General features: G+C 72.1%; 44 protein-coding genes. 22 read left to right on the forward strand and 22 right to left on the reverse strand.

Features of this window, described 5'->3' with window-relative positions; genetic code table 11:
* Positions 1-382: S26 family signal peptidase (locus tag ACZ7KX_RS39995; RefSeq protein WP_470330855.1), on the reverse strand; the 382-nt coding region annotated here is incomplete at its 3' end.
* A gap of 211 nt (positions 383-593) precedes the next feature.
* Here ACZ7KX_RS39995 and ACZ7KX_RS40000 point away from each other — a divergent pair.
* The 4 genes from ACZ7KX_RS40000 (at position 594) to ACZ7KX_RS40015 (ending at position 6,424) form a co-directional block, all read left to right on the forward strand.
* Positions 594-2,276, forward strand: a complete 1,683-nt coding sequence (locus ACZ7KX_RS40000; RefSeq protein ID WP_470330856.1) for a S53 family peptidase — start codon at positions 594-596, stop codon at positions 2,274-2,276.
* A gap of 445 nt (positions 2,277-2,721) precedes the next feature.
* Positions 2,722-3,177 (forward strand): hypothetical protein, encoded by a 456-nt coding sequence (locus ACZ7KX_RS40005; protein ID WP_470330857.1) that lies wholly within the window; start codon positions 2,722-2,724, stop codon positions 3,175-3,177.
* Positions 3,178-3,581: 404 nt separating this feature from the next.
* The gene (locus tag ACZ7KX_RS40010) at positions 3,582-4,916 is read left to right on the forward strand and encodes a hypothetical protein (protein ID WP_470330858.1); all 1,335 of its coding nucleotides are present in this window, start codon (positions 3,582-3,584) and stop codon (positions 4,914-4,916) included.
* The gene (locus ACZ7KX_RS40015) at positions 4,913-6,424 is read left to right on the forward strand and encodes an NADH-ubiquinone oxidoreductase-F iron-sulfur binding region domain-containing protein (protein WP_470330859.1); all 1,512 of its coding nucleotides are present in this window, start codon (positions 4,913-4,915) and stop codon (positions 6,422-6,424) included. Before ACZ7KX_RS40010 ends, ACZ7KX_RS40015 begins: the two co-directional genes overlap by 4 nt.
* A 511-nt stretch (positions 6,425-6,935) precedes the next feature.
* Here the strand turns inward: ACZ7KX_RS40015 and ACZ7KX_RS40020 are convergent.
* Positions 6,936-7,178 carry a site-specific integrase gene (locus ACZ7KX_RS40020; protein WP_470330860.1) on the reverse strand — a complete coding sequence of 81 codons (243 nt, stop codon included), beginning with the start codon at positions 7,176-7,178 and terminating at the stop codon, positions 6,936-6,938.
* A 713-nt stretch (positions 7,179-7,891) separates the two neighbouring features.
* Between ACZ7KX_RS40020 and ACZ7KX_RS40025 the strand changes: the two genes are divergently transcribed.
* From ACZ7KX_RS40025 to ACZ7KX_RS40050, 6 genes are all read left to right on the forward strand, one after another.
* Positions 7,892-8,623 carry a DUF4142 domain-containing protein gene (locus ACZ7KX_RS40025; protein ID WP_470330861.1) on the forward strand — a complete coding sequence of 244 codons (732 nt, stop codon included), beginning with the start codon at positions 7,892-7,894 and terminating at the stop codon, positions 8,621-8,623.
* Between the two features lie 55 nt (positions 8,624-8,678).
* The gene (locus ACZ7KX_RS40030) at positions 8,679-10,073 is read left to right on the forward strand and encodes a DUF1996 domain-containing protein (protein WP_470330862.1); all 1,395 of its coding nucleotides are present in this window, start codon (positions 8,679-8,681) and stop codon (positions 10,071-10,073) included.
* Between the two features lie 301 nt (positions 10,074-10,374).
* Entirely contained in the window at positions 10,375-11,400 is a 1,026-nt protein-coding gene (locus ACZ7KX_RS40035; protein ID WP_470330863.1) for an SCO0930 family lipoprotein, read from the forward strand.
* A gap of 53 nt (positions 11,401-11,453) precedes the next feature.
* Positions 11,454-11,897 carry a hypothetical protein gene (locus tag ACZ7KX_RS40040; RefSeq protein ID WP_470330864.1) on the forward strand — a complete coding sequence of 148 codons (444 nt, stop codon included), beginning with the start codon at positions 11,454-11,456 and terminating at the stop codon, positions 11,895-11,897.
* A gap of 416 nt (positions 11,898-12,313) precedes the next feature.
* The gene (locus ACZ7KX_RS40045) at positions 12,314-14,368 is read left to right on the forward strand and encodes a transglycosylase domain-containing protein (RefSeq protein ID WP_470330865.1); all 2,055 of its coding nucleotides are present in this window, start codon (positions 12,314-12,316) and stop codon (positions 14,366-14,368) included.
* A 373-nt stretch (positions 14,369-14,741) separates the two neighbouring features.
* Positions 14,742-15,620, forward strand: a complete 879-nt coding sequence (locus ACZ7KX_RS40050) for a hypothetical protein (RefSeq protein WP_470330866.1) — start codon at positions 14,742-14,744, stop codon at positions 15,618-15,620.
* A 121-nt stretch (positions 15,621-15,741) separates the two neighbouring features.
* On the opposite strand, the gene ACZ7KX_RS40055 is transcribed toward ACZ7KX_RS40050, so the two are convergent.
* The 3 genes from ACZ7KX_RS40055 to ACZ7KX_RS40065 form a co-directional block, all read right to left on the reverse strand.
* Positions 15,742-16,590, reverse strand: a complete 849-nt coding sequence (locus ACZ7KX_RS40055) for a class I SAM-dependent methyltransferase (RefSeq protein WP_470330867.1) — start codon at positions 16,588-16,590, stop codon at positions 15,742-15,744.
* Between the two features lie 197 nt (positions 16,591-16,787).
* Positions 16,788-17,699, reverse strand: coding sequence for a ribosome-inactivating family protein (locus tag ACZ7KX_RS40060; RefSeq protein ID WP_470330868.1), 912 nt, complete (start codon positions 17,697-17,699; stop codon positions 16,788-16,790).
* Positions 17,700-18,037: 338 nt separating this feature from the next.
* The gene (locus tag ACZ7KX_RS40065; RefSeq protein ID WP_470330869.1) at positions 18,038-18,400 is read right to left on the reverse strand and encodes an ArsR/SmtB family transcription factor; all 363 of its coding nucleotides are present in this window, start codon (positions 18,398-18,400) and stop codon (positions 18,038-18,040) included.
* Between the two features lie 97 nt (positions 18,401-18,497).
* On the opposite strand from ACZ7KX_RS40065, the gene ACZ7KX_RS40070 reads away from it, so the two are divergent.
* Positions 18,498-20,507, forward strand: a complete 2,010-nt coding sequence (locus ACZ7KX_RS40070; RefSeq protein WP_470330895.1) for a heavy metal translocating P-type ATPase — start codon at positions 18,498-18,500, stop codon at positions 20,505-20,507.
* An 80-nt stretch (positions 20,508-20,587) separates the two neighbouring features.
* On the opposite strand, the gene ACZ7KX_RS40075 is transcribed toward ACZ7KX_RS40070, so the two are convergent.
* The 3 genes from ACZ7KX_RS40075 to ACZ7KX_RS40085 all read right to left on the reverse strand — a co-directional run bounded on the left by ACZ7KX_RS40075 (position 20,588) and on the right by ACZ7KX_RS40085 (position 24,199).
* Positions 20,588-21,934: an MFS transporter gene (locus ACZ7KX_RS40075; RefSeq protein WP_470330870.1), complete on the reverse strand. Its 1,347-nt coding sequence runs from the start codon at positions 21,932-21,934 to the stop codon at positions 20,588-20,590.
* Positions 21,935-22,102: 168 nt separating this feature from the next.
* The gene (locus ACZ7KX_RS40080) at positions 22,103-22,837 is read right to left on the reverse strand and encodes a sulfite exporter TauE/SafE family protein (protein WP_350521168.1); all 735 of its coding nucleotides are present in this window, start codon (positions 22,835-22,837) and stop codon (positions 22,103-22,105) included.
* 204 nt (positions 22,838-23,041) lie between these two features.
* Complete coding sequence (locus ACZ7KX_RS40085) at positions 23,042-24,199, reverse strand: right-handed parallel beta-helix repeat-containing protein (RefSeq protein WP_470330871.1); 1,158 nt, start codon at positions 24,197-24,199, stop codon at positions 23,042-23,044.
* Positions 24,200-24,437: 238 nt separating this feature from the next.
* Between ACZ7KX_RS40085 and ACZ7KX_RS40090 the strand changes: the two genes are divergently transcribed.
* Positions 24,438-25,652, forward strand: a complete 1,215-nt coding sequence (locus ACZ7KX_RS40090) for a Dyp-type peroxidase (RefSeq protein WP_470330872.1) — start codon at positions 24,438-24,440, stop codon at positions 25,650-25,652.
* Positions 25,653-25,797: 145 nt separating this feature from the next.
* Here the strand turns inward: ACZ7KX_RS40090 and ACZ7KX_RS40095 are convergent, their stop codons facing one another.
* Together ACZ7KX_RS40095 and ACZ7KX_RS40100 are read right to left on the reverse strand one after the other, a co-directional pair.
* Positions 25,798-27,072 carry a cytochrome P450 gene (locus tag ACZ7KX_RS40095; RefSeq protein ID WP_470330873.1) on the reverse strand — a complete coding sequence of 425 codons (1,275 nt, stop codon included), beginning with the start codon at positions 27,070-27,072 and terminating at the stop codon, positions 25,798-25,800.
* Positions 27,073-27,190: 118 nt separating this feature from the next.
* Entirely contained in the window at positions 27,191-27,829 is a 639-nt protein-coding gene (locus tag ACZ7KX_RS40100; RefSeq protein WP_470330874.1) for a TetR/AcrR family transcriptional regulator, read from the reverse strand.
* Between the two features lie 148 nt (positions 27,830-27,977).
* Between ACZ7KX_RS40100 and ACZ7KX_RS40105 the strand changes: the two genes are divergently transcribed.
* Positions 27,978-28,406, forward strand: coding sequence for a DUF4345 domain-containing protein (locus tag ACZ7KX_RS40105; RefSeq protein WP_470330875.1), 429 nt, complete (start codon positions 27,978-27,980; stop codon positions 28,404-28,406).
* Here the strand turns inward: ACZ7KX_RS40105 and ACZ7KX_RS40110 are convergent.
* On the reverse strand, positions 28,388-30,094 hold the full coding sequence (locus tag ACZ7KX_RS40110) for an FAD-dependent monooxygenase (protein ID WP_470330876.1): 1,707 nt from the start codon (positions 30,092-30,094) through the stop codon (positions 28,388-28,390). The genes ACZ7KX_RS40105 and ACZ7KX_RS40110 overlap by 19 nt on opposite strands.
* A 209-nt stretch (positions 30,095-30,303) precedes the next feature.
* Here ACZ7KX_RS40110 and ACZ7KX_RS40115 point away from each other — a divergent pair, with 209 nt between their 5' ends.
* Complete coding sequence (locus tag ACZ7KX_RS40115) at positions 30,304-30,861, forward strand: TetR/AcrR family transcriptional regulator (protein WP_470330877.1); 558 nt, start codon at positions 30,304-30,306, stop codon at positions 30,859-30,861.
* 79 nt (positions 30,862-30,940) lie between these two features.
* Here ACZ7KX_RS40115 and ACZ7KX_RS40120 read toward each other — a convergent pair whose 3' ends face one another.
* On the reverse strand, positions 30,941-31,399 hold the full coding sequence (locus ACZ7KX_RS40120; RefSeq protein ID WP_350632643.1) for an Lrp/AsnC family transcriptional regulator: 459 nt from the start codon (positions 31,397-31,399) through the stop codon (positions 30,941-30,943).
* A 62-nt stretch (positions 31,400-31,461) separates the two neighbouring features.
* Between ACZ7KX_RS40120 and ACZ7KX_RS40125 the strand changes: the two genes are divergently transcribed.
* The 3 genes from ACZ7KX_RS40125 (at position 31,462) to ACZ7KX_RS40135 (ending at position 33,190) form a co-directional block, all read left to right on the forward strand.
* On the forward strand, positions 31,462-32,214 hold the full coding sequence (locus ACZ7KX_RS40125; protein ID WP_470330878.1) for an AzlC family ABC transporter permease: 753 nt from the start codon (positions 31,462-31,464) through the stop codon (positions 32,212-32,214).
* Complete coding sequence (locus tag ACZ7KX_RS40130) at positions 32,207-32,536, forward strand: branched-chain amino acid transporter permease (protein WP_470330879.1); 330 nt, start codon at positions 32,207-32,209, stop codon at positions 32,534-32,536. The genes ACZ7KX_RS40125 and ACZ7KX_RS40130 overlap by 8 nt, the downstream gene beginning before the upstream one ends.
* Before the next feature lie 111 nt (positions 32,537-32,647).
* Entirely contained in the window at positions 32,648-33,190 is a 543-nt protein-coding gene (locus tag ACZ7KX_RS40135) for an MOSC domain-containing protein (RefSeq protein ID WP_470330880.1), read from the forward strand.
* Positions 33,191-33,236: 46 nt separating this feature from the next.
* Here ACZ7KX_RS40135 and ACZ7KX_RS40140 read toward each other — a convergent pair whose 3' ends face one another.
* From ACZ7KX_RS40140 to ACZ7KX_RS40150, 3 genes are all read right to left on the reverse strand, one after another.
* Positions 33,237-33,530: a hypothetical protein gene (locus ACZ7KX_RS40140; RefSeq protein WP_470330881.1), complete on the reverse strand. Its 294-nt coding sequence runs from the start codon at positions 33,528-33,530 to the stop codon at positions 33,237-33,239.
* Positions 33,531-33,611: 81 nt separating this feature from the next.
* Positions 33,612-33,893: a metal-sensitive transcriptional regulator gene (locus ACZ7KX_RS40145; RefSeq protein ID WP_470330882.1), complete on the reverse strand. Its 282-nt coding sequence runs from the start codon at positions 33,891-33,893 to the stop codon at positions 33,612-33,614.
* A 111-nt stretch (positions 33,894-34,004) separates the two neighbouring features.
* Entirely contained in the window at positions 34,005-34,328 is a 324-nt protein-coding gene (locus ACZ7KX_RS40150; RefSeq protein WP_470330883.1) for a heavy-metal-associated domain-containing protein, read from the reverse strand.
* Positions 34,329-34,570: 242 nt separating this feature from the next.
* On the opposite strand from ACZ7KX_RS40150, the gene metF reads away from it, so the two are divergent.
* Positions 34,571-35,527, forward strand: a complete 957-nt coding sequence (metF, locus tag ACZ7KX_RS40155; protein ID WP_470330884.1) for a methylenetetrahydrofolate reductase [NAD(P)H] — start codon at positions 34,571-34,573, stop codon at positions 35,525-35,527.
* A 72-nt stretch (positions 35,528-35,599) separates the two neighbouring features.
* On the opposite strand, the gene ACZ7KX_RS40160 is transcribed toward metF, so the two are convergent.
* From ACZ7KX_RS40160 to ACZ7KX_RS40175, 4 genes are read right to left on the reverse strand one after another with little or no spacing between them, the layout of a single operon-like run.
* The gene (locus ACZ7KX_RS40160) at positions 35,600-36,100 is read right to left on the reverse strand and encodes a hypothetical protein (RefSeq protein ID WP_470330885.1); all 501 of its coding nucleotides are present in this window, start codon (positions 36,098-36,100) and stop codon (positions 35,600-35,602) included.
* The gene (locus ACZ7KX_RS40165; protein ID WP_350521155.1) at positions 36,100-36,489 is read right to left on the reverse strand and encodes a hypothetical protein; all 390 of its coding nucleotides are present in this window, start codon (positions 36,487-36,489) and stop codon (positions 36,100-36,102) included. The genes ACZ7KX_RS40160 and ACZ7KX_RS40165 overlap by 1 nt, the downstream gene beginning before the upstream one ends.
* Positions 36,486-38,084 (reverse strand): hypothetical protein, encoded by a 1,599-nt coding sequence (locus ACZ7KX_RS40170; RefSeq protein ID WP_470330886.1) that lies wholly within the window; start codon positions 38,082-38,084, stop codon positions 36,486-36,488. The genes ACZ7KX_RS40165 and ACZ7KX_RS40170 overlap by 4 nt, the downstream gene beginning before the upstream one ends.
* On the reverse strand, positions 38,081-38,395 hold the full coding sequence (locus tag ACZ7KX_RS40175) for a hypothetical protein (RefSeq protein ID WP_470330887.1): 315 nt from the start codon (positions 38,393-38,395) through the stop codon (positions 38,081-38,083). The genes ACZ7KX_RS40170 and ACZ7KX_RS40175 overlap by 4 nt, the downstream gene beginning before the upstream one ends.
* Before the next feature lie 276 nt (positions 38,396-38,671).
* On the opposite strand from ACZ7KX_RS40175, the gene ACZ7KX_RS40180 reads away from it, so the two are divergent.
* A complete protein-coding gene (locus tag ACZ7KX_RS40180; protein WP_470330888.1) occupies positions 38,672-39,826 on the forward strand; it encodes a permease in 1,155 nt (384 codons plus the stop codon).
* A gap of 51 nt (positions 39,827-39,877) precedes the next feature.
* On the opposite strand, the gene ACZ7KX_RS40185 is transcribed toward ACZ7KX_RS40180, so the two are convergent.
* Positions 39,878-40,081, reverse strand: coding sequence for a DUF397 domain-containing protein (locus ACZ7KX_RS40185; protein WP_470330889.1), 204 nt, complete (start codon positions 40,079-40,081; stop codon positions 39,878-39,880).
* 34 nt (positions 40,082-40,115) lie between these two features.
* Positions 40,116-40,973, reverse strand: a complete 858-nt coding sequence (locus tag ACZ7KX_RS40190) for a helix-turn-helix domain-containing protein (protein ID WP_470330890.1) — start codon at positions 40,971-40,973, stop codon at positions 40,116-40,118.
* Positions 40,974-41,213: 240 nt separating this feature from the next.
* On the opposite strand from ACZ7KX_RS40190, the gene ACZ7KX_RS40195 reads away from it, so the two are divergent.
* From ACZ7KX_RS40195 to ACZ7KX_RS40205, 3 genes are read left to right on the forward strand one after another with little or no spacing between them, the layout of a single operon-like run.
* Positions 41,214-41,648, forward strand: coding sequence for an ATP-binding protein (locus ACZ7KX_RS40195; protein ID WP_470330891.1), 435 nt, complete (start codon positions 41,214-41,216; stop codon positions 41,646-41,648).
* On the forward strand, positions 41,645-41,926 hold the full coding sequence (locus tag ACZ7KX_RS40200) for a hypothetical protein (RefSeq protein WP_470330892.1): 282 nt from the start codon (positions 41,645-41,647) through the stop codon (positions 41,924-41,926). The genes ACZ7KX_RS40195 and ACZ7KX_RS40200 overlap by 4 nt, the downstream gene beginning before the upstream one ends.
* The gene (locus ACZ7KX_RS40205) at positions 41,923-42,111 is read left to right on the forward strand and encodes a hypothetical protein (RefSeq protein WP_470330893.1); all 189 of its coding nucleotides are present in this window, start codon (positions 41,923-41,925) and stop codon (positions 42,109-42,111) included. The genes ACZ7KX_RS40200 and ACZ7KX_RS40205 overlap by 4 nt, the downstream gene beginning before the upstream one ends.
* A 58-nt stretch (positions 42,112-42,169) precedes the next feature.
* Here ACZ7KX_RS40205 and ACZ7KX_RS40210 read toward each other — a convergent pair whose 3' ends face one another.
* Positions 42,170-43,135 carry a hypothetical protein gene (locus tag ACZ7KX_RS40210; protein ID WP_470330894.1) on the reverse strand — a complete coding sequence of 322 codons (966 nt, stop codon included), beginning with the start codon at positions 43,133-43,135 and terminating at the stop codon, positions 42,170-42,172.
* Positions 43,136-43,239 lie beyond the last annotated feature (104 nt).

A 43,239-nucleotide genomic window follows, 5' to 3' on the forward strand; every position in this document is an offset into this window, starting at 1 on the left:
GAGCTTCGATGCGTTCGTGACGGCCCAGCATGGATCCCTGCATCGCCGTGACCTGCGGACTCACGCGCTCACCAGGACTTTGAAACGACCCTGGGTGCGGCCGGTCGCCGAACCACGGGCTGAGCTTGTCGACGGCGACCCGGTCGCCGATGTCGAGCGTGTTCTCCATCGAACCTGACGGAATCACGAACACCTGCGTCAGGAAGGTCTTCAGCAACAGGGCCAGCACCAGTGCCACCAGAGTGATCAGTGGCAGCTCGAACAGGCGGGAACGTCTCCTCCGGCGCTCCGCACGCCGGGCGACCCTGCGCCGCTCGGCCCGCCCCCAGGTGGCACGATGGCGCATCCGCCGCCGCGAACCGCGAAAGCCTTGAGTTCTCATCGGCCCGAGCTTAGCGACTCTCTGCGGGGTAAAGCCGGTGGCCGTTCCCTCATTCAAATTCACTGACCCGATCGCAGCCCATCCGTCTGCGGCGAAGGCGAATTCACATCACTTGCCGATAAAGCTGCGCTAAGTATTCTCTAACAGATTTTCGGCAATGCTCGTCCGCATGTTCCCGAACCCGGAACGTTCCCGCCCTCCGGAGGAGTCCGTGCGATCTCGATCGTTTGCCCTGTCCGCTGCCCTGGCCGTGCTGTCGCTGGCCGCCGTCTCGTTGAGCGCCAATGCTGCGCTGACGCCGCAGACTGCGGCCGCCCGAACGGCACTGCCGGAGACCATGCCCCCGGCCGTGTCCCATTCCCAGCGGCAGGACACCCTCGCTGCCGGCCAGCCGATGGCGGTCTCCGTCAACCTCAAGCTGCGCAACACCGCGGCCCTCGACCGGTTCCTCGCAGCCGTCTCCACCCCGGGTGACCCGCTGTACGGGAAGTACCTGACGCCCGACCAGTTCGCGGCCGAATACGGCCCGACCCAGGGCGACGTGGACAAGGTCACCCGTTTCCTCGCATCCCAGGGCCTGACCGTCACCGGGGTGAGTGCCAACCGGCAGCTGGTCAACGTCGGCGGCACGGCCGACCGGATCGCCGCGGCCTTCGGGACCCACGAGAGCATGTACGTCGACGGCGAGCAGCACCGAACCTTCCACGCCAACGACACCCCCGCGTCGGTGCCGTCCGACCTGGCCGCCGTCGTCGCGGGGGTCGTCGGCCTCGACGACCACACCAGCCGCACCACCCGCATAGCCGTACCGGACGCCTCGACCCCGGCCGCCACCCCGGGCGGATTCGGCCCGGCCCAGTACGACGGCGCCTACAACCTGGACAAGCTCGGCACCAACGGAGCCGGCACCACGGTCGCCCTCTGGGAGTTCGACGGCTACCGGTCCTCCGACCTGACCACGTACGACCGCAGGTTCGGACTGTCCGGCCCGGCCGTGCGAACCGTCCCGGTGGACGGCGCGGACTTCGACGCCCACCCCGGCCAGGGTCAGGGCGAGGTCGAGCTGGACAGCGAGATCGTGCGCGGCGTCGCCCCCAACGCCCAGCAATTGATCTACGAGGCACCCAACAGCGACCAGGGCGAGGTCGACATGGCAGCCAGGATCGTCGCGGACAACAAGGCCTCGGTCATCTCGATCTCCTGGGGCTCCTGCGAGCCGGACACCACCGTCTCGATCATGACCGCGGTCAACAACTCCTTCAAGCAGGCCGCCGCCCAGGGCATCTCGATCTTCTCGGCCTCCGGCGACGACGGCTCGCGCGACTGCAGCCGCTCCGCCAGCGGCCCCGGCGTGCCCGTGGTCGACTTCCCGGCCTCCAGCCCGCACAACACCGGCGTCGGCGGCACCAACCTGAGGCTGAGTGGCAACACCTACTCCGCCGAGAGCGCCTGGATCACCTCGGGCGGCGGCACCTCCAAGGTCTTCGCCAAACCGTCCTTTCAGAACGGCACCGGCGTCAACGCCGCCCGGCGCACCGTACCGGACGTCTCCTCCGACGCCGATCCCGCCACCGGCTTCGCGATCTTCACTCAGGGTAAGGCCGGCCCCGGCTGGCAGATCGTCGGCGGTACCTCGGCGGCCGCTCCACTGTGGGCGGGCTTCACCGCACTGTACGACCAGAAGGCCAAGGCGGCAGGCCGGGCAGTGCTGGGCGAGGTGAACCCGAAGCTCTACGCGCTGGTGAACTCCGGCGGCGGCCAGTCGGCGTTCCACGACGTGACCACCGGCGGAAACCAGGACTTCCGTGCCAGGCCCGGCTACGACCAGGTCACCGGCTTGGGCACCCCGGTGGCCGACCAGCTGGCCGACCGGCTGCTCGCCGCCCACCGCTGAACGGGACGGCCCGAATGGAACAGCCCCGCCCGACCTTGAAGCCGCGTACGGCGAAGGCCGCTGACGAACGCACGAGGTTCCGGTGGCCCGGTGGCCCGGTGGCCCGGTGGCCCGGTGGCCCGGTGGCCCGGTGGCTCCCGATGGCCTCCCACTCGGCGTCGTCGAATCGGTGCTGAGCGGGCCCCGGCGGTACCGACTGAGCCTGGAATGAGCGCTCCCTTAGGGGAGTCGAAAGTTTCGCGCTGACGGTGTTTTCGACACGCCGACAGTCGTACGGTCTCTCTCACCAAGCCCGGTGCGGGCAGCACGGCACCGGGCCCACCTCACCCGTCCACGCCGCCCGCCGGGCGACCGGCACGCGGGCCCACGCCGACGGGCGTCGGGCCGGTGGCCATCATCTGCCGACGCGCATTCCCCACCACAATCCGCACCTTAAGGATCGTCCGTGAACGACATGGCCATCCCGGCTGTCACAGCCGCCCCTGAAGGAGGCGCCGAGCTGCGTCTCGTGGTCCGTCTCGACTGGCAACGCGTCGCCGAACTCGGACTTCTCGCGTCCGAGTTGGCCAGTGAGCTGAAGCGGCCGGTCACTCTCGACGAAGCGGTGAGCCACCAGCTGGCCTTCCGTACCCGCCAGGTGGCTCCGGTTCACGGCACCGCCGGAACCCTCGCCGGAACCACGCCGACGACGACGGTGATGCCACTGTCCGGCGCGGCGGCCGTCGAAGCCCCTGGCCAGGCCCCGGTCGCGGCGGGCAAGCAGGTCGGACCCGCGTCGCTGGAGAGCGGCCCGTCGGTCCGGCCCGCAGCCGTCGCGTCCGGTCAGTCTGCGGTACGGCAGGCAACCGCGCCGGCACAGGCCGACGACAAGAACGCTCATCCGCTGGTCACCGCAGGGTGACTGCCGAGGCCGGACAGGTACCGCCCTCCTGGTCGGGTTCGTCCGGCTCCGGAATGCCCACCGGTCGGCCGACCGAGCCGAGCGGTGGGCCGACGGCCATGCCGACGTCCGACCCGGCCTACCCGCACACCGGCATGCCGACCGCGGCAGGCAGTGCCCGGACGCCGTCTACAGCAGCCACTGGCAGAGCGCCACCCGCCGGGCGCGGAGGCGCGCCGGCATCCAGGCGGTGGGTCTCCCAGCGCTTTCCCCGGCGCCACACGGCTGATGTCGTCCGGCGCCGGGAAACCCACGCTCATGTGCACCGGGTTCGCGCCGACCGCCGGGCCACCATCACTATCGGACAAGGACAGAGCTTGAGGAATTCGACAAGGCCACGTCGCAAGTCCCCGCAGGACACCGTGATGCGGCTTCGCGCGGCCGCCGCCGGCACGGCGCCGGAGCTGCCGAGGACTCCGGCCCCGGTTCTGGCCGCCGCCGTCGTGGTGGTGCTCGCCGTGGTCGCCACGGTGTCGCAGGCCCTCCAGCTCCCCGCGACGGCGCACAACCGCAGCGGCACGGAGGCGGTGCACCGGTTCGTCGACTTCTTCTTCGGCGTGCTGACGCTGATGGCCCTCAGCGGCAGTGTCACGCTCGGACTCCTGGCAGCCGAGCGACGGCTGCTGACGCCGCGCCACAGGGTCGCGGTGCAGGCCCTCCACCGCGCCGTCTCCGTGGCGGCCGTGGTGACGCTGGTGATCCACATCGCCAACAAGGTCGCCGAGGGGCATGCCGCTCCTGCGGCGGCCGTGGTGCCGTTCGCTCCCGGCACCCGGTTCGTGGTCGGAGTCGGCACCATCGCCGCCGAACTACTCGTCCTCGCCGCCGTGACCGGCGCACTGCGCGGACGGTTCACCGCCAACCCCAGCCTCACCCGGCTGTGGCGGCCCACGCACTGGGTCGCCTACGCCTCGTGGCCGCTCGCCCTCGCGCACGGGCTGGAGGCCGGGCGACCGGCCAGGGGCTGGGTCGTGTGGTCGTACGGCGTCAACATGGCTGCGGTGGCACTCGTCCTGCTCATCAAGTTCCTGTACGGAGCCGGACGCAACACCACTGGCGTCAACGCCAACCGCCGCCTGATGGCCGTGGACCTGATCGGTTCCGGCGAGGAGGCGGGCTACCCTCCGATCGGCGACCAGTTGCCCGTCTTCGGCGAGTCCTCCGCACTGCTGGCGCTCGACGTGGAGATTCCGGACGCCCGGCCGGCGGCGACGCCGGAACCCGCCTCGGCTGCCCCCATGCCCGCCCCGGTGCCCATGGACCCAGCCGCCCTGCAGTGGGACACCGGTGAACTGAACGCCCTGCTCGACGTCGGCCGTCAGCAGTACCTGGCCGAGCAGGCGGCGTTCCAGCAGCAACAGCAACAGCAGCAACAACAGATGCAACAGCGGGACCAGTTCACGACGGATGCCTGGGACACCGGCGAACTCAACGCGATGCTGTACGGAGGGGATCAGCAGTACCCAGTGGAGCAGGCGGCGTTCCAGCAGCAGCAACAGCAGGCCGAGTACCCCCAGCAGTCGTATGTCCAGCAGTACCCGCCCCAGGCGTACGCCGGCAACCCCGGGTACCCGCAGGAACCCGACACCGGCCCGCAGTTCCCACCCGCGGAGGGGTCCTGGGCCGGTCCCGGCTACGGGTACCAGCCCACGTGGACACAGCCCTTCGGTTACGGCGTCGACTCCTGGCCGAACGGGTGACGGCCGGCACCGCGGACGTCCCGGAGGTCATCCGGATGGGACCGCCCCGGCTCACCGCCGGGCTCGACCAGTACATCCGGATGGGCTACGAAGCCCATCTCGCCGTGCACGGGCCACTGCCCCGGTACGGCGCGCCGGAGCTGGTCGACCTCGCCCAGCGGATCGGGCTGGCCGGGAAGGGCGGCGCCGCCTTCCCCTTCGCGCGCAAGCTCCAGGCTGTGATCGACTCCACGCGGCGCCGGCGTCTGCCCGCAGCCGTCGTGGTCAACGCCACCGAGGGCGAGCCGGGCAGCGCCAAGGACCGGATGCTGCTCGCCCGCGCCCCGCACCTCGTTCTGGACGGGGCGCTGCTGGTCGGCGAGGCGCTGCGAGCCGAGAGCGTTGCCGTCGGCGTGGACGAGGGCAGCCCGGGCGTCACCTCGATGCCCGCGGCGGTCGCGGAACGCCGCTCCCGGCTGCCGATCCGGGTCGTGCAGCAGCCGGGCCGCTTCGTCTCCGGCGAGTCCGGTGCGCTGATCCGCGGCATCAACGGGCTGGTCGCCCTCCCGCCGAGCCGCAAGGTCCGCTCCTCCGACGGCGGGCTCGGCGGTGTGGACGGGCTGCCGACGCTGCTCTCCAACGCCGAGACGTACGCCCAACTGGCCGTCGCCGCCCGGCTCGGAGCGGAGGCGTACCGCGCCGTCGGCCCCGACGCGGAGCCCGGAACGGTGCTGCTCACGGTCAACCGGCCGGGCGCCCGGCGGCCCGTGGTGGTGGAGGCTCCCGCCGGGACCCCGCTCGGCGCGGTGCTGGACGCCTGCGGGACCGGGCCGGGTCAAGGAGTGCTGGTCGGCGGCTACCACGGAATGTTCCTGGACGCGGCGTCGGCGGTGTCCGCTCCCTGCTCCCGGGCCGGGATGCGGCAGTCCGGTGGCACGTTCGGCGCCGGGATCGTCATCCCGCTGCCTGAGGACACCTGTCCGCTGGGCGAGGCGCACCGGATCGTCCGGTGGCTGGCCGCGGAGTCGGCAGGCCAGTGCGGCCCCTGCCGACGCGGACTGCCGGAGCTGGCAGGGGCCTTCGGCGCGATGGTGGCCGGCGGCGGCAGCCGGGCGGTGGAGGAGGTCCGTCGGCTCGCCGCCGCGGTGGTGGGACAGGGAGCCTGTTCCCACCCCGACGGTTCCGCCGGGTTCGTCCGGTCCGCGCTCAGCGCCTTCAGCGAGGACGTCCGTGCGCACACGGTGGGCGCCGGCTGCGGCCGGCGGGTGCGCGCAGTGCTGCCGACTGTTCCCTGGAGCCCGGACCGGGACGTCGGTGAGGTCGGCCGGGTGAACCTGAAGGTGGACTGGGCCCTGTGCGACGGACACGGACTGTGCGCGGACATCGCCCCGGAGCTGTTCACGCTCGACCGGCACGGCTTCCCGGTGGTCAGCGAGGGCCCCGTGCCGGTCTGGCTGACGCTGTCCGCCAAACGGGCGGTCAACCAGTGCCCGGCCCTGGCCCTTCGCTTCGCCGTGTCCGGCCGCTGAGACGGATGGCCAGGAGATCGAGGGGTCGGCCCGGTCGCCCTCCGGTGGGACCAGTACGAGCCGGCAGCCTGCTCACCCGGACGATCTGGCGGACAGCCCCGCAGTGATCGAGGCCGAGGCCCGGGGGCTTCGACCACATGATCCACGACGAGGCCGCGAACCCCGTGCGCCCTCGCGTGGAATCCATGAGTGGCCATCAGTTGTGATGCTCGCGCTCGTCCGGCGGGAACACGGGCATCCGGGCGGCGTCGATCAGCTCCTCGACCCGGGGCTTTCAAATCCTGTCGTCCCGACTGGAGTTCGCTCCATTGTCGCCGTTCAGGGCCTTGCTTCACGAGAGTGAAGCGGGGCCCTTGGTCGTTTTCAGGGCCTGCCTCTCACAACTTCTCACATCGGTGATGATCACGGGCAGCCGAGCAGCTCGCCGAGCTTCCCCGACCCTGTCCCTGAGGCTCCGCGGGTCGGGGTGCACGTAGACCCGCTTCGTGACGCTGAGGTCCGTGTGACCGGTCTATGCGGAGACCACGGTCTCCGGGACGCCGTTGTTGGCCATCCAGGAGAGCGTGGCGTGCCGGGCGCCGTAGAGGCGAACCTTGCGAACGCCGGCGGTCTCCATGAGCTTGTACGCCTCGCGCCGGAGCCTTTCCGTCTTGAGCGGGTTTCCCAGCTCGTCCACGAGAACATATCCGGTGTCGTCGTAGGCGGTTCCGGCCGCGAGTTTCTCCACCGCCGGGATGGCCCTGGAATTCTTCAAGGCCTTGCGGACGGGTCCGGCAGCGGCCAAGGACCAACCCCCTTCGAGTGCCTGGTGAAGCGCAACATGAGGCATTCCTTAGCGGAGTCGGAATTTCAGGCTGGAGAGCGCTCCACGCGCCGAATACCGTCTATGTTCGTTCTCGCCAGGTCGCGGACCAGGGCAACTCGTCAACCGATCTGGCCTCTTCGCGCGTACCCGGAATAAGGCTGGGCACCACTCCGTGCCGGCGCGCAGACACCTCAAACCACCGCGAAATACGGAGGCACCGACAGATGAACGTCATCCGTGCTGTTCCAGGACCCGTTGCCGGCGACGACGCACGGCACGTGATGCGCTCCACCCCGGGACCGTCCTCGCCCTGACCGGGCCGGACCGCGGCCGCCGGTGATGCCGTCCGCGATCAAGCCCGTCACCGTCCGTGACGCCGTCCCTCGTGCCGTCGCCGATCCAACCGTTGATCCCGCTGTGGTTCCGTCGGCGAGCCTGGCCCTGATCCCTTCCGGGGCCAGGCCGAGCGTTCGGAGCCGGACCGTCCCATCGTGGCAGCCGTCCCGTGCTGCCGCATCATCCCCTCGTCGGCCGCGCCGTCCGTGGACCGTTGCGCGTGGCTCATCACCGCACGGACCATCAGGGCCCACCCGGACCAGTTCCCGTGGGTTCCCCACGGCCCTGACCTCCGGGTGCAGAAGAGGAAGAGCCCCATGTCATCCATGAGGAAGAAGCGTAGATCGGGAACAGCCGCCTACGGCCTCCCCCGGGTGAGACGCCCTCCAAGGTCGTACGCCACCCTGCTGATCGTCGTCGCGACGATCCTCACCGCAGCGGCCCTGGTGTACCCGATGGTGAAGTCGACCGGTGCCTACAGCAGCGCCCCGGTGAGCGACGCCCAAGCAGCAACACAGACACCCACGGGGCCGCTCACCACCCTCGACCGTGACTTCGTCAAGCGGGTTCGGCTGGCCGGACTGTGGGAGATTCCCGCAGGCCGGATGGCCCTCGCGAAGGGCACCAGCCCCGCAGTCAAGATGGCCGGCCAACACCTGATCCAAGGTCACACCGACCTCGACAAGGCGGTGCTGACCGCCGCCCAGACCCTGGATCTGGAAGTGCCCACCGAGCCCTCGGCACAGCAGCAGGGCTGGCTCAAGCAGTTGGATGCCGCGCAGGGCGCGGACTTCGACGAGCAATTCGCGAACATCCTGCGCAGCGCCCACGGGCAGGTGTTCGCGGTCGTGGCCCAAGTGCGCGCCGGCACCCAGAACTCCACGGTCCGGGCTCTTGCGAACACGGCCAACGCCACCGTGCTCGACCACATGAACGTCCTGGAGGACACCCGACTCGTCAAATTCGACAAGCTCACCCCGCTACCGACCGGTTCGGCCGCTCCATCCCCGAGCCCCACGCCGGCGTCCGCCGGATCGACCCGCCAGACGACCGGATGAAGGCCGTCTGCGGCCTGTCCGGTAGGCCTGATCCCGTCTGAGGAGAGTGCAGAACATGAAGTCTCGTAAACGTGACACGTCGAGGAGAAGGGCCGGCGCCCTGCTGTTGGCGGCGATCCTGGGTACCGGCGCGGCCGGGACGGCCGGGGCGGTGGCCTTCGCCGGCGAGCGTCCATGGGGGAGTGCGCGGTCGGCGTCCCCGCAGCTCGGTACCGTCGCCTGCGCCGACGCCGGGGTGGCCCTGAACGAGGTGCCGGAAGCGTCCCAGGACGCGGTCGACAAGAACCTCGCCGAGCTCGACGTCCAGGTGGCGGACGCGTACGACCGGCTGTCCGCGCCCGCCCCGGGCGACACCGAGAACCGCGTCATGGGCGATCTCGCCAACAAGCGCGCGGACACCCTGAAGAAGCTGGCGGACGGCGCCGGTCCGGACTCCGGTCTGCCGCAGGACCTCTCGGGCATGGCGAAGTGCACGGTCAGGCACGACCTGGTGGCTCAGGACGCGGCCAAGGGGTTCAGTGCCGACGGCGTGGGCGGCGCCGTCGCCCAGACCAAGCCGGCCGCACAGGTGAAATCCTTCCCCAAGAAGGGGTTCGTCGACATCAAGACGGTGTCCCCGAACGTCCCGGCGCCCGTCAAGAAGGGGTCGGCCACCGGCTCCTTCACGTCCCAGTGCGGGCGCAACGAGAACCGCCACCTCAACCCCGACAACGTGATCGTCGCGCCCGGTGTGAGCAACGGCGCGCACCACATGCACGACTACGTGGGGAACGTGGCCACCGACGCGTTCGCCTCCAACAGCAAACTCGCCGCCTCGGGCACCACGTGCACCAACGGCGACGGGTCGGCGTACTACTGGCCCGTCCTGCGCGTCTTCGACGGCACCAACGAGAAGGACGCCAAGGCGCCCGGTGGTGGCAAGGACAAGAACGTCGGACGGATCCTGCAGCCGGCCGAGGCGAACATCACGTACACCTCCAGTGTCGGGAACCCCGTCCAGCCGATGAAGCGGTTCCTGCGCATCATCACCGGCGACGCCAAGGCCTTCACCAACGGGCCGGCGAACGCCCGTGCGTCGTGGAGCTGCACGGGCTTCGAGGACCGCCAGGTCGTCGACAAGTACCCGATCTGCCCGCAGGGGAGCAGGGTCGTCCGGACGCTGAAGTTCCCGGACTGCTGGGACGGCAAGAACATCGACAGCGCCAACCACCGGACCCACACGGCGTTCTCCGACAAGTCGGGCGCGTGCCCGAAGAAGTTCAAGGCGATCCCGCAACTGACGCAGCGCATCACCTACGACGTGCCGGCCGGGGTCCGGTTCGCCGTCGACAGCTTCCCCGAGCAGCTCCACAACCCGATCACCGATCACGGTGACTTCATCAACAACATGAACCAGGGTCTGCTGGACCAGATGGTCGGTTGCATCAACCAGGGGCGTCGCTGCGGGTGACCCACCCCGTCCCGGGCCGACCCGCGCATGACGGCCGGGGCCGCTGCGCGGTACATCGAGCCGCGGGGCCCGTGCCGCCGGCTCGGGGCCCACACTCCGGGCGCTGCCGCTCCTCCTCGCGCGTGGCCCGTGCGGCCCGGGGCGCTCGACGGGGCGGCGGGCCGATCGAGAGGTTCCGGAGGGCTATCGACCCTGAAACCCACGTCCCGGGTCCGCGGACCGGCGTTCGACGCCGGACCGGATCACCAGGGACGCGCACATCCACGGAAGGCCAGATTCCACCGATGGAAAGGCAAGGAACATGTTGACGAAGCGATACGGACTGGTGGGGCTCTGCGTCCTGCTGGTCGGTCTCCTGGTGATGGCCCTGATGGGCAGCATGAGCAGCAGCGCGAAGACGCCGTCCGGGTCGGACACCGGCCAACTGGTGGGCGCGCAGGACGCCGCGCCGGCCGGCAGCGGATCCTACGGCGCGTACGACTCCTACGGCGGTGCCAGCGCGTCGCCGTCCGCGGGCGGGGGTCAGGCCGGCGGAGCGCTGACCGTGCGCAACGACGCCAAGCTCGGCACGGTGGTCACCGACGGCCAGGGCTTCACCCTCTACCGGTTCGACAAGGACACCGCCAAGCCCCCGATGTCCAACTGCAACGACGGCTGCGCCAAGACCTGGCCGCCGGTCACCAAGGAGGGCACGACCGCGGGCAGCGGGATCGAAGCCGGCGCGATCGGCGAGGTCACGCGGGCCGACGGATCGAAGCAGCTGACGCTGGGTGGCTGGCCGGTCTACCGCTACGCGCAGGACACCGCGGCCGGCGACACCAAGGGCCAGGGTGTAGGCGGCGTCTGGTTCGCCGTGGCGCCCGACGGCAAGAAGGCGGCCGCCCCGGCCCCCGGTGCGTCGGCCTACCCGTCGGAGATGCCGACCGATGCGGCCCCGACGTCCCAGCCGGCGCAGCCCGCCCCGGGGGGAGCCCAGGTCTCGGTGGCCACCCAGCCGCAGCTCGGCCCGATCGTCGTGGACGCGCAAGGCATGACGCTGTACCAGTACGCCAAGGACCCGTCCTGGCCGATGCGTTCCCTCTGCGAGGGCCAGTGCGCGATGACCTGGAAGCCGGCGCCCGCCGTCGACCCGACCCAGGTCAAGGGCGTGAACCCGAAGCTGATCGGCAAGATGCAGCGCTCCGACGGCACCTGGCAGCTGTCCGTCAACTGCAAGCCCGTCTACACCTACACGGGCGACAAGGCCCCCGGTGACGCCAACGGGAACGGCAAGGACAACCTGTGGTCGGCGATCAACCCCACGGGGAAGCCGGTGACCGGTAAGTGACGGCCGGGGACTCCACCGTGGCGGCCGTCCGGCCGCAGCGGACCGTCCGTCGCGTGCTCCAGTGGCTCGCGCTGACCGTCCTGCTCGGCCTGGGCGTCGTCGAACTGCTCGGCGGGGCAGGAGGACTGCTCGCCTCGCCGCAGACGTCGGCCCACGCTGCCCGGGCCTCGGTGGAGGACCTGGCCCAGCGGATCGGCTGCACGGCCGACATCACCGCCGACACCACGGACCTCCGCCAGGGGCTGTGCACCCTCGGCGAAAACGAGGTCTGGATCGCCACCTTCCCGACCAACGGGGCCCAGACGGCCTGGACGTCGGAGGCCGAGGCGTACGGAGGGTCGTACCTGGTGGGTGACCGGTGGGTGGTCGTCGTGTCCGACACCACGGCGGACCTCCTGCACGCGAAGCTCGGCGGGGTCATCACCAGCGGCGCCGACCACACCGGGCACGCCGATCACGGCGATCACACCGGCCACGATCCGTCAGGGACCGGTTGACCCTGGCGAGCGTTTGATCGACCGGGCGGTGGCGACGCCACGGGACTCCCCGGCCCTGGGCCGCGGAGTCCCGTGGCGTCGCCACCGCCGTCGCAGTCCGGGCGTCCCGGGGGACGCCCGGCCCCCGCACAGGGCTCCGCAATTGCCTCACGCTGCTGACCTCGGGCGATGCGCTCGATCCCTGGCCGGGCGTGATCGGTCCCCGTGTTCGTGCGGACGATCTACCTGCGACTCGCTGTCGAACGAGGAGGAGCCGCGGACGCGCGGTCGGTGGGGCCGGTTCGCCCGGTGTGGTTCCGGTAGCCGGGCCGGGGCGGCGGGGTAAACGGGGGTGGCGGTCCTTGTCGCAGAGTTGTGACAGATCGGTACCGGATCTCTTACGGGTTCCTCATGACGTGCACGTAGGGTCCTTGTCCATGGCACAGGAGCGGGCGGGGGCGGGCATGCGGAAGTTCGGGCACGGGTTGCGGCTGATCGGGATCAGTGTGGTCGCGGGTGTGGTGGCGGCGGGGATCGCCCTGCCGGCGGTGGCGGCGGCCGGGCTGGGGGCCCAGTCGGCGGCGGACGACTTCCAGAGCCTGCCCGACGACTTCAAGACGCCGGCGCTGTCGCAGGCCTCGACGATCCTCGACGCCCAGGGCGGGACGATCGCCACCGTGTACGACCGTGACCGCACCGTGGTCCCGGCGGACCAGATATCCCCGCTGGTGAAGACCGCGCTGGTGGACATCGAGGACAACCGCTTCTACGAGCACGGCGCGATCGACCTCAAGGGCGTGCTGCGGGCCCTGGACAAGAACGCCTCCTCCGGCACCACCGCGCAGGGCGCGTCCACGCTGACCCAGCAGTACGTGAAGAACGTGTTCGTCGACGAGGCGGGCGACGACCCGCAGAAGGTCCAGGAGGCGCAGCGGCAGACCGTCGGCCGCAAGATCCAGGAGCTGAAGTACGCGATCAAGCTTGAGGAGACCCTGAGCAAGGACCAGATCCTCACCAACTACCTGAACATCACGTTCTTCGGGGAGAAGGCCTACGGCATCGAGTCGGCCGCGCGGCGCTACTTCGGCGTGCACGCCAAGGACCTCACCCTGCCGCAGGCCGCGATGCTGGCCGGTCTGGAGCAGTCGCCCACCAACTACGACCCGGTGGTCAACCCGACCGCGGCCAAGGACCGGCGGGACACGGTGCTCCGGAAGATGGCCGAGTACGGGCACATCACCAAGGAGCAGGCCCAGCAGGCGATCGCGACCCCGCTGGGGCTCAACGTCCAGGCGCCGCAACAGGGTTGCATCCTGGCCAAGCAGGGTGAGGGCTTCTTCTGCGACTACGTGCGCAAGGTGGTGCTCACCGATCCGGCGTTCGGGAAGTCGGCGGCCGAGCGGCAGGCGGTGTGGAAGCGCGGGGGGCTGCAGATCCACACCACGCTCGACCCCAAGGCGCAGGCGGCGCTGTACACCTCGGTCACCGGGCACGTGAACGCCGGGGACCAGGCGGCGACCGCGATGAGCATCGTCGAGCCGGGCACCGGCAAGATCCTCGCGATGGGCCAGAGCCGTCCGTACGGCGTCGACGACAAGCAGCACCAGACGCAGATCAACTACAACGCCACCAAGGCCATGGGCGGCGGGCTGGGCTTCCCGACCGGTTCGACGTTCAAGCCGATCGTCGCGGCGGCGGCCCTGGAGAGCGGCCTGACGCCGGCCCAGAGTTACACGACCGACTACAGCATCCCGTGGCCGGCGATGAAGGACTGCTCGGGCGCGAAGTTCCCGTCGTCCGGGCAGGTGCACAACGACAGCCCGACCCTCACCGGCCAGTTCAACATGAAGACGGCCATGGCGCAGTCGGTCAACACCTACTTCGCGAAGCTGGAGGCCGACACCGGGCTCTGCAACGTCGCGCAGATGACCAACAAGCTCGGCATCACCGAGCAGGCAGGCGGCGAGAAGCTCCAGGTGGTGCCGTCGATGACGCTCGGCAGCAACGACCTGACCCCGCTGGCGATGGCGGGCGTCTACGCGGCCTTCGCCGCCCACGGCACCTACTGCGCGCCGACCGCGCTCACCTCGGTGACCGGCCCCGACGGCAAGCAGCTGGCGGTGCCGCAGGCGAACTGCTCGTCCGTGATGTCCGCCGACACCGCGGACACCGTGACCGCGATGCTCAAGGGCGTCGTGGACGACGGCACCGGGAAGATGGCCGGCCTCACCGGCCGCGACAGCGCGGGCAAGACCGGCACCACCAACGAGAGCCGTCAGGTCTGGTTCGTCGGCTACACCCCGGAGATGGCCGGCGCCACCGTCGTCAGCGACACCGACAACCCGAAGCCGTTGGACGGCCAGAAGATCGGCGGCAAGGTGATCGACCAGGCCTTCGGCGGCACCCTGGCGGGCCCGATCTGGCGCGACGCGCTGGACGGCGCCCTGGACGGCACCCGGGCCGGCACCTTCCCTTCGGTCCAGCTGCCGTAACGGTCCGTCATTCCGGCGATGGCCGTCGACCCACGCGCCCCACGGGGTGGGTGGGTCGACGGCCTTCGCCGTGCCGTGGCGCCGTCGGGCGGGAAAGGGCGGGCGGTGTGTGGGCGGGCGGCAGTAGTCTGCTGGGCTGCGGAGTTGACTGGGTGTCCGGTGGGGGCAGGGACCGCGTGGGGGAAGTGGCGTGACGTACGGGGAGCAGGACCCTTTCTCGTGGCCGGGACAGGGGCCGGGGCAGGGAGCGGGATACGGACAGGGATACGGGCCGTGGCCGGGACAGGGGCCGGGGCCGGGGCCGGGGCCGGGACAGCGGCAGGGCCGGCCGCCGTGGCCGCAGCCGCCGTGGCAGCCGCAGGGCCGTGTTCCGTTGTGGCAGCGCTTCCGGGGCGAGGAGTGGCCCACCCTGCGGGAGGTGGTGGCGCCCGCTCGGCGGGCGCTCGGCGGGTGGGTGTGGCTGCCGCTGCTGTTCTGCCTGTGGCCGTTCCTGCTGTTGCTGGGGCTCTACCCGATGGCGCGGTCTGCGCGGCAGCTGGCGCGGCGGGTGTTCGTGGCGCCCGGGCCGCGGGGGATCAGCGATCCGGTGGTGCTGCGGGTGCAGCGGATCCGGGGGTGGCTGGCGCTCGCCGCGGGGTTCACGGTGCTGGCGGTGTACGGGTCGCCCGGGGACTGGAGCGAGGCCAACGACCAGTGGGAGCTGCGGCTGGTGATCACGCCGTGGCTGGTGCTGGTGACGGCGCCGGCGGTGGTGGGGGTGCTGTTCCGGCTGGCCGGGCCCGCCGCGCGGCCCGCGATGCGGGCCCAGGTGCGCCCGGCGGTGCTGATGGCGCTGCGGTACGTGGGCGCGTGCACGGCGGTGCCTGTGCTGCTCTTTCTCGCCCAGAAGGTGCAGGGGTCGGTCCAGGTGCTGTTCGTCGGCCAGCTGTTCGACATCCTGATGCTGGCGGTGCCGGTCTGGGCGCTGATGTTCGTGGCGTTCGCCTCGCCGACGGTCGTCCGGACGGCCTTCACGATGGACCGGGTGCACGCGGTGTTCCCGCCCGTGCTGACCGTGGTGCTGGTGTGGGAGCTGGCCCTGATCGGCCTGGCGATCGGCGGGCTGCCGCCCGGTCCGCCGGCCGTGCAGCTGTGTTCGATCGTCGGCGGCCCGGCGACGGTCACCGCGGTGGCCTGGTGGGAGGTGCACCGGCTGCGTACGCGCTTCGGGGTGTCCCTGCGCGGGAGGGCGGCGGGCGGGAGCGGCCGCTAGGCCCCGGGCCAGGGCCGCGGTGCCCCGCCCGGGCGGGGCACCGCGGCCGTCCGCTCGGCCGTCCGCTCGGCCGTCCGCTCGGCCGTCCGCTCGGCCGTCCGCTCGGCCGTCGGATCGGTTGTCAGCTCCGCCGGGCGCGCAGCACGCTGGTCAGCATCGGGAGGGTGAACTCGCCGTTGCCGGTCTCGGCGCGGCCGGCGAGGTAGGCGCGGGTCCGGGCCAGGGCGGCCTCCCGCTGCGGCTCCGGCATCACCAGCATGCCCGCCTTGGTGCCGAGGGTCGCGACGAGGGAGTCGGCGGTCCGGCGCTGGCCGTGCGGGAACTCCGCCTGTTCCGGCGAGTCGAACCGGGCGTCGCCGCCGGACTTGGGGAGGTGCATCCCGGCCGTCTCGGTGCGCCAGCTCGCGGGGACGTCGCGCGGGCCGATGGCTGCGGGCCCGGTGACCCGGGCGAGCCCGGCCACCCAGTCGACCCCGTCGTCGAAGACGTTCCACAGGCCCGCCAGCACTCCGCCCGGGGAGAGGACCCGGGCGATCTCGGGCCCCGCGACGTCCATGTCGAACCAGTGCATGGCGTTGCCGGAGACCACGGCGTCGACGGACCCGTCCGGCAGCGGTATCGACTCGGCGCTGCCCGGCAGGGCGCGTACGGCGGGCAGTTCGCGGCGCAGTTCGGCGAGCATGGCCGGGTCGGGTTCGACGGCGACGACGTCGATGCCCATCGCGAGCAGCGTGCCGGTGAGCTTGCCGGTCCCGGCGCCGAGGTCGAGCACCCGCGGGCCGGGGGCGGGTTCGAGTGCCCAGCGCACCGCGGCCTGCGCGTAGTCCGGGCGGTGCTCGGCGTAGGCGCCCGCGGCCGTGCCGAACGAGGAGCTGTGGAGCCGCCGTTCGTCCTGCTGCTGTTCGGTGCCGGTGCCGGTGCCGGTGCCGGTGCCGGTGCTGGTGCCGGTGCTGGTGCCGGTCTGCCGCATCGCAACTCCTCCGGGGTCGGGGTATCGGTTCGATGTATCGGTCCGATACATGGGAACGATAGGTACCCGTACGGTCCGGCGCAAGGGTCGATCATTCTGACGGCCATTCAGAACGGTTGTGCGGAAGGCGGAACGGCACCTCACCCCCCGATCGGGCGAGGCGCCGTTCCGGCGTCACGTCGGCTGCCCGGCAGGCGCTACAGCAGCGCCTCGGAGCCGTGGAGCTCCACGAAGCCGACCACGCGCCGCAGCTGGTCGAAGCTCGTCACGTTGTTGCCGATCAGCCGCACCGAGGCCGGCCGGCCCTGCCGCCAGTTGTGGGCGGCTCGGGAGAGCGCGCCCCACTGGTTCTCCATGTCGCGGTAGTCGACGCTCAGTTGGGTGTCGGACCAGGAGTTGATGTTTCCGTGGACCCGGTTGAAGATCGGCCCGAACCGCGCGGCCTCCGAGAAGACCGTGATGGCCATCAGCATGCCCCGGTCGATGCGGGTCTGGTCCCAGGTGCCGACGTTGTTCAGGTCCCACATCGCGTTGAAGACGGCCTGGGCGCCGAGGTGCAGGTTCTCGCGCGTGGTTCCACCGTTGAGGCTGAGGTAGCTGCCGTTGCGCGGCATGAGCCGCGCCGTCACGCCGATGTCGTTCTGGAACTGCTGCTGGCGGCCGTCCTGGAAGGCCCAGTGCAGGTTGGCGCCGGGCGAGTAGAAGCCCGCGACATAGAGGTTGTCGGCCCACAGGTAGACGGAGACGACGTGGTGGCCCTCGTTGTTGACCCGCACCTGGATCAGCCGGTTGGTGTTCCGGGTGGTCTGCTGGAGGGTGCCGTCGGCGTTGGTGGCATCGCCGTAGCTCTCGCGGTGGATCGCGTCGATCAGGTTCCAGTAACGGCGCGCGTGTTCGCCGCCGCCGGCCGTGATGTCGGTGATGTCCCAGTCGATGACGGGCCAGTTCACCAGCGCAGCCGCCCGGTTCCCGGCCGCGGGCCCCGCCTGGCTCACCGCGGCCGGGGCTTCGGCGGGGGCGGTCGCCGCGGACGCGGTGCCCGCCAGGGAGACGAGGAGTGCGGTGGCCGCCGAGATCGACAGCAGTACGGAGGAGGTCTTCTTGAGCACGGGTTCCTTCTCGGAGGACGAGTGATCGGAGGGGGCCGGCCACCGCGACCGGGCGCGGTCCCAGCGTTCCGATCCAGCATCCGGGCATTCCCGCTGCGCATTTGTCCTGTCGTGCATGCCCTTTGACCTGCGCGCGAACGCCGTCCGGGGACGAGGAGAGCGGTGCCCCACCCGGGTCGGGCAGGGCACCGCTCAGTGAGGGGTTCTCGGAGGAGTCCGAAGCCGGACTTGCCGGTGGCGACCGCGTGGGGAGGGCGAAGGCGGCGAGCGCATGCGCGGAAAGTCGGACCCGCCGACTTCTCACTCCTCGTCGGCGGTCCTGACGCTTCGTCCGGGCGCTACTCCGCGAGGTCCGGCGTGTCCGCGAGCCCCAGGCGCAGGTGCTCGATGTGGTAGACCGCCTGGTCGAGCAGCGCCGCCACGTGGTTGTCGTACAGCGCGTAGACGACCTGCCGGCCCTGGCGCTGCCCGACCACGAGACCCAGGTTGCGCAGCAGCCGCAGTTGGTGCGAGCAGGCGGACTGCTCCAGGCCGACCTCGGTGGCGAGTTCGGTGGCGGCGCACGGCCCTTCGCGGAGGCGGGAGAGGATCAGCAGGCGGGAAGGGGTGGCCAGGGCCTGGAGGGTGGTGGCCACCCGGGCAGCGCTGACGGCGTCCAGGCGCGTGTGCGGGACGGCGGTGGTGGCGGCTCCATGACCCATGCGGCCAATAGTACAACTTACGCATGAAGGAGCGTTCATATGTTCATGTATGGTGGACGAGTCCTTGGCCGACCCCGCCCCGAAGGTCCTCTCCGCCATGTCCTCCTCCACCCTGGCCGAGCGCCCGGCACCCCCGGCCGCACCGCGTCCGGACTCCGCGCCCCGGCGGCGCACCCGGGTGCTCTCGCTGCCGGAGGCCCGCTGGGCCGCCGCCGCGACGGCGCTCTTCCTGATCGCGCTGCCGCTCCAGCAGGCCGGCGCACCCGCCTGGGCCTGGGGCCCGCTGTACGCGCTCGCGTACGCCACCGGCGGCTGGGAGCCGGCGTGGGCGGGGCTGCGGGCGTTGCGCGAGAGGACCCTGGACGTCGACCTGCTGATGATCGTCGCGGCACTCGGCGCCGCCGCCGTCGGCCAGGTCATGGACGGCGCCCTGCTGATCGTCATCTTCGCCACGTCCGGGGCGCTGGAGGCGCTCGCCACCGCCCGTACCGCCGACTCGGTGCGCGGACTGCTCGACCTCGCCCCGGCCACCGCGACCCGGCTGCTGCCCGACGGCCGGGAGGAGACGGTGCCGGTGGAGGAGCTGGCGGTCGGGGACACCGTCCTGGTCCGTCCGGGGGAGCGGATCGGCGCCGACGGGCGGGTGCTGGACGGCGCGAGCGAGGTCGACCAGGCCACCATCACCGGTGAGCCGATGCCCGCGGCCAAGAGCGTCGGCGACGACGTCTTCGCCGGCACCCTCAACGGCACCGGCGCACTGCGCGTCACGGTGGACCGGGACGCCTCGGACTCCGTGATCGCCCGGATCGTCGCCATGGTCGAGGAGGCGTCCGCGACCAAGGCGCCGACCCAGCTGTTCATCGAGAAGGTCGAGCAGCGCTATTCCCTCGGCATGGTGATCGCGACCCTCGCCGTCTTCGCCGTGCCGCTCGCCCTCGGCGCGGCGCTCACGGGCTCGCTGCTGCGGGCGATGACCTTCATGATCGTCGCCTCGCCGTGCGCCGTGGTGCTGGCGACCATGCCGCCGCTGCTCTCCGCGATCGCCAACGCCGGACGGCACGGCGTGCTGGTGAAGTCCGCCGTGGTGATGGAACGCCTCGGGCAGACCGACGCCGTCGCCCTGGACAAGACCGGCACCCTGACCGAGGGCGCACCGAAGGTCAGTGCCATCCGTCCGCTCGCCGGATCGGGCCTCTCCGGGGACGAACTGCTCGCGCTGGCGGCCGCCGCCGAGCACGGCAGTGAGCACCCGCTCGCACGCGCCGTCGTGGACGCCGCCCGCACCCGTGGGCTCACCCCGGCGCCCGCCGGGGACTTCGCCTCCGTGCCCGGGGCGGGCGTCACCGCCACCGTGGAGGGCCGGGTGGTCGCGGTCGGCGCACCCGTGCGGCTGATCAACGGACGGACCGATGCCGCTTCGGCCGAAGCCGTCGAGGTCGCGGGCGCATGGGAGGAGGCCGGCCGCACCGCCGTCCTGGTCGAGGTGGAGGGGGTCCCGGTCGGAGTGCTCGGGCTCGCCGACCGGCTGCGCCCGGACGCCGCCGCCACCGTCACCGCGCTGACCCGGCTCACCGGCCGCGCGCCGGTGCTGCTCACCGGCGACAACCCGCGGGCGGCCGCCCGGGTCGCCGCCGAGGTGGGCATCACCGAGGTCCGGGCCGGGCTGCTGCCGCGGGAGAAGGTCGCCACCGTACGGGAGCAGGAGGCGGACGGGCGGAAGGTGCTGGTGGTCGGCGACGGTGTCAACGACGCGCCGGCGCTGGCGGCCGCGCACACCGGTGTCGCGATGGGCCGGGCCGGTTCGGACCTGGCGCTGGAGACCGCCGATGCCGTGGTCGTCCGCGACGAACTCGCCACCGTTCCCGCCGTGGTGGCGCTCTCCCGGCGGGCACGCGGCCTGGTGGTGCAGAACCTGGTGATCGCCTCGGTGTTCATCTCGGTGCTCGTGGTGTGGGACCTGGTCGCGACCCTGCCGCTGCCGCTCGGCGTGCTCGGCCACGAGGGCTCGACCGTCATCGTCGGCCTCAACGGCCTGCGGCTGCTGCGCGAGGCGGCGTGGTCCCGGGCCCGTGCGGAGGTCGGGGTTCCTGCGGGGGCCGGGGGCTGAGGGGCGTCCTGCCGCGCGCGCTCGGCGCCGGTCCGGCTGCCGTGCCTCGCCGGGAGGAGCCGCCTTCCCCCGGCGTGAGGTTACTCGCCCTTCTCCGGGGCGTCGTCGGCGGTGCCGGTGCCGGTGCCGGTGGCGGCGGATGCGGCGTCGGCGTCGGCGTCGGCGGCCTCCGGTGCGGGGGCCTCGGCCCGCGGGGTCTCCATCGCCGTCATCCGGGGGAGCAGGAACAGCACCGCGACCAGCAGGGCGAGCAGCAGGGTGCCGGCCAGCACGATCGGGGTCCGGATGCTGGTGGCGGAGGCGATCCAACCGCTCAGGGCGGCGCCGGTCATGATGCCGAGTCGGGTCAGCAGCATGTAGCAGCTGTTGACCCGGCCGAGCAGTTCCTTCGGGACGGCCTGCTGGCGCAGCGAGATCGCCTGGATGTTCCAGGTCACGATGCCGAAGCCGATCACGCCGTACAGCGCGGCGATCTCGAACACCGAGTTGCTCAGCGACATCAGGATCAGCGAGACGCCCATCAGCAGGAAGGCGAGGGCGATCCTGGTGCCCCGGTTGAGCAGGCTGCTGAGCCGGCCGGCCAGGGTGCTCGCGGCGGTGCCGCCGATCGCGCCGGCCGCGAGGACGATGCCGTACGAGGCGGCGGGGGCGTGCACGACCCGGGTGACCATCAGGACCATCATGGTGGTGCCCATGAAGCAGGTCATCGCGCCGAGGGCGGAGAGCACGGCGAGCATCCGCACCTCGCGGTGGCGGACCAGCCAGTTGACGCCCTCGCGGATCTCGGTGAGCACCGGGCGGCCGGCCTTGGCCCGGGCGGCGGTGGAGCGGCCGGTCGCGGCGACCAGGACGGCGGCGAGCGCGAAGGAGGCGCCGTCCACCGTGAAGGGGAAGCCGGCGGCCACGGCGAACAGCGCCGAGCCGAGCAGCGGGCCGATCAGGTTCCCGCCGACGAGCATGTTGGCCTGCATCCGGCCGTTGGCGGTGTCGAGCTGGTCCGGGCGGACCACCTCCGGGACGACCGAGGTGGCGGCGTTGGAGAAGACCGTCTCGCCGCAGCCGAGCAGGAAGGCCACCGCGGCGAGCGCGACCAGCGGCGGGTCGGCGACGAAGACCCAGGCGGCGAAGCCCAGGACGACGACGGCGCGCAGGGCGTCGATCGTCCACATCAGCCGCCGCCGGTCGGACCGGTCGGCGAGCACGCCGCCGTACAGGGACATCAGCAGGTAGGGCAGCGAGGTGGCGACGGAGACCACCGAGACCGCGCTGGGCGAGTCGGAGACCGCCACCGCCAGGAGGGGCAGGGCCGACTCCCGCATGCCGTCGCCGACGGAGGAGATCGCCGAGGCGGACCACAGCAGGGTGAACTTCCGGCCCAGTCGCGGACGGCTTTTGGGTGGCTTCTCTGCCAGGTCTGCTGCGGTCACCGACGCAGTATGTCATGTCCGCGGAGGACTGTTCGGGCGGATTCCGAACTGCCCGGGGTGTCCTGAACTGACCGTGTCGGCAGGGAAGTCGGGGACGTCCTGAGCTGTCCGGACTGTCCTGCGGGTTCGCGGACCCCGGGGTGCTTCCCCTCCGGCCGCGGCCCCGGGCTAGCCGAGACCGGAGACGCCCTTGACGAGCGTGGTCAGCCCGCCCGCCAGCGCCAGACCGAGCACCACCAGCCGGGCGCGGTCCTCCGCCACCCGCTCGGCGAGCAGCCGGCCGATCACCGCTCCGCCCGCGAGCGCGGCGGCCACCAGGCACCAGGCGGACGCGCCCAGCCCGGGCAGGCCCTTGGTGGCCAGCGAGACGGCGTTCACCACCACGCCGTAGAACTGCGCATTGGGTACGAACTGACGGGCTGTCCAGCCGGTGTTGACGGCGTACAGGGACACGGCAGGGCCGCCCACCCCGGCGGCCGAGTTCATGAACCCGCTGGTCGCGCCGGCGACCAGCGCCCCGCCGACGCCGCGCAGCGCGGACGCCCTGGCCCCGCGCAGGACCAGCAGCGAGGCCAGGCTGACCAGGACGCCGATGCCGATCAGCAGCGCGGGCTCCGGCACCTCCGCCGCGACCCACGCCCCGGCCGGGACGGTGCAGGTTGCCGCGAGGATCAGCGGGAGCATCGCCGTCAGCCGCACCTGCCGCCAACTGCCCAGCAGGCCGACGGCGCTGATGACGCCGGCGGCGAGGTTCGACAGCGTGACCCCGCCGCTCGGGCCGAGGAGGAGGACCAGGACGGGTGCGGCGACGAGGGCGAAGCCCATGCCGGTCAGCCGCTGGACGGACGCGCCCGCGAGCACGGTGCAGCCGAGGAGGAGGACGGTGATCCAGCCGTGGTCCATCGGGCTCCTCGGTCGGCGGGCGGTCCGTACCGATCATGCCGCACCGGCGAGTTGCGGCCGGTGCGGGGCAGGGCGGGGCCGGTGCGGGAGGCCGGCTCGGGAAGGCCGGCCCGGGGAGGGCGGTGGGGCCCGCGGCGTGGGGAGGCCGCAGGGCCCGGCCGGTCGTTCGCGGCGCCGGGTCGGCGCGGGTCGGCGCTTCCGTCGTCAGTGGGCAGGGGGTACGGCGTCGGCGGTGTCCGGGAGGGGGTAGGCGGCGGGGTCGACCGGACCCGGGAGGTCGGTTGCGGGGCGGGCGGGGGCGGTCGGGTCGGGCAGGGACGGTTGCGCGGGCGGGGCCGGGACCTGGCTGAACGGGATGCCGGGCGGCGCCTGGACCGGGCTGGTGCGGCCGGCGGGCACCGGTCCGCGGCCCTGGACCCCGCAGCCCGCCACCGCCTCCAGGTTCTCCGGGCTCTGTACGGCGGGCTGGTTGCCGCTGAAGCAGTTGGCCGGGTCGGCGGAGGCCAGGGCGAGGTCGGTGCCGTTGCCGGTGGCGCGGTTGCCCTCGACGCGGTTGCCGCTCGCCGGGTGGCCGGGCGGGTCGGTGATGACGATGCCGACAGCGCGGTTGCCCCGGACGAGGTTGCGCTGCACCTGGTTCGCCGTGCCACCGCCGATGCCGATGCCGATGCCGAAGCCGCCGTCGGCCTGTTCGGGGGTGTCGGCGGCGTTGTTGTCGGTGACGACGTTGCCCGCGATCACCGCGCCGTGCTGCGGGGCGAGGGCCTCCAGGTCGTTGGAGTTGACGGTGACGCCGACCCGGTTGCCGCTGACCTTGTTGCCGAGGATGGTCAACCCGTCGGAGGCGTTGGTGAGTTCGATGCCGACGGCGTTGCGCTCGACGGTGTTGCCGCGCACCAGGGTGTCGCAGGGCTTGCACTGCCCGACGTAGATGCCGGAGTCGGCCTGCCCGGAGGCGTACGAGTCCTCGATGACGCCGCCGCGCGCGTCGAAGGCGTAGATGCCGTACAGGCCGTTGTCGTAGGCGGTGACGCGGGTCGCCCGGAAGCCCTGGACGGCGGGGAAGCGGGCGGTGTCCAGGGGGTCGTAGGCGGAGCCGCCGGCGCCGCGCTGCTGCAGCTTCTCGTCGGTGACGCCGGTGAACAGGACGCCGTTGGCGAGGTAGCCGTGGACGGTGAGGTTCTCGACCACCGAGCCCGGCCCGGTGACGGTGACGCCGTTGGCGAGGCGCACGCCGCCGTCGAGCACCACCGTGTTGCGGTCGGTGCCGCGCAGCACGATCCGGGGTTTGGTGATCCGGACGCTCTCGCGGTAGGTGCCCGGGTCGACCAGGACGGTGTCGCCCTCGCGGGCCACGTCCACGGCCTGCTGGACGGTCGGGAAGTGCTGTGGGACCCGAACGACCGTTCCTTCCGGGTGTTTTGCATCGGACGAGGTCGAACCTTCGGACGAGCAGCCGGAGGTGACGAGCGCGGCGGCACTGAGCAGGGCGGGGAGGAGGGTCCGGACCGCCTTTCCGGGGCGCCGGGTTGTGGCGGAGCGGAATTGACGTGTGGTCAAAAGTTGCATGAGGCGTGTTCTATCGTCTCCAATGTCGCCCATGCATGCCGAAACCGGAAAGGCGCAGGACCGGCCACGAACTGTCGGCCCCGGTGTGGACCGAAGGGCCCTGCTGGCGGGCGGCGCGGCGCTGGCCGCCGGGGTCGGTGCGGGGGTCGGCGCCGGCATCACGGCGTTCACCCGCGGGGGCGACGGCGGACGGGCTGCGGCGCCGCCGCCCGAGCCGACGGTTCCCTTCCACGGCGAGCGGCAGGCCGGAGTGACGGCCCCGCAGCAGCCGGCCACCCAGCTGCTGGCGTTCGACCTGCCGCCCGCCGCCACCTCGGACGGCCGTACCGCCCTGCGGGGCCTGCTCGGGGAGCTGACCCGGGTGCTGGCCGAAGCGGTCGGCGGCACGTCGGCGGACGCGCGCCTGCAGGGCGGCGAACCGGCCCGGCTCAGCAGCCTGGTGGGGGTCGGGCCGGGGCTCGCCTCCCGGCTGGGGCTGGACGTTCCGGCGCCGGTGCTGGCGGAGCTGCCCGCCTTCCCGGGGGACCGGCTCGACCCGGCGCGCGGCGGCGGCGACCTGCTCGTCCAGCTGTGCGCCGCGGACCGGTGGCCGCTGTCCGTCGTCGCCGAGCAGGTCGGCGCGGCGGCCGGGGCGGCGGGCGCGTCGGTGCGGTGGACGCAGTCCGGTTTCCTGCCCCGCACGGCCGCGGGGACGACGCCGAGGAACCTGTTCGGCTTCAAGGACGGCACCGCGAACCCGGACGAGGAGGCCGCCCGGCAGTGGGTCTGGGGCCCGCCCGGCCCGCACCGGCACGGGACCGTCCTGGTCTACCGGCGGATCCGGATGGACACCGCGGCCTTCGGCGCCCTCCCCGCGGACCGCCGGGACCTGGCGATGGGCCGTCGGGAGGGCGACGGCGCGCCGCTCACCGGCTCGGCGGAGCACGACGAGCCGGACATCTACGCGAAGAACCCCGACGGCTCGTACCTCATCCCGGCCACCGCCCACGTCCGGCTCTCCAGCCCCCGGCTGGACGGCGGCGCCCGGATGCTGCGGCGCGGTTACAGCTACGACGACGGGCCGGGCGACCGGGGCCTGCTGTTCTGTGCCTTCGTGCGGGACCCGGCGCAGTTCACCCGGGTGCAGAACCGGCTGGCCGCGCGGGACGCGCTCAACCCGTTCCTGGAGCACACGGCGTCGGCGGTGGTGTACGTGCTGCCGGGGGCGGAGGAGGGCGGGGCGCTGGGGGCGGGACTGTTCGGCTGAACGCCCGCGGGCCGTAGCGCCGTACCGGGCCGTACCCGCCGTTCGCGGGCCGTACCCGCCGTTCGCGGGCGTGGTGCCTGGCGCGGGCGTGGTGCCGCGCGCGGGCCGCACCGCCTGCGGTCGGGGCGGTACGGCCCGGTGCGGTTCACCAGTCGACCGGAATCCCGGCCGGGCTCCGGGTGGTGCTGCCGAGCTGCCACGCGAGCTCCGCGACCGGGGTGGTGAGGCGCAGGCCGGGCAGGGCGGCGGCCAGGCGCCGGAGGGATTCGCGCATTTCGAGGCGGACGCGCCAGGCGCCGATGCAGTAGTGCGGACCGGCGCTGAAGGCGAGGGTGGGCGCGGCGAGGGGGAGGTCGAGGTCGGCGTCGAGGCCCTCGGGGTAGATGTCCGGGTCGCGGTTGGCGCTGCCGAGGCTGATGGCGACGACGGCGTCGGCCGGGATGGTGGCACCGCCGAGATCGATCGGGGCGGTGGCGCGGCGGATGGTGGCCTCGTCGTCGCCGAGCGGGATGAAGTGCAGCAGGCGTTCGGCGGTCCGCTCGGCGGTGTCCGGGTCGGCGAGCCGGGGCCAGTGCTCGGCGCGTTCGCCGAGGAGGTAGACGAGGGCGTTGCCGAGGGCGCCGGCGACGCTCTCGTTGCCGCTGGCGGTGAGGCCGGCGACGAGGTGGACGAGGGACTCCTCGGGGATGCCGCCGTCGTGGTCGGCGGCCTGGACGAGGCGGCTGACCAGGTCGTCGCCGGGCTCGCGGCGGCGGCGTTCGATCAGCTCGATGGTGAACGCGCCGTACTCGGCGAGGGCTTCGATGTGGTCGGCGGCGTCGTCGTCCGCGTCCGCAGCGTCGTCCGCGCTCGTGTCGCCGTTCGCGTCCCCGTCCCCGTCCGCGGAACCGTCGCCGGGGGCGCCGCCCTGGGCGAGAAGCGCGAGGGTCCAGCGGTGCAGCCGTTCCTCGTCCAGGCTGTCCGGACCGTCGCCGTCGAGCCCCATCAGCCGGGTGGTGACGGCGAACGGCACCGGCCGGGTGAACGCGGCGACGAGGTCGGCCGGCGGTCCTGCCGCGACCAGCGCGTCCACCGACTGCTGGACGGCGGCCGCGACCCAGGGCTGCCAGCCGGCGATGGCGCGCGGGGTGAAGGCCCGCTGGACGGTGGCGCGCAGGCGGCGGTGGGCGGGGCCGTCCTGGTTGAACAGGGACGCCGGATTGGCGGCGACATCGGCGGTGGCGCCCGCGGTCCCCACGTCGTGCAGGTCGGCCCGGGTGATCCGGGGGTCACCGAGGACCTGCCGGACGTCGTGGTAGCGGGTGACCAGCCAGGCGGGGGTGCCGTCGGGGAGGGTGGTCGGGTGGGGCGGCCGGACGGGGGAGACGGGGAGCCGGTGGAGCGGAGGGAGAGCGGTCCTGGTGGCGGCGGCGGAGTCCATGGGTCCCTTCGGGGTCGGCGGGCGGCGGGTGGGCGGGCCGGCTGGTCGACGGGAGAAGGGAGTGGGGAGTAGGAGGATGGAGAATCCAACTGTCATATTTTCATAGGGAATTGGAGGCTTATGGCGCTTCTCCCGTTGTGCCCGATGGTATGCCCCCGAACGGCACGCCGGGCAGGAACGGCCGCAGCGCGCCCAGGACGGCGCCGATGCAGGCGTCGCGCAGCTCGTCGCGGGTGCAGCTCTCCTCGGTCAGCCAGTCGAGGACCAGCACCCGGACGAACACCAGCCAGCTGCGCAGGATCTGCGATACGGTCCGCCGCGCCGTCTCGTCCGCGAGCGGGAGGACGCCGAGCAGTCGGCCGCGCAGGGCGTCGAGCTCCTCGGTGATGATCGTCTGGATCACCTGGTCCCCGGCCAGGACGCGGTTGGCGGCGAGCACGGCGTGCCGGTTGGCGACGAAGTAGTCCAGGTGGGCGTCCATGCCCTCGACCAGCTGCTCGATCAGGGTGTCGGCGGGATCGAACCGGGACTTGGCGAGCAGCTCGTCGGCCGCCTGCCGGTAGACCTCGGCGAACAGGTCGTGCTTGCTCGGGAAGTGACGGTAGAGCAGCGCACGCGAGACCCCGGCCTGCTCGGCGACCTCCTCCATCAGCACCTCCTCGTACGGGCGGGCGGCGAAGAGCCGGGCGCCGACGGAGAGCAGCTGGGCGCGCCGCTCGGCGGGGGAGAGCCGACGGCGTCGTTCGTGGACTGGCATGCGCGCCAGGTTACTTGACACGTGTCCACTTGTGGTCGAGCTTAGTAGACGCGTGTCAACTAGGGCGTGCGTCGTGAGGACGCATGCCGCTGAGGGCGTGCGCCGAGCGGGCGCTCTCCGACGGGAACCGACGACGGGTGGACGGGTCATGGCCAAGACACTGCGGGTGCTCGTGTGGGCGATGGGGGTCGCCGATGTGGCGATCGGGTTCTTCCACATCCTGGTGGGGAACGCCGCGGTGCCCGGGGCCGCGGACGCCGGCCCCACGATCGACAGCTTCGGCCGCTTCATGGGCGCGATCTTCGTGGGGTACGGCGCCGCCTGGATCTGGGCCGCCCGGCAGGCGCCGGTGCCGGCCCGGGTGGTGCGGTGGCTGGCGGCGGTGTTCCTGCTGGGCGGCCTCGGGCGGGTGCTGTCCATCGCGGTGGACGGGTGGCCGCACGGCTTCCAGGTGGTGCCGATGGGGATCGAACTCGGGCTCGCTCCGGTCTACTTCTGGCTCGCCGACGCGGACGAGCGGGCGTGGGCCGAGGCGTCGCCGCGGCTCTCCACCCCGGCTCAGGCCACCGGGGCGTAGCCCCCGGGGCGCCCGGCGTCGCCCGAGCCGGCGTCGCCCGAGCCGGCGTCGTCCGGGTCGCCGGCACCCGGGTCGCCGGTGGCGCCGGTCAGCGCGACGTAGCCGTCCGGCCGGACGAGGACGACGGCGCCGCCGCGCAGCCCGTACGCCCGGGCCAGGTGGCCGTCGGGGTCGAGGACGGCGGCCCGGCGCAGCTCGACGGAGCGCAGGTCGAGCAGGTCGAGCAGGCCGGGCAGGTCGGCCGGACCGGGCGGGCCGGCCGGATCGGTGGGCCCGCCGATGGTCAGCAGGGTGAAGTGCGGGCCGCGGAAGAGGTCGAACAGCCGGGTCGGCCTGCCGTCGGCGGTGGTGCAGGGCGCGTCGGGTGCGCGGTCGCCGGCCCGGATGCCGGTGGCGTCGTCGAGGTTCCGGCCGAGCGGCCCGCTCCGGTAGCCGACGGAGAGTCCGGTGAAGTCGGAGCCGGCGGCGGCCGGGTTGACGAACTGGTCGGTCAGTGCGCGGGCGCCGTCCGCGCTGAACAGCGCCTTGTGCTGGGCGGAGGTGGCGGCGAGGACGGCGCGGGCGACGGGCAGGCGCTCGTCCTGGTAGCTGTCGAGCAGTGCGTCGGGAGCGCCGCGCAGGACGGCGGCCAGCTTCCAGCTCAGGTTGTGCGCGTCCTGGATGCCGGTGTTCATGCCCTGGCCGCCCGCCGCGGAGTGGCAGTGCGCGGCGTCGCCGGCGAGCAGCACCCGGCCGTCGCGGTAGCGCTCGACCATGCGGACCGTCGGCCGCCAGACGCTGGACCAGCTCGGTTCGTGCAGCGTGACCCCGGGCAGTGCGGCGCGTTCGGCGAACAGCCGGCGGAAGGTCTCCGCGGTCGGGTCGGGGATCGCGCCGTGCTCGTCCGGCGCGACGGAGGCGTGCACCGCCCAGTTGGCGTCGGCCCTCATCGGGATCATGGCCAGGGCGCCGACGCCGAGCCAGGGGTCGTTCCAGATGTGCATGGCGTCGGTGTCCAGGCCGTCGACCACCATCGAGGCCATGAGGAATCGTTCCTCCTCCCAGGTCTCGCCGAGGAAGGGGATCCCGGTCAGCTTCCGGACGGAGCTGCGGCCGCCGTCGCAGCCGACCAGGAAGCGGGCACCCAGCCGTTCGGTCCGGCCGGAGCGCCGGACGGTGGCCAGCACGCCGTCCGCGTCCTGGGTGAAGCCGACCAGTTCGGTGTCCGTCTCGACGGTGACGCCGAGTTCGGCGAGCCGTCCGCGCAGCACGTCCTCGGTGTGGTGCTGGCCGAGCAGCAGCATGCCGGCGTACGGGCGGTCGGGGGTGGGGCGGTTTCCGGGTGCCGGGTCCACCTCGCCGACGAGCTGACTCCCTTCGTACGTACGGACCTTGAGGTCGAGCGTGCCGCGGTCGAGGATCGCGTCCACGACGCCGAGGTCGTCGAACACCTCCAGTGTGCGCGGGTTGATCCCCTTGCCGCGGACGCCGCGGTCGCGGAACTGCGGCTCCCGCTCGATGACGCGGCAGTCCACCCCGGCGCGGGCCAGGCCGAGGGCGAGCGCGAGGCCCACCGGGCCGGCGCCGACCACCAGGACCTCGGCCCGGCCGGTGTCGCCGGCGGGTCGTGCGGCGTGCGGGGTGGTGCGTGCGGTGTGCGGGGTGGTGCGTGTGGCGTTGTGCGTGACAGCAGGCGTGACGTTGCGCATGACGGACCCCCTGGATACCCATCCAACCGGCCATAAGATACGGCGCGTTTCTTGTCTCTGACTGTAGACTCGGATCGATAAGAAACGCAACGTATCTACGAGAGTGGGTGCGACGGACGCAGGAGGCGCGGGGCCCGGTGGTGAGCGAGAGAGCGGGATCGGGATCGGCAACCGGGCCGGCCGGCGCGTCACGGCGGCGCGGGAGCGAGTTGGAACGGGCGATCCTGGACGCCGTCTGGGCCGAACTCGCCGACCACGGCTACGACCGGCTCACCATGGAGGGCGTCGCCGCCCGGGCGCGGACCAGCAAACCGGTGCTCTACCGCCGCTGGCCGAACCGGGCCGCCCTGGTCATCGCCGCCCTCGGCCGCAACGCCCCCGACTACCAGGAGCCGCCGGACACCGGCGAGTTGCGCGCTGACCTCGCACTCTTCATGGCCAGTCTGCTGCACCGCTTCGACGACCTGCCGACCGACGCCGTCCACGGCTTCCTGGTCGACCTGCTGCGCGATCCCGAACTGCGGGCCGGCTTCACCGGCGGGCTCACCGCCGAGGGGCCGGTCGGCAGCCTGGGCGCGATGATGCGCCGCGCGGCCGACCGGGGCGAGATCAACCCCGACCGGATCACCCCGCGCGTCGTCTCGCTCCCGCTCGACCTGCTGCGCGACGCCTTCCTGACGGGCGGCGCCGTACCGTCCGACGACGTGGTGGCGGAGGTCCTGGACGAGATCGTGCTGCCGTTGCTGCGGGCACCGTCCGGGAGCTGACGGTCGGCCCGTCTGCCGGGCGTCTCGTGGGCAGGGCGTCCCGTCGGCCGGGCGTCCTGCCGGTTCCGCTGCGCCGGCCTCAGGAGTCGGTCTTGATCTTCTTCATGGTGAGGTGGGACTCGACCCGCAGGATGCCGGGCAGGCCGGTGAGCTTGGCGGTGAGGAAGGCGCTGTAGGCGGCGTGGTCGGCGACGGCGACGCGCAGGAAGTAGTCGGGGCGGCCGAACATCCGGCGGAACTCGACGACTTCCTCGTAGGAGGCCAGCGTCTCCTCCAGGGCCTCGATGGTCTTGAGGTCGTTGGCGTAGACCTCGACGTCGACCATGACCTCCAGGCCCTGGCCGAGCGCCTCCGGGTTGATCACGGCGCGGTAGCCGGCGATGACCCCGGCGTCCTCCAGGCGCTTCAGCCGACGCAGGCACGGGGGTGGTGTCAGACCGACCCGCTTGGCCAGTTCGACATTGGTCAGCCGCCCGTCCTGGCGCAGGTGGAACAAGATTTCGCGATCGATGGCATCGAGGATGAATTCGTTGCTCACGTGGCCATCGTAGAGGAATTATTTGAAACCATATGTGCCGATAATTCTTCTAAGATTTCGGTATGTCCAGGCCTCCGGTCGCACTGCGCGACCTCCTCCCTCCTGCCTTCGCGGCCCCGCCGCCCCCACGGCGAACCGAGGCGCGGGCCGCACTCAAGGACTCCGCCTCCGTCGGGCTGGGCCTGCTGCCGCTCGGCCTCGCCCTCGGCGTGGTCATCACCCACGCCGGCCTGCCCTGGTGGTCCTCGACGCTGTTCGCCGCCGTCGTCTACGCCGGCTCGTTCGAGTTCCTGCTGGTGGGCCTGACCGTGGCGGTCGCGCCCCTGGCGACGATCGCCCTGACCGCCTTCCTGGTCAACGCGCGGCACGTGTTCTACGCCCTTTCCTTCCCGCTGCACCGGGTGCGCGGGCGCGCAGGCAAGGCATACAGCACCTTCGCGCTGACCGACGAGGCGTACGCCATGACCACCGGCGGGCAGGCCCGGTCGTGGTCCGGCAGGCGGATCCTGTCGCTGCAGCTGGTCTTCCAGCTGTACTGGGTCGTCGGTGCCACCGCCGGTGCCCTGCTCGGCTCGCTGATCCCCGAGCGCGTCACCGGTATGGACTTCGCGATGACCGCCCTGTTCGCCGTCCTGGCCCTGGAGGCCGTCGCCGAACGCCGCGACGACCTGCCCACCCCGCTGCTCGCGCTGCTCAGCGTGCTGGTCGCGCGGCTCACCTTTCCCGGCGAACTGCTGCCGGTGGCCTTCACGCTCTTCACCGCCGCGCTGCTGGTCCGTCGCGCCTGCGCCGGGCGGAGGCCGTCCGGTGCCTGACGCCCGCTACCTGCTGCTCGCCGTCGCCGTCTCGGCCGCCGTCACCTGGGGCCTGCGCGCCCTGCCGTTCACCGCGCTGGCCCCGCTGCGCGCCAGCCGGACCGTCCGCTACCTCAGCACCCGGATGCCGGCCGGGGTCATGGTGATCCTGCTGGTCTACTGCCTGCGCGACCTCCCCTTGGCCCAGGCGCGGGCCGCCGCGCCCCTGGTGGCGCTCGCCGTCACCGTCGGGCTGCACCTGTGGCGCCGCAACGTCCTGCTGAGCATCGTCGGCGGCACGGCGGTGAACGTCCTCCTGGCCAGCGCGGTCTTCGGGCCCTGACCGCGGCGCTCCCCCGGGAGCCGACTCTGCCGACCCGTCAGGGCCCGGCCTATGCTCGGGGTCGATCGAACAGGCGACAGGCAACAGGCGTCCGCGAGGAGGGCCCGAAGCATGAGCGGCACCGTGGTGGCGGTCAGCAGCAACGCCGAGTACTCGTTCACCAAGCCCAACCGGGCGGGCATCACGCTGCTCGCCGGGCTCGGCGTGGAGGGCGACGTGCACGCCGGGGTGACGGTCAAGCACCGCTCGCGCGTCGCCCGGGACCCGACCCTGCCCAACCTGCGCCAGGTCCACCTGATCCACCGCGAACTCCTCACCGAACTCGCCGAATCCGGCTTCGACGTGGCACCGGGCGCGCTCGGCGAGAACATCACCACCGAGGGCGTGGACCTGCTCGGCCTGCCGGTCGGCGCGGTGCTGCGGATCGGTGCGGAGGCCGAGGTCGAGATCACCGGCCTGCGCAACCCGTGCGCGCAGATCGACGGCTACCGGCCGGGCCTGCTGAAGCAGGTCGTCGGCCGCGCCGAGGACGGCACGACCGTCCGCCGCGCCGGGATCATGGGCATCGTCCGCACCGGCGGCGCGATCCGGCCCGGCGACGCGATCGCGGTCGAACTGCCGGGCGGGCCGCACCGGGCGCTCGACCGGGTCTGAGGCCGGTGCCGGGCCATCGGCGGGCCCTCGGGGTCCGGGCCGAGGGTCAGCGCGGCTGCTCCCCGTCGACTCGACGCAGGTCGTAGAGATACGACTTCCCGGCCTTCCAGCTGCGCCAGGCGCAGAGCGGCGGGAACGGCTCCGCGGCCGTCCCGCCCGGCAGCGGTGCGGAGTTGGGCACCCCGGCGGCGTCGACGGTGCACCAGCCGCGCTCGGGTAGCCAGCGGCACCAGACGTCCAGGTCGGTCCGCTTGAAGGACGGGCGGCCGTGGAAGGTGCCGTCCTGGTCGAAGTGGTAGACCAGGCCGTCCAGTCGGCGGACGAACTCGATCGAAGCCATGCCGGATCCCCCAACTCGTCTGCCCCGCAAGCCCGACAGGCTTCGAAGATACCCCCGCCCCGTACCGGTCCCCGTACCGGATCAGGACCGGACGAGGCGGGCGATGGCCTGGTTGGCCTCGCGGACCTTGACGCCCGCCTCCTGGCCGCCCTCGGCGATGGCGTCGCGGACGCAGCACTCGATGTGCTCGTCCAGGAGTTGGAGGGCGAAGGACTGGAGTGCGCGGCTGGCCGCGGAGACCTGGGTGAGGACGTCGATGCAGTAGGTGTCCTGCTCGACCATGCGCTGCAGGCCGCGGATCTGTCCCTCGATGCGGCGGAGCCGCTTGAGGAAGTCGTCCTTGTGGGAGCTGTAGCTGGCCATGGCCGTCTCCGGTTCCTGTGCGGTGAGGAGGCTGCTCACTCTACCGGCGCGCTCCGGCGTTGGAGTCGGCCCGGACGGGTGGTGGCGCCCGCCCGTCCGGGCCTCCGGGGGTCAGCCGTCGAGGCGGCCGACCAGGTCGTAGCCGGCCTCGTCGACGGCGGCTGCCACGTCGGCGTCGGCCAGCGGGAGGGTGCTGCCGACGGTGACCCTGCCGGAGGCGAGATCCACGGCGACGTCGGTGACGCCCTCGATCTTCTTCACCTCGGCGGTGACCGAGGTGACGCAGTGGCCGCAGGTCATGCCCCTGACCTGGAAGGTCGAGATCAAGCCCGCGCCGGCGGGGGCCGCGTCGGCGCCGGTGCTGCACGAGCCGCAGCAGGAGGCGTCGGCGGTGGTCGACTCGACGGTGAGGGTGGTCTCGCTGGTCTCGCTCATGGGTGTGCTCCTGTCGTCAGTGCCCGCCACCTTCCGGAGTGGCCCGGTCGGCCGGCTGCTTCCTTCATGCGAAAGGTACCATACCCCCCTAGGGTATCCAAGAGATCGGGCGAGTCCCCTCAGGGCGGCCGCCTCCACACGCCCGGGAAGCGTCAACGCCGCACTGTGGCGCCCCTGTTGCGGGTGGTCGGGCAGGGTGGGAGGGCGCCGTCCCGACCCCGCCCACCACCCGAGGTGAACCCATGGACCAGACCACCCGACGCGGCCCGCGCGGCCTGCGCGAGATCCTCGCCGCCGGCGAACGGACGTACTCCTTCGAGTTCTTCCCCGCCAAGGACGAATCCGGGGAGCGCGCCCTGTGGGCCGCGATCCGGCGGGTGGAGGCGACCGCGCCGACCTTCGTCTCGGTCACCTACGGTGCCGGCGGCTCCTCGCGCGACCGCACCATCGAGACCACCGAGCGGATCGCCGCGCAGACCACGCTGCGCCCGGTCGCCCACCTGACCGCCGTCGGCCACTCCACCGCCGAACTGCAGGCCGTCCTGCGGCGCTACGCGGACGCCGGGATCCGTGACGTGCTCGCCCTGCGCGGCGACCCGCCCGGCAACCCCAACGGCGTCTGGGAGCAGCACCCGCAGGGCCTGCGGCACGCCGTCGACCTGGTCCGGCTGGTCAAGCAGTGCGGCGCGTTCACCGTCGGCGTGGCGGCCTTCCCCGAGCGCCACCCGCGCTCCGCCGACTGGGACGACGACATCCGGCACTTCGTCGCCAAGTGCCGGGCGGGCGCCGACTACGCCGTCACCCAGATGTTCTTCGAGGCCGAGCACTACCTGCGGCTGCGGGACCGGCTGGCCGCGGCGGGCTGCGGGACCCCGGTCATCCCGGAGATCATGCCCGCCACCGACGTGCGCCAGATCAGCCGCTTCGCCGAGCTCAGCGGGGCGTCCTTCCCGGCCGGCCTGGCGCTGCGGCTGGAGGCGGCCCGCGGTGACCGGGCGGCCGCGCACCGCATCGGCGTCGACCACGCCACCCGGATGGCCGAGCGCCTACTGAGCGAGGGCGCGCCCGGCCTGCACTACATCACCCTGAACCGCTCCACCGCCGCGCTGGAGATCCACCGCAACCTCGGACTCGACCGGCCGGCGGGGGAGGGGGCGCCGGCTTCGGAGGCCCGGCCGCTGATCGGCAGTCCTGCCTGACGGGAGAGCGCCACTGCCACCGCCGGGAACCGGAATGCCCGGGCGGAGGCCCGGCCGGAGCCGGGCCTCCGATCAGTGCACGGTGACCTGGATGCTCTTGGAGATGTCGCACCTTTCCAAGTCGTATGTGGGTACGCCGGCGTGGCAACCCCCCTCGCCGAACAACCACGTCAGTGTGGTGGTTCCGGGCGCCAGGGCGGTGAAGGTCAGGTCGAACTCGGAGCCGCAGCCCGCTTTGGGCTCGTCCGTGGGGCAGGGGGTGATGACGAAGTCCTTGCCGGGGCGCAACACGCTGCTGTCGCCCGCCGAGGAGAGGTACCACCACAGTGGCCGGGCACCCCCGGTCGTCCTGACACCGAGCTGCTGTCCGACCGTCAGGGTCACCGCGCTGGGCGGGTACGGGGTCCGGCCGTCCCCCGCGTCGTCGGGGAGGGAAACCTCCACCTGCGGCCGGGTGGCGGTGACGGCCGAGGGGCCGGCCGGGTCGGAGTCGGCCCACCAGCCGTCGAGGTAGGAGAAGAGCAGCAGGGCGACGGCCGCGAGTGCCACCACGCTGGTGATGGTTCGGCGCATCAGGTGTTTCCTTCCCGGACGTGGCGACGCATGGCGATCAGGAGTGCGACCTCGGCCAGCCAGCGGGCGAACAGGACCTCGCGGCCGAGGTCCGCCCCGCCGGCCGCGGCGGCGCGCAGCCAGCCGCGGACCAGCTCGCCCGGCTCCCGGCCGATCACCGGCTCGGGCAGGTCGAGCGCGGCGGCGAAGCCGCCGGCACGCACGTACTGGGCCAGGACGCCCAGGGGGTCGGGACCGATGCGCAGGGCCTCGGCCTGGTAGGAGGCGGCGATGGCCGCCTCGCCGAACAGCACCCGGCGCGGGACCCCGTCGATCAGCAGGCCGCGCGTGAGGGCGGACTCGACGTCGTAGCCGGTCATCAGTTCGGTGTCGGGGAGGAAATCGGTCATTTCGGAAGCTCCACGCCGAAGGGCCGGTTGATCTTCGCCTTGTCGGTGAGGCCGCCGGTGTCGATGTGGTTGTGGATGAACTGGTCCTCGGTCACCCACACCGACTGGCCCCATGGGTTGTAGACCTGCAGCCGGTCGCCGTCCCGGGCCACGATCACCATCTGGTGGCGACCGGCGTCCTTGCCGGCCGCCGCGCTGGCCTCGTCGAAGGCACAGAACGGCACCGGCTTGCCCTCGTCCAGCGCCTTCTCGATCCGGGTGACGGCCGCGCGCCGGTCGTCGTCGGTGTCCAGGTTGACGTACTCGTAGGTCGAGCCCGTGGCCTTCCCGAGGTTCTGGTTGGCGAGGAAGGTGCTGCCCTTCGGGCCGATCCCGCCGTCCGCCTCCGGGTAGATCTTCTGGTTGCCGTCGACCAACTGGCCCTGCTGGTACTGGCCGATGAAGAGTTGCTGGAGACGCTGCTTGAAGTACTCGGGCGAGTCGGCGCCCGGTACGTCGGCCATGTTTCCGGTGGTGAGCTGCAGCATCGTCACCGGATCTAGCTTGAGGCTCGCGACCACCGTGGAGGCGGCGACGCAGTCGCCGACCTTGCCCTGGCTGTAGACGTCGTAGCCGTCGCCGAGGATCTGGGCACCCTTGTAGTTCAGCTTGATCGTGTGGGTGGTGGACTCCTCCTGCAGGGGGTCCGTGGCGAGCGCCGGAACCAGGTGCTCGGACAGCCAGCGCGGGTCGTCGCCGTGGGGGTGGATCAGTGCGGCGAACTGCTGGACGTCGGCCACCGGGTGGCCGGCCGCCAGGGCCTTCCAGAGGTAGGCGGCCTCCTCCGGTGACTTGGCGCCGGACAGGAGCTTCTGGAAGGCGAGCTGGTCGGTGCCGGGCATCACGGACATGAACTGCTTGGCGCGGTCGAGCTGGCCGTCCGTCAGGATGTAGTCGCCGTCCGCGCCGCCGCCGGGGCCCTTCTCGTTCGCCAGAACCAGCGCCGCGAGGGGATCGATCGGCCCCTGTCCGGCGCGCTCGGTGCGGGCCCTGGCGGCGAGCTGGTTGAGCATGCTCGCGGCGTGGGTGCCGCTGCTCTCCGCCCGCTGGGCGGCCGAGATCCTGGTTCCCACGGCCGCGTTGGCGGGTTCGATGGCGGCGACGGCCGTGCCCATGTCGAAGGCGTCGTGGGCGAGGGACTTCTGCACGTTCTCCAGGGCGGTCACGCCCTGCGCGTCGGTGCTCTGGGCCCCTTCCAGATTGTCCGCCCAGGCGTTCAGCTCGGTGGCGGCCTGCTCCAAAGACTTCTGGGAGACGCTCAGCTCGTTCGCCAGCGCCCGGATGGACTGGGTGGCGTTCTCGGCGACCGAGCCGGTCCAGGCGTTCGGCAGCCGGTTGTCGGCGACCTCCCCGAGATCGGTGGACGCCTTGGCGTAGGCCTTGGCGGTCTCCGCGTACGCCTTGGCCCGCTCTCGTATTGCCCCCGGGTTCCCGGCCGGCCGGGGCACGGCCAGGGCCTTGCCGATCGCGCCGAGCAGTTCGGGGCCGATGAAGAAGCCGCCGCCGGGGTGGGTGATGGCCTGCTGCGCCTTCTGCAGGTCCGCGACCTTGCTCATCGGGACTGCGCCGGGGTCAGCGATGCGGCGAGCTTCGACTCCGCGGCGCGGTAGTTGGCGTTGGTGGCCGACATCTTCTGGACCAGTTGCGCCACGGCGCGCTGGGTGACGTGCAGTTCCTGGCTCCAGTTGGTGTCGAAGCCCGCCCACGCCTGGTCCACGCCGAACTCGCCGAAGTCGGCGGACTGGACGGGCGTCTGCGCGGTGTAGGACTGGTTGGCCGTGGCCAGGTCGGTCGCGACGTTGTTGAGTGCCGTCGTCACGTGCTCCAGCGCGTCGGGCTGGACGGTGTACCCCACCGAGTCGGGCATCGGCTGCTCTCCCCCAAGAAGCTCCATGGCTCGCCGTGATCGGACGAGCACGGTCGACGAGCATAGACGCTGCGGGAGGGGGGTCGGTTGCGGGGCCGGTCCGCCCGGCCGGGCGGCGCCGACGGGTGTCGGCGCGCCGCCCTTCTGGATACCCGGTACGGGTATATGGTGACCGGCGCCCGGGGCCTGCCCCGGCGCCGCGGGCCCGGACAGGCCCCGGCGGACTCCCACAGCACGGTGCCCGGCCCGGGCGCCAACCCGGGAAGGCGGACCACCATGCACGCGATCCTGCACGCGCTGTCCATCGCCGGATCGATGACCTGGGAGATCACCTGGGCCCTGATCCTCGGCTTCCTGCTCTCCGCCGTCGTCCAGGCCGTCGTCCACAAGGCCACTGTGGTCCGGCTGTTGGGCGACGACCGCCCCCGCACCCTCGCCGTCGCCGCCGGCCTCGGTGCCGCCTCCTCGTCCTGCTCCTACGCCGCCGTCGCCCTGGCCCGCTCACTGTTCCGCAAGGGCGCGGACTTCACCGCGGCGATGGCGTTCGAGATCGCCTCGACCAACCTGGTCATCGAGCTCGGCATCATCCTGGCCCTGCTGCTCGGCTGGCAGTTCACCGCGGCCGAGTTCGTCGGCGGGCCGGTGATGATCCTGGTGCTCGCGGTGCTGTTCCGGCGGCTGCTGACCGACCGACTGCTGCACGAGGCCCGTGAGCAGGCCGAGCACGGCCGGACGGGCTCGATGGAGGGTCACGCGGCGATGGACATGTCGGTGGCCGGGGAGGGCTCCTTCGCCCGCCGGCTGCTCTCGGGGAAGGGATTCACCTCGGTCTCGCACGTCTTCGTGATGGAGTGGGCGGCGATCCTGCGGGACCTCGTCCTGGGCCTGCTCATCGCCGGCGCCATCGCCGCCTGGGTGCCCGACTCCTTCTGGCAGTCCTTCTTCTTCGTCGACCACCCGCTCGTGAGCAAGCTCTGGGGCCCATTGGTCGGCCCACTGGTGGCGATCGCGTCGTTCGTCTGCTCGATCGGCAACGTGCCGCTGGCGGTGGTGCTGTGGAAGGGCGGGATCAGCTTCGGCGGAGTGGTCGCGTTCATCTTCGCGGACCTGCTGATCCTGCCGATCCTCAACATCTACCGGAAGTACTACGGACGGCGGATGGTCCTGTTCCTGCTCGGCACCTTCTACGTGGCGATGGTCCTCGCCGGCTACTTCGTCGAACTCGTCTTCGGTGCGCTCGGCCTGATCCCGGACAACCGCGACGTGGAGATCCCGATGTCAGGCGTCCAGTGGAACTACACGACCTGGCTCAACATCGTCTTCCTGCTGCTCGCGGCGGCCCTGCTGGTCCGCTTCTTCCGCACCGGCGGCCGGGCGATGCTCCGCATGATGGGCGGCGCCCCCGACACCCCGGCCCACGATCACCACTGAGCGCCGGGTTGCGCGAGAAGTCGGCCTGGCTGACTTCTCGCGCAAGCACGTTTAGACGTTGGGGAGTTCGCCGGTCTTGATGGCGGTGAGGAAGGCCGTCCAGGCGTCGGCGGGGAAGGCGAGCGCCGGGCCGTTGGGGTCCTTGGAATCTCGTACGGCCATTCCGCCGACGGTGATGTGCCCTGTTTCTACGCACTCAGTCGCCTGAGCGCTGTAGCTGCTCTTGTACCAGCCCCGAGCTGAGATCTCCGGCATGGTCACACTCTCACCCTCTTGTCTGATCTGGCACTCACGTCTCTGCCGCGATGGCGGTGATCATATCGAGCGACTGGGTTGGGTTCAGGGCTGACGACCGCAGGTAGTCGAAGACGAGCCCGTAGCCGTTCAGCTCCGCCTCTTTCTCCAGGTAGTGACTGCTGGTCAGCGTTTCCAGAGCCACCGCGCCTGAAGTGGGCGAGTCCGTGAACCCGAGCATCACGAACCCGCCGCACGCTCCGGCAACGGCCCCCACCTCCAGTGGCACGACCTGCATTGTGAGATTGGGGAGCTGCGATGCCTCGGCGAGGTAGTGCAACTGTGCTCGGTGTACGTCAGCCCCACCGACAGGGCATCGGAGGGCGGGTTCCCAGATGATTGCCCAGAAGCGTGCCGGCTCCGGCTTGGTCAAGACTGCCTTGCGTTCCATTCGCACCTTGACCAACTGATCGATGCGCTCCGGCCGAACAGCGGCGGGGTTCGCTTCCAGCAAAGCCTGGGCGTAGTCCTTGGTCTGCAAGAGGCCTGGGATGACCAGAGGTTGCCACGTTCGGATGTACCGGGCGTCGCCCTCCAGGTCAAGGTAGTCGGCGTAGGCGGGCGGAATCGTGTCGCCGTAGTCGTGCCACCAGCCGCGCTTCTTGCTTTCCCGAGCGAGTGTTTCGAGGGCGTCCCTGTCCCGGGGCTCGGTCACTCCATAGACGTCCAGCAGGATGCCGAGGTCCAAACGCCGGATCCCGACAACGCCGGTCTCTATGCGGCTGATCTTCGCGCGCGAGCACTTCAGAGCACCTGCGGCGTCGTCTGTGCTCTTGCTCGCTGACTCCCGAAGCCGGCGAAGCTCTGAGCCAAGACGGCGGCCGCGCACGGTCGGCCTTGATTCGTCAGTCACGGCGCTCCTTCCTTGTGGCCTGTCCAGTCTGCCTTGTGACGTGGCGTCGGATCCAGGCTAGCCAATCTGCACTGATGCAGAACTGCATGTTGCGATGAGCACTGATGCGGTGCATGCTACTTGGCGTAGTGCAATGCGACACACAGCGTGATCATCGGCGGCTCATTGCTCGGGCATCCCTTTGCCCTCCGCCGCCTTCGGATCGCGAACGTTCCCATCACCCCCGGAGGAGGCCCCGCCATGCCCGGAACGTTGGAGAAGCCGCCCACCCCCACCAATCCGTACTCGTGGTGGCTGCCCAGGCACCACAAGTCCGCCGGGTTCGCCCGGCGGTTGCTCCGTACCTTCCTCGCCGGCCAGCCCGACGGTGAACGGTTCGTCGACACGGGCGAGTTGGTGCTCGGGGAGCTCGTCACCAACGCGGTCCTGCACGCCAAGACCCCGCCGGGGCGGCTCATCTTCATCCGGTTCGAGCTGGACGCCGACTCGCTTCGCATCGAGGTGCACGACGCCGACACCAACCAGCCGTCCGTGCCGCACCCCGCCACCGAGCAGGACGAGAGCGGGCGCGGGCTCTGGCTCGTTTCCCAGCTGGCGTCCGGCTGGGGCTGCGGCCCCCGCGCCGGTGGCATCGGCAAGATGGTGTGGGCGTTGATCGACGGGGGCTCGCAGTGAGCGTCGAACTCCCCTTCCCCGTCAGCGTCGAGATCAAGGGCGTCGCGAAGGTCGCCACCTTCGCCAAGCTCCCCGATGCCCTCGACGCCGTCCGCGCCAGCCTCGCCCGGCTCCCGCTGGACGAGGACCAGGCCGGCTACCTCGCCGACTACTTCTCCCCGGCCTCCGCCGAGCGGATCGCCCACCAGCTGGTCCACGTCGGAGTGGTCGGCGTGATCGCCTTCCTCGGGATCCAAGCCCACCCCATCTACCTGCGACCGGCGTCGGACCCCGAGTGATCCGGCGACTCACCTGGGTCCGCATCGAGATGTGGTGGTGTCTCAGCGCCCAGTTCTCCCGCCCGGTCCGCGCCGTCAGCCCCCGCCGCCAGGCCGCCCATGCCGAGATGCAGCTCTGGGCGGCCACCCCGGGCAACGCCGAAGCCCTTCTCCGCACGGTGCTCCGGCAAGCCACCCGAGGGTGAGCAGCGGTGCCGGGTGATCCCTCCCGGATCGCCCGGCACCTTCCGTCTGGAAGCGCGTTCAGTGCTGGTGGTCGGCGGTGGGCTCGCCAGGGGCGGCGGTGCTGGCGCCGGCCGTCAGGGTGAAGGCCGCCGTGCGGACGGTGCCCTGGTGCTTGAAGTCCAGGAAGAGGCGGTAGCTGCCGGTGCTCGGGGCGGTGGTGGTGAAGCCGATCTCCGGGCCCGGCGCGGTGGTGTCCGGGTGGACGTGCAGGTAGGCGAGGTCGCCGGCGCGGAGGGCGACCAGGTGGCCGTACGCCCCGAGGTAGGGCTGGAGGTCGGTGACCGGCCGGCCGTCCTTGCTGACGCTCAGGGTGAGCCGGCCGCTGCGCCCGGGGGCGAGGTCGCCGCCGAGGGTGACGGTGTAGCCGTCGACGGTGACGGTCCGTCCGGTCTGCGGGAGCGGGGCCGGGCGCAGGTCGCCGGCGGCGTGCAGGTCGGCGCCGAGGGTGAGACCCTCGGCGGCGCCGGCCGGGGTGAAGTCGGCGAACACCCGGTACTCCCCGGCTGCGGGGACGGCGGTCGGGGCGCTCCAGGTGCCGTCGGGGGCGAGGGTCGGGTGCAGGTGCTGGAAGGTGGAGAGGTCTCGCGGGGCGACGATCAGGTGCAGGTCCTTCTCGTGCTGCTGCCGGTAGGCGGTGACCGGCCGGCCGTCGGCGCCGAGGATGCGGAACCGCAGGTCGGTGGGGGAGCCGGCGGTGACGAAGGGGTTCTCGACGCTGAGCGTGTAGCCGCGTTCGGAGATCTGCAGCCCGCCGGGCGGGTGCTCGCCGGCGGCACCGCTGCCCGCCTCCTCGGCGTGTCCGGGGTGTCCGGGCTGTCCGGCGTTCCCGACGTTCTCGGGGTTCCCGGTGTCGTGTCCGCCGTGCCGGGCCGTGGCGGGCTGGGGGGAGGTTCCGCCGCCGGTGGCGTTGCCGACGCCGAGGGCGAGGCCGAACGCGGCGGCGAGGCCGGCGGTGAAGGCGGTGATGCGCAGCGCGGTGTTCATGGCGGGGTTCCTTAAGAATGTTGGGCGGTCCGGGAGGACCGGGTGTGGCTGATGGCGTGGTTGCCCTTGATGGCTCCAGGAGAATGGCCGCCCGGTCCTCCGGG

It is taken from the genome of Kitasatospora sp. NPDC038210 (assembly GCF_055600605.1).

Coding starts and splice junctions, on each gene's coding strand:
- ACZ7KX_RS40010 (WP_470330858.1), top strand. CDS start 3,582: ATGCGGCTTCGCGCGGCCGCCGCCGGCACGGCGCCGGAGCTGCCGAGG.
- ACZ7KX_RS40025 (WP_470330861.1), top strand. CDS start 7,892: ATGAGGAAGAAGCGTAGATCGGGAACAGCCGCCTACGGCCTCCCCCGG.
- ACZ7KX_RS40030 (WP_470330862.1), top strand. CDS start 8,679: ATGAAGTCTCGTAAACGTGACACGTCGAGGAGAAGGGCCGGCGCCCTG.
- ACZ7KX_RS40035 (WP_470330863.1), top strand. CDS start 10,375: ATGTTGACGAAGCGATACGGACTGGTGGGGCTCTGCGTCCTGCTGGTC.
- ACZ7KX_RS40045 (WP_470330865.1), top strand. CDS start 12,314: ATGGCACAGGAGCGGGCGGGGGCGGGCATGCGGAAGTTCGGGCACGGG.
- ACZ7KX_RS40055 (WP_470330867.1), bottom strand. CDS start 16,590: ATGCGGCAGACCGGCACCAGCACCGGCACCAGCACCGGCACCGGCACC.
- ACZ7KX_RS40065 (WP_470330869.1), bottom strand. CDS start 18,400: ATGGGTCATGGAGCCGCCACCACCGCCGTCCCGCACACGCGCCTGGAC.
- ACZ7KX_RS40070 (WP_470330895.1), top strand. CDS start 18,498: ATGTCCTCCTCCACCCTGGCCGAGCGCCCGGCACCCCCGGCCGCACCG.
- ACZ7KX_RS40080 (WP_350521168.1), bottom strand. CDS start 22,837: ATGGACCACGGCTGGATCACCGTCCTCCTCCTCGGCTGCACCGTGCTC.
- ACZ7KX_RS40090 (WP_470330872.1), top strand. CDS start 24,438: ATGCATGCCGAAACCGGAAAGGCGCAGGACCGGCCACGAACTGTCGGC.
- ACZ7KX_RS40095 (WP_470330873.1), bottom strand. CDS start 27,072: ATGGACTCCGCCGCCGCCACCAGGACCGCTCTCCCTCCGCTCCACCGG.
- ACZ7KX_RS40100 (WP_470330874.1), bottom strand. CDS start 27,829: ATGCCAGTCCACGAACGACGCCGTCGGCTCTCCCCCGCCGAGCGGCGC.
- ACZ7KX_RS40105 (WP_470330875.1), top strand. CDS start 27,978: ATGGCCAAGACACTGCGGGTGCTCGTGTGGGCGATGGGGGTCGCCGAT.
- ACZ7KX_RS40110 (WP_470330876.1), bottom strand. CDS start 30,094: ATGCGCAACGTCACGCCTGCTGTCACGCACAACGCCACACGCACCACC.
- ACZ7KX_RS40125 (WP_470330878.1), top strand. CDS start 31,462: ATGTCCAGGCCTCCGGTCGCACTGCGCGACCTCCTCCCTCCTGCCTTC.
- ACZ7KX_RS40135 (WP_470330880.1), top strand. CDS start 32,648: ATGAGCGGCACCGTGGTGGCGGTCAGCAGCAACGCCGAGTACTCGTTC.
- ACZ7KX_RS40140 (WP_470330881.1), bottom strand. CDS start 33,530: ATGGCTTCGATCGAGTTCGTCCGCCGACTGGACGGCCTGGTCTACCAC.
- ACZ7KX_RS40145 (WP_470330882.1), bottom strand. CDS start 33,893: ATGGCCAGCTACAGCTCCCACAAGGACGACTTCCTCAAGCGGCTCCGC.
- ACZ7KX_RS40150 (WP_470330883.1), bottom strand. CDS start 34,328: ATGAGCGAGACCAGCGAGACCACCCTCACCGTCGAGTCGACCACCGCC.
- metF (WP_470330884.1), top strand. CDS start 34,571: ATGGACCAGACCACCCGACGCGGCCCGCGCGGCCTGCGCGAGATCCTC.
- ACZ7KX_RS40160 (WP_470330885.1), bottom strand. CDS start 36,100: ATGCGCCGAACCATCACCAGCGTGGTGGCACTCGCGGCCGTCGCCCTG.
- ACZ7KX_RS40165 (WP_350521155.1), bottom strand. CDS start 36,489: ATGACCGATTTCCTCCCCGACACCGAACTGATGACCGGCTACGACGTC.
- ACZ7KX_RS40170 (WP_470330886.1), bottom strand. CDS start 38,084: ATGAGCAAGGTCGCGGACCTGCAGAAGGCGCAGCAGGCCATCACCCAC.
- ACZ7KX_RS40175 (WP_470330887.1), bottom strand. CDS start 38,395: ATGCCCGACTCGGTGGGGTACACCGTCCAGCCCGACGCGCTGGAGCAC.
- ACZ7KX_RS40180 (WP_470330888.1), top strand. CDS start 38,672: ATGCACGCGATCCTGCACGCGCTGTCCATCGCCGGATCGATGACCTGG.
- ACZ7KX_RS40185 (WP_470330889.1), bottom strand. CDS start 40,081: ATGCCGGAGATCTCAGCTCGGGGCTGGTACAAGAGCAGCTACAGCGCT.
- ACZ7KX_RS40195 (WP_470330891.1), top strand. CDS start 41,214: ATGCCCGGAACGTTGGAGAAGCCGCCCACCCCCACCAATCCGTACTCG.
- ACZ7KX_RS40210 (WP_470330894.1), bottom strand. CDS start 43,135: ATGAACACCGCGCTGCGCATCACCGCCTTCACCGCCGGCCTCGCCGCC.